Origin of the sequence: Mycobacterium sp. shizuoka-1 (assembly GCF_002723835.1) — a bacterium.
Lineage (GTDB): Bacteria > Actinomycetota > Actinomycetes > Mycobacteriales > Mycobacteriaceae > Mycobacterium.
In genome coordinates, this window is sequence record NZ_BEWG01000023.1 from 349 (window position 1) to 55,451 (window position 55,103).

General features: G+C 65.1%; 37 protein-coding genes. 19 read left to right on the forward strand and 18 right to left on the reverse strand.

What is annotated here, in order from left to right; genetic code table 11:
* From MSZK_RS32275 to MSZK_RS07755, 5 genes are all read left to right on the forward strand, one after another.
* The coding region (locus tag MSZK_RS32275; protein ID WP_158230558.1) for an SDR family NAD(P)-dependent oxidoreductase at positions 1-2,705 on the forward strand (2,705 nt) is incomplete at its 5' end.
* Positions 2,702-9,208, forward strand: coding sequence for a beta-ketoacyl synthase N-terminal-like domain-containing protein (locus tag MSZK_RS07740; protein ID WP_099246533.1), 6,507 nt, complete (start codon positions 2,702-2,704; stop codon positions 9,206-9,208). The genes MSZK_RS32275 and MSZK_RS07740, both read left to right, overlap by 4 nt.
* Positions 9,205-10,077, forward strand: coding sequence for a glucose-1-phosphate thymidylyltransferase RfbA (gene rfbA / locus MSZK_RS07745; RefSeq protein WP_099246535.1), 873 nt, complete (start codon positions 9,205-9,207; stop codon positions 10,075-10,077). Before MSZK_RS07740 ends, rfbA begins: the two co-directional genes overlap by 4 nt.
* Entirely contained in the window at positions 10,074-11,072 is a 999-nt protein-coding gene (gene rfbB / locus MSZK_RS07750) for a dTDP-glucose 4,6-dehydratase (protein ID WP_099246537.1), read from the forward strand. The genes rfbA and rfbB overlap by 4 nt, the downstream gene beginning before the upstream one ends.
* 16 nt (positions 11,073-11,088) lie before the next feature.
* On the forward strand, positions 11,089-12,525 hold the full coding sequence (locus MSZK_RS07755) for a bifunctional dTDP-4-dehydrorhamnose 3,5-epimerase family protein/NAD(P)-dependent oxidoreductase (protein ID WP_099246539.1): 1,437 nt from the start codon (positions 11,089-11,091) through the stop codon (positions 12,523-12,525).
* A gap of 13 nt (positions 12,526-12,538) precedes the next feature.
* On the opposite strand, the gene MSZK_RS07760 is transcribed toward MSZK_RS07755, so the two are convergent.
* The 4 genes from MSZK_RS07760 to MSZK_RS07775 all read right to left on the reverse strand — a co-directional run bounded on the left by MSZK_RS07760 (position 12,539) and on the right by MSZK_RS07775 (position 20,744).
* On the reverse strand, positions 12,539-15,475 hold the full coding sequence (locus tag MSZK_RS07760; protein ID WP_099246585.1) for an RND family transporter: 2,937 nt from the start codon (positions 15,473-15,475) through the stop codon (positions 12,539-12,541).
* Between the two features lie 9 nt (positions 15,476-15,484).
* The gene (locus MSZK_RS07765) at positions 15,485-18,367 is read right to left on the reverse strand and encodes an RND family transporter (protein ID WP_099246541.1); all 2,883 of its coding nucleotides are present in this window, start codon (positions 18,365-18,367) and stop codon (positions 15,485-15,487) included.
* Positions 18,364-18,783, reverse strand: a complete 420-nt coding sequence (locus MSZK_RS07770) for an MmpS family transport accessory protein (protein ID WP_099246587.1) — start codon at positions 18,781-18,783, stop codon at positions 18,364-18,366. Before MSZK_RS07770 ends, MSZK_RS07765 begins: the two co-directional genes overlap by 4 nt.
* Before the next feature lie 563 nt (positions 18,784-19,346).
* Positions 19,347-20,744 carry a wax ester/triacylglycerol synthase domain-containing protein gene (locus tag MSZK_RS07775; RefSeq protein WP_233211167.1) on the reverse strand — a complete coding sequence of 466 codons (1,398 nt, stop codon included), beginning with the start codon at positions 20,742-20,744 and terminating at the stop codon, positions 19,347-19,349.
* A 147-nt stretch (positions 20,745-20,891) separates the two neighbouring features.
* Between MSZK_RS07775 and MSZK_RS07780 the strand changes: the two genes are divergently transcribed.
* The 4 genes from MSZK_RS07780 to MSZK_RS07795 all read left to right on the forward strand — a co-directional run bounded on the left by MSZK_RS07780 (position 20,892) and on the right by MSZK_RS07795 (position 25,190).
* Positions 20,892-21,869, forward strand: a complete 978-nt coding sequence (locus tag MSZK_RS07780) for a sulfotransferase family protein (RefSeq protein WP_199203237.1) — start codon at positions 20,892-20,894, stop codon at positions 21,867-21,869.
* Between the two features lie 118 nt (positions 21,870-21,987).
* Positions 21,988-23,256 carry a glycosyltransferase gene (locus MSZK_RS07785; protein WP_099246593.1) on the forward strand — a complete coding sequence of 423 codons (1,269 nt, stop codon included), beginning with the start codon at positions 21,988-21,990 and terminating at the stop codon, positions 23,254-23,256.
* A 74-nt stretch (positions 23,257-23,330) separates the two neighbouring features.
* Positions 23,331-24,164: a TylF/MycF/NovP-related O-methyltransferase gene (locus MSZK_RS07790; protein ID WP_371411300.1), complete on the forward strand. Its 834-nt coding sequence runs from the start codon at positions 23,331-23,333 to the stop codon at positions 24,162-24,164.
* A gap of 33 nt (positions 24,165-24,197) precedes the next feature.
* Positions 24,198-25,190, forward strand: a complete 993-nt coding sequence (locus tag MSZK_RS07795) for a Gfo/Idh/MocA family protein (protein WP_099246545.1) — start codon at positions 24,198-24,200, stop codon at positions 25,188-25,190.
* Here the strand turns inward: MSZK_RS07795 and MSZK_RS07800 are convergent.
* The 3 genes from MSZK_RS07800 to MSZK_RS07810 are packed head-to-tail and all read right to left on the reverse strand — an operon-like array spanning position 25,187 to position 28,843.
* Positions 25,187-25,954 (reverse strand): alpha/beta fold hydrolase, encoded by a 768-nt coding sequence (locus MSZK_RS07800; RefSeq protein WP_099246547.1) that lies wholly within the window; start codon positions 25,952-25,954, stop codon positions 25,187-25,189. The genes MSZK_RS07795 and MSZK_RS07800 overlap by 4 nt on opposite strands.
* A gap of 9 nt (positions 25,955-25,963) precedes the next feature.
* On the reverse strand, positions 25,964-27,613 hold the full coding sequence (locus MSZK_RS07805) for a GMC oxidoreductase (RefSeq protein WP_099246549.1): 1,650 nt from the start codon (positions 27,611-27,613) through the stop codon (positions 25,964-25,966).
* A gap of 60 nt (positions 27,614-27,673) precedes the next feature.
* On the reverse strand, positions 27,674-28,843 hold the full coding sequence (locus MSZK_RS07810; RefSeq protein WP_142389896.1) for a glycosyltransferase: 1,170 nt from the start codon (positions 28,841-28,843) through the stop codon (positions 27,674-27,676).
* A gap of 161 nt (positions 28,844-29,004) precedes the next feature.
* Between MSZK_RS07810 and MSZK_RS07815 the strand changes: the two genes are divergently transcribed.
* From MSZK_RS07815 to MSZK_RS07835, 5 genes are all read left to right on the forward strand, one after another.
* Entirely contained in the window at positions 29,005-29,853 is an 849-nt protein-coding gene (locus MSZK_RS07815; protein WP_099246553.1) for a class I SAM-dependent methyltransferase, read from the forward strand.
* On the forward strand, positions 29,853-30,851 hold the full coding sequence (locus MSZK_RS07820) for a Gfo/Idh/MocA family protein (RefSeq protein WP_099246555.1): 999 nt from the start codon (positions 29,853-29,855) through the stop codon (positions 30,849-30,851). The genes MSZK_RS07815 and MSZK_RS07820 overlap by 1 nt, the downstream gene beginning before the upstream one ends.
* 121 nt (positions 30,852-30,972) lie before the next feature.
* Complete coding sequence (locus tag MSZK_RS07825; RefSeq protein ID WP_099246557.1) at positions 30,973-31,971, forward strand: Gfo/Idh/MocA family protein; 999 nt, start codon at positions 30,973-30,975, stop codon at positions 31,969-31,971.
* A 52-nt stretch (positions 31,972-32,023) separates the two neighbouring features.
* A complete protein-coding gene (locus MSZK_RS07830; RefSeq protein ID WP_099246558.1) occupies positions 32,024-33,298 on the forward strand; it encodes a glycosyltransferase in 1,275 nt (424 codons plus the stop codon).
* A 3-nt stretch (positions 33,299-33,301) separates the two neighbouring features.
* Complete coding sequence (locus MSZK_RS07835; protein ID WP_099246561.1) at positions 33,302-34,462, forward strand: acyltransferase; 1,161 nt, start codon at positions 33,302-33,304, stop codon at positions 34,460-34,462.
* A 112-nt stretch (positions 34,463-34,574) separates the two neighbouring features.
* Here the strand turns inward: MSZK_RS07835 and MSZK_RS07840 are convergent, their stop codons facing one another.
* The 3 genes from MSZK_RS07840 to MSZK_RS07850 all read right to left on the reverse strand — a co-directional run bounded on the left by MSZK_RS07840 (position 34,575) and on the right by MSZK_RS07850 (position 38,888).
* Positions 34,575-35,696 (reverse strand): class I SAM-dependent methyltransferase, encoded by a 1,122-nt coding sequence (locus tag MSZK_RS07840; protein WP_099246563.1) that lies wholly within the window; start codon positions 35,694-35,696, stop codon positions 34,575-34,577.
* A 60-nt stretch (positions 35,697-35,756) separates the two neighbouring features.
* Entirely contained in the window at positions 35,757-37,397 is a 1,641-nt protein-coding gene (locus MSZK_RS07845) for a GMC oxidoreductase (RefSeq protein ID WP_099246595.1), read from the reverse strand.
* A gap of 111 nt (positions 37,398-37,508) precedes the next feature.
* Positions 37,509-38,888, reverse strand: coding sequence for a PE-PPE domain-containing protein (locus tag MSZK_RS07850; RefSeq protein ID WP_158230559.1), 1,380 nt, complete (start codon positions 38,886-38,888; stop codon positions 37,509-37,511).
* A gap of 295 nt (positions 38,889-39,183) precedes the next feature.
* Between MSZK_RS07850 and MSZK_RS07855 the strand changes: the two genes are divergently transcribed.
* The 5 genes from MSZK_RS07855 (at position 39,184) to MSZK_RS07875 (ending at position 45,615) form a co-directional block, all read left to right on the forward strand.
* The gene (locus MSZK_RS07855) at positions 39,184-40,452 is read left to right on the forward strand and encodes a glycosyltransferase (RefSeq protein WP_099246567.1); all 1,269 of its coding nucleotides are present in this window, start codon (positions 39,184-39,186) and stop codon (positions 40,450-40,452) included.
* Between the two features lie 131 nt (positions 40,453-40,583).
* On the forward strand, positions 40,584-41,966 hold the full coding sequence (locus MSZK_RS07860; protein ID WP_099246569.1) for a nucleotide sugar dehydrogenase: 1,383 nt from the start codon (positions 40,584-40,586) through the stop codon (positions 41,964-41,966).
* Between the two features lie 48 nt (positions 41,967-42,014).
* Complete coding sequence (locus MSZK_RS07865) at positions 42,015-43,019, forward strand: NAD(P)-dependent oxidoreductase (protein WP_099246571.1); 1,005 nt, start codon at positions 42,015-42,017, stop codon at positions 43,017-43,019.
* An 8-nt stretch (positions 43,020-43,027) separates the two neighbouring features.
* Positions 43,028-44,341: a glycosyltransferase gene (locus MSZK_RS07870; RefSeq protein ID WP_099246573.1), complete on the forward strand. Its 1,314-nt coding sequence runs from the start codon at positions 43,028-43,030 to the stop codon at positions 44,339-44,341.
* The gene (locus MSZK_RS07875; RefSeq protein ID WP_099246575.1) at positions 44,338-45,615 is read left to right on the forward strand and encodes a glycosyltransferase; all 1,278 of its coding nucleotides are present in this window, start codon (positions 44,338-44,340) and stop codon (positions 45,613-45,615) included. The genes MSZK_RS07870 and MSZK_RS07875 overlap by 4 nt, the downstream gene beginning before the upstream one ends.
* A gap of 2 nt (positions 45,616-45,617) precedes the next feature.
* On the opposite strand, the gene MSZK_RS07880 is transcribed toward MSZK_RS07875, so the two are convergent.
* The 8 genes from MSZK_RS07880 to MSZK_RS07915 form a co-directional block, all read right to left on the reverse strand.
* Entirely contained in the window at positions 45,618-46,421 is an 804-nt protein-coding gene (locus tag MSZK_RS07880) for an ABC transporter permease (RefSeq protein WP_099246577.1), read from the reverse strand.
* On the reverse strand, positions 46,418-47,173 hold the full coding sequence (locus MSZK_RS07885) for an ABC transporter permease (RefSeq protein WP_199203238.1): 756 nt from the start codon (positions 47,171-47,173) through the stop codon (positions 46,418-46,420). Before MSZK_RS07885 ends, MSZK_RS07880 begins: the two co-directional genes overlap by 4 nt.
* Positions 47,170-48,099: an ATP-binding cassette domain-containing protein gene (locus MSZK_RS07890; RefSeq protein ID WP_099246581.1), complete on the reverse strand. Its 930-nt coding sequence runs from the start codon at positions 48,097-48,099 to the stop codon at positions 47,170-47,172. Before MSZK_RS07890 ends, MSZK_RS07885 begins: the two co-directional genes overlap by 4 nt.
* A gap of 64 nt (positions 48,100-48,163) precedes the next feature.
* Positions 48,164-49,072, reverse strand: coding sequence for a class I SAM-dependent methyltransferase (locus MSZK_RS07895; RefSeq protein WP_233211168.1), 909 nt, complete (start codon positions 49,070-49,072; stop codon positions 48,164-48,166).
* A gap of 43 nt (positions 49,073-49,115) precedes the next feature.
* Positions 49,116-50,159: an NAD(P)-dependent oxidoreductase gene (locus tag MSZK_RS07900; protein ID WP_099246583.1), complete on the reverse strand. Its 1,044-nt coding sequence runs from the start codon at positions 50,157-50,159 to the stop codon at positions 49,116-49,118.
* A gap of 26 nt (positions 50,160-50,185) precedes the next feature.
* On the reverse strand, positions 50,186-52,375 hold the full coding sequence (locus MSZK_RS07905; protein WP_099246599.1) for an acyltransferase family protein: 2,190 nt from the start codon (positions 52,373-52,375) through the stop codon (positions 50,186-50,188).
* A 99-nt stretch (positions 52,376-52,474) separates the two neighbouring features.
* A complete protein-coding gene (locus MSZK_RS07910) occupies positions 52,475-54,670 on the reverse strand; it encodes an acyltransferase family protein (protein ID WP_099246601.1) in 2,196 nt (731 codons plus the stop codon).
* Between the two features lie 75 nt (positions 54,671-54,745).
* On the reverse strand, positions 54,746-55,103 hold a 358-nt coding region (locus MSZK_RS07915), incomplete at its 5' end, for a DUF2505 domain-containing protein (RefSeq protein WP_099246603.1).

Sequence of the window (55,103 nt, forward strand, 5' to 3'; positions counted from 1 at the left end):
AGATGGAGGCCGAGCTCGGGATCGATTCGATCAAGCAGGTCGAGATTTTGGCGGCGTTGCAGGCGAAGTTCCCTGGTGCTCCGGAGATTCCGGCGTCGGAGCTGGCGAACCTGCGCACCCTGCAGGACGTGGTCGACACCATCGCCGACTTTGCCGCCCCGACGGCGGCGCCTGTTGGCGCGGCGCCGGCCGCTGTTGCGGGTCCGGCTGCCGGTGATGTGGTGTTGGCGATCGTGTCGGAGAAGACGGGTTATCCGGTGGACATGCTCGGGTTGGGCATGGAGATGGAGGCCGAGCTCGGGATCGATTCGATCAAGCAGGTCGAGATTTTGGCGGCGTTGCAGGCGAAGTTCCCTGGTGCTCCGGAGATTCCGGCGTCGGAGCTGGCGAACCTGCGCACCCTGCAGGACGTGGTGGACACCGTCTCGGGATTCTCCGGCGGCGGTCACACCGAACAGGCTGCGGCAGTCCCGCATTCGACCCCCGCCTCGGCAGCGCCGGTCGGCCTGTCCTGTACCGAGGCCGAGCTGCGCGCCGCGCCGCCCAGCGGATTGGCGATGGCGGGCCTGCGGGACGGCATCGTCCTCATCACCCGTGAAGATCCCGCCTTCGCCGACGCCCTCGAGCGGGCACTGACCGCCCGCGGGCTGCAGGCCCGCACCGTCGACGAGGTGCCCGCCGAAGCCGGTGCAGTCGTCAGCCTGGCCGCGCTGGGAGCGGCACGCACCCCCGAAGACTGTGTGGCACTGCACCTGCGCGCGTTCCACGCCGCCCGCAGTGTGGCCAGGAGCGAGGCCCGCACCCGGCTGTTCGTCACCGTGCAGTCGACCGGCGCCCGATTCATCGCCGCGGATGTCCCGGTCGGTGTCGCCAGCCTGGTGAAGACCGCGGGCTGGGAGTGGGAGAACGCCTCGGTGCGTGCCGTCGACATGGAAACTCTCGACGCCGACCGGTTGGCGGCCGAGTTGCTCGAAGGCGGAAGCGGTATCGAGGTCGCGCTGCGCGCCGACGGCACCCGACTGGTCGCCGTCGACGACATCGAGTCCTCCGTCGGTGAGGGCGAGACGATCAGCGTCACCCAGGGCGGCGTGGTGCTGGTCACCGGCGGCGCGCGAGGGGTGACGGCCCAATCGGCTCTGGCACTGGCCAAACAGCACGGACTGCGGCTGGCACTTCTCGGTCGCACACCGCTGCGGGAGGCCACTGTCGACGAGCCGTCGGGTACCACGGCCGCCGAGATCGCCACCGCACTGGCCGCATCGGCACGAGCCCGTGGCGAGCAGCTGAGCCTGCCGCAGGCCCGCGCGCAGGCCGAGAGCCTGCTGGCCGAGCGGGAGGTCCGTGCCACGTTGTCGGCCGCCGAACGGCAAGGCACCCCGGCGCGTTACTTCGCGGCGAGTATCACCGACGATGCCGCCCTGCGTGGTGTGCTCGACGAGGTGCGGCAGAACTTCGGTCCGATCGTCGGCGTCGTGCACGGCGCCGGTGTGCTGGCTGACAAACGCCTTGAAGACCTCGACGACGACGGGTTCGTCAAGGTGTTCAGCACCAAACTGATCGGTGCCGAGGCGCTTCTGGACGCCACCTCGACCGACGAGCTGCGCTTCATCTCGCTGTTCTCCTCGATCGCCGCCCGGGCTGGTAATCCCGGGCAGGCCGCCTACGCGTCGGCCAACGCAGCCCTGGAGGCGATCGCCGCCCGAGAGTCCGCGCGGCGCAACGGCGAATGCGTGGTCCGTGCGTTCGGATGGGGCCCATGGGACGGCGGGATGGTCGACGCGACACTGAAGAGCCGGTTCCTGGCCGGCGGTGTGGGCGTCATCCCGATCGACGAGGGTGCGCAATTCTTCGCCGAGCATGCACTGTGCCGGTCGTCGGCCACCGCGGTCGTGGTCGCCGCCCCGGCGGAGCCGCGGCTGCGTGCGGCACGCCTGGAGTGGGAGGTGTCGACGAAGGACCTGCCGGAGCTCACCGATCATCAGGTCCGCGGCCGGGTGGTGGTGCCGGTGGTGATCGCGCTGGACGCCATCCTGCGCGGGGCGCGCGGGCTGGTTGCCGACGCCTGCCCGGTGGTCCGTGACTTCCAGGTGCTCTCCGGCGTCACGTTGGCCGAATCCGAGCGCCAGGTCTTCACCCTCGAATACGAGCCGGCGGCGACGTCGTACGCCGTCACGATCGTCGACGGTCAGGGGCGGGCGCGCTATCGCGCCTCGGTGGACACCGCCGCCGTCGCGGAGCCGGAGATTTCGGTACCGCAGGCGTCAGGGTCCGGATGGCCGATGAGCGTCGACGAGGCCTACACCGGCCCGCTGTTCCACGGGCCGAAGTTCGCCGTCATCGAGCAGCTGGACACCTACGGAATCGCGGGCGGCTCAGCGACTCTCAGGAGCATGGGTGACCTCGACTGGCCGCAGAACGGCTGGGCGATCGACGCCGCGGGCATCGACGGCGGGCTGCAGCTCGGCATCGTCTGGGCCTGTGCGCAGGGACGTCCCCTGGTGCTGCCGATCCGGATCGGTCGCGTGGTCCTGCACCGCGCGTTCGGCGACGGCAGTATCGGACGGTGCCGGTTGGCCGCACATCCGGTCAACGACAAGCGAGTCGATTTCGACATCGCCTACGAAACCGCCGACGGTGCGCCGGTCGCAACGCTCGAGGGTGTCGAGTTCTACGCTGCGGGTAACACCGCGGACACCTCGGCGTGAGCGGGTTCGAACCCGTCGCGATCGTCGGACGTAGTTGTGTGCTGCCCGGCGCGGCCACACCGGAGGAACTGTTCGACGCATCACTGGCCGGGCGCTGCCTGCTGACCCCGACCCCCCGCGACCAATGGCGCGGCGTGGACCCCGGCCGGCTGATGGCCAGCGACAAACCCGGACTGCGGGTCTCTTCGGCGACCGGCGGTTACGTCAAGACGTCCTTCGATCTGGCGCAGTTCGCCTCGCGGATACCGGACTTCGATCAGCTCGATCCGATCGTGCCATGGCTCGCGCGGTGCGCGCAGCAGGCGCTGGGCGGTCCGCTGGCGGCGCCGCAGACCGGCCTGATCGTCGGCAACCTGTCCTACCCGAGCACCAAGGGCACCGAGTTCGTGGAGGCCGTGTGGACGGGTGACGGCAACGACGACCCGCGCAACCGGTTCTCCTCCGGGCTGCCGGTGCACCTGGTTGCCGGAGCGATGGAGATGACCGGACCGGTCTACGCGCTCGACGCGGCGTGTGCATCATCGCTCTACGCGATCAAGCTGGCCTGCGACGCCCTGCACGACCGCGACGCCGACGTCATGCTTGCCGGCGGGGTCAACGGTTCCGACGACCTGTTCCTGCACCTGGGCTTCACGTCGCTGCAGGCGCTCAGTCCGTCGGGCCGGTCTCGGCCCTTCCACGCAGAAGCCGACGGCTTGGTGCCCGCACAGGGGGCTGCTCTGGTCGCGCTGAAGCGACTGGAAGACGCCGAGCGCGCCGGTGACCACATCCTCGGCGTGATCCTGGGCGTGGGGCTGTCCAACGACGGGCGCCAGAGTGGGTTCTTGGCACCGGCGGTCGGTGGTCAGACTCGGGCCATGACCTCAGCGCTGGAGCAGGCCGGGCTGACTCCGGCCGACATCGACTATGTGGACTGCCACGCCACCGGCACTCCGCTGGGCGACGCCATCGAGTTGCAGAGCATTGCGGCCGCCTACGGTGACACCCCGTTGAAACTGGGCGCGCTGAAAGGCAATCTTGGCCATACGATCACCGTTTCGGGCGCGGCGAGCCTGATCAATGTGATCTCGGCCATGCAGGCTTCGACACTGCCGCCCACCGTCTGCGAGAAGCCCACCGAGAAGTTGAACGGCACACCCTTCACGCTCGTGACCACGCCCACGCGGTGGGATGCGCCGGTCAAGCGCGCCGCGGTCAGCAACTTCGGATTCGGTGGCAACAACGCACATCTGATCGTCGAAAACTACCGCGGCCCCCGCGGTGCGGTCGCGCGGAAGCAGCCGCCCACCGACGAGATCGTGATCTGCGGATTGGGTGTGGTCACCGGCGATGCGCGCGATGCCGAGGCGTTCCGCCGCCGAGTCCTCGGGCCCGAAGCACCGGTGACCGCGCTCGACGCCGTCGAGCTCGACCTTGCCGGACTGGGCTTTCCGCCGAAAGAGCTCGCCGGCAGCCTCAGCCAGCAGACCGTGATGCTGACGGCCGCGGGCCAGGCGTTGCAGCACGTGACGGTCGACCCGGACCGGACCGGGGTGTTCGTCGGCATGGGATGTGATGCCACCATCGCCCGGCAGCGGCTGCGGGTGCTGCACGCCGACGACGATCGGTGGTTGCAGGCCAACGCCGAATCCGCGCCGCAGCTGACCGCCGACGGGGTGGTCGGAACGATGCCGAACATCCCCGCCAACCGAATCCACGCGCAGCGTGACTTCCGCGGGTTCGGTTTCACCGTCTCCACCGAGGAGCTGTCCGGGATTACTGCACTCCAGATCGGGATCCGCGCGTTGCGGCATCGCGAACTCGACGTGGTCGTCGCCGGTGCGGTCGACATGTGTTGCGAGCCGGCACATTCGCGGGCAGCTGATGCCCTCGACGCGGATCGCAGTGCGGGACACGGCGACGCGGCAGTGGCTTTCGTGCTCAAGCGGCGTGCCGATGCCGAAGCCGCCGGCGACGAGATCCTCGCCGTGATCGACACCGACGGAGAACCGATCGAGACAGATTCGAATTTCGCGGCCGGACGGATCGGCCGCACGCACGCAGCCGCCGCTGCCGTGGAGATCGCCGCGCGTGTCGAGGCGGTGCGATCACGGGTGCGGGTTGACAAGGCCGGCGCGCAGCCGTCACCGGGCGGCACGGCTGCAGCAGTGTGGGTGGAGGCTCTCGGCGGGCATGCCGACGGCGTCACGGTGTCGGCAGCAGGCGGCGCGCCGAAGCCGTTGGCTGTCGGCATCGTTCCTTTCATCGAGCGCTATGCCGGTGACAGCCGGGCCGATCTGCTGGCCCGGCTCCACCGTGGCCAGCCGGGCGGCAGCGGCCCAGTGCGGTGCTCGCTGGTCGGCGACAGCCAGACCACCGTGGACGCACTTCGGCAGCAGGCGGTGTTGCGGCTGGAACGCGGTGAGGCGCCTATCGTGCCGGGCATCGCGTTCGCGGAAGCCCAGATGGTCGGCGAGTTGGCGTTCATGTTCACCGGTGCCGCCGCCGCTTACCCGGGGGCCGGTAGAGATCTGTTGTTCGCATGGCCCGAGATCGGCGACGCGCTGACCGAACGCCTCTCCGGCGTCGGCGATCTGGCCCGCGCCCTGCACGGTGCCGGGATCACGACTTTGGATCCGCGGACGCAGCTGACCGGGTGCGCGCTGGTCTGTCAATCGCAAGCGGAGTTCTCCCGTACCGTTCTCGGTCTGAAACCCACTGCGGCTATCGGCCTTTCGTCGGGCGAGACGAACTCGCTGTTGGCATTTGGGGTCTGGCGCGACCTAGAGCCGATGCTGGGTGAGATCGAAGCGTCGGGAATGTACGGCGACGAGCTGACCGGCGCCTGCCGGGTGGCAGCTGCCGACTGGGGGTTGGGGAACCAGCCGGCCCCATGGGAGTGCTGGCGTATCACCGCACCCAGAGCGTCGGTCGAATCAGCGCTGGCTGCCGAGCCCCGCGCCTACATGACTATCGTTCAGGCGCCGGACGATTGCGTGATCGGTGGCGATCCGGCGGCGTGCCGGCGGGTTATCGACGCCGTGGACGGCGCAACCGCGATCCCGCTGGGTCTGGACATGGTCATCCACTGCGATGCCATGACTCCGTTTGCCGACACCTGGCGAGCCATCCATACCCGGGAGACGCACGAGGCGCCGGACATCCGCTTCTACACCAACGCGGTCAACCGAGCCTACGTGCCGACCCGTGAAGCAGCCGCCGAGGCGATCACGCGGCAAGCCCTCGAACCCATTGACTTTCCCGCGACGATTCTCCAGGCCTGGGACGACGGCGTTCGGGTATTTGTCGAGCACGGGCCTCGCGCGATTCTCACCGGCGCGGTTGCGAAGATCCTCGGTGACCGCCCGCATCTTGCGGTTGCGCTGGATCCGCAGGAACGGCGCGGGCTGCGGGCGCTGGCTGAAAGTGTCTGCAAACTGTGGGTACACGGGCTACCGGTCGATATCGACGCATTCGAGTCGCGTATCCGGCAATTGCATGAGCAAGGTAACCGGGCGCGGTCTCAGGACACGCGCAAGCTGACACTTGCTGCGCACTGGCCGGATATCGTCTCGGTTCCCGAAGAATCTCGCACGGTGACGACGCCGGAGGCGTCCCGGAATGTGACGACGCCGGAGGCGTCCAAGAATGGAAGTGCGCCCATGCCCGAAGTGGACCACGGAAGTGTTCAAGTCATGCCGCCGGCACCTGCGGCCCTCGCGCCGTTGGTAGTGGCTCGACCTGCCGCCGCCCCGGCCGCGAATACCGTGGTGGCCAAGCCGGTCGCTCCGGCAGCCGCGGCGCCCGGCGATCAGACGGTCGCGGCACTGAATCTCGTTGCCTCGGTGAGCAATGCGCACACGGCATTCCTCGAGCGGCAGGCGGAGGCGCACACGTCGTTCCTGAAGTCGCGCGGCGATCTACTCGCCCTGGTGGCCGGGCAGCGGGGATCGGTGCCGGTTGCCGCGACGAGTGCGCCACCGGTCTATGCACCCTCGCCGGTGTCCGTGCCTGCGCCGGCCCCAGCACCCGTGCCGCCGGCGCCCGCCCCCACACCGCCGCCGGCACCGCCGGTGGCCGCTGCCGCCCCGGCGCCTGCGCCCAGTGCACCGGCACCGGCACCCGCACCCAGAGTGCCGGCGCCCAATACACCGGCTCCCGCGCCGAGCCGGCAGCCAGCGGTCGAGAAGCCCCTATGGTCGCGTGCGCAGCTGGAAATCCTTGCCGGCGGCAAGGTCTCGGAGGTGTTGGGCCCGAAGTTCGCCGAGTACGACAAGTACGAGCGGCTGGTCCGGATGCCGGAACCGCCGCTGCTGCTGGCCGACCGGGTGATGAGCATCGAGGGCGAGCCAGGAACGATGGGGACCGGCACAATCGTCACGGAGACAGATGTCGACCCCGACGCCTGGTACATCCACAACGGCCGGATGTCACCCGGTGTGGTGATCGAGAGTGGCCAGGCCGATCTGTTGCTCGCCTCGTGGCTGGGTGCGGACTTCACCAACCGCAGCGAGCGGGTGTACCGGCTGCTCGGTTGCGATCTGACATTCATGGGCGAATTGCCCAAGGGTGGCGACACGCTGCACTACGAGATCCACATCGACGGTCACGCAAAAACGGGTGATACGCGTCTGTTTTTCTTCCACTACGACTGCTACATCGGCGACCGGCTGATGATCTCGGTGCGCAACGGGCAGGCCGGATTCTTTTCCGACGCGGAGCTCGCCGAGTCGGACGGAGTGTTGTGGGACGCTGCCGATGATGCACCGCGCGACGGTGCACGCCGTGACGAGCCGCCCGTGGTCACCCAGAAGCGGTCGTTCACCAAGGAGGACGTGGAAGCGTTCACCGATGGTCACGCATTCCGCTGCTTCGGCGCAGGCTTTGAGCGGGCGGCCGCCCACACCCGGACGCCGTCGTTACCGAAGGGCAAGTTGCGGCTGATCGATGAGATCGCCGAATTCGACCCCGACGGCGGACCATGGGGCCGCGGGTATCTGCGGGCCACCGCCGCGGTGCCCAGGGACATGTGGTTCTACGACGGGCATTTCAAGAACGACCCGTGCATGCCTGGGACGTTGATGGCCGATGCGGCCACCCAGGCACTGTCGTTCGCGATGGCCGCCTACGGGTTCACCATCGAGCGCGACGGATGGCGGTTCGAGCCGGTGCCGGACGATATGGCGCGCTTCGTCTGCCGTGGGCAGGTGACACCCGACGCCGACCATATGCTCGACTACGAGGTGTTCATCGAAGAGATCATCGACGGGCCCACGCCGACGGTCTTCGCCGCGCTGCTCTGCCGTAGCGACGGCTTCAAGGTCTTCCATGCCCGGCGCTTCGGTATGCGTCTGGTTCCCGACTGGCCGATGCCGCCGGGTGCGCCCGGGCCGGTGCAGATCCTGGCCGGCACCAAGGACGTTCGCGGTGACCAGGGCGCGCTGCTGGCATGCGGCCGTGGCATGCCGTCGGATGCGTTCGGCGCTCTGTATGCGCCGTTCGACGGCACCCGGCGGGCGCCGCGCCTGCCGGACGAGCCGTACCATTTCATGTCCCGCGTGCTCAGTGTCTCCAGCCCGCCGGGAGTGCCTACCAAGGGCGGCACCGTCGTCGCGGAATACGATGTGCCAGAAGGCGAGTGGTATTTCGCCGACGCCCACGTCGATGCGGTGCCGATGCCGGTGCTGATCGAAATCTTGCTGCAGCCGTGCGGCTGGTTGTCGTCGTACAACGGATTCGCCGCCAATCGTCCCGACGACGTGGTGTTCCGCAATCTCGACGGTGGTGAGGTGATCCAGCATCGACCGGCCCGGGTCGGGACGCTGCGGGTCACGTCGACGCTGGAGCGGTTCGCTGACGGGGCCGGCTCGACCATCGTGTTCTTCGATGTCGTCTGCACCCAGAACGACGAAGTCGTGATGACGATGAAGACGGCATTCGGGTTCTTCAGTCCGGAGGCTCTGCGCAACCAGGTCGGGTTGCGAATGAAACCGGGTGTGCTAGAGGCGCTTTCCGAGCCGGCTCCGGTCGAACTGTCCTACCGGGACGCGCAGCTCGACGGTGCGCCCTGGTTGGACCAGGGCCGCCTGCAGGTGGTCGACCGGGTGAAGTTCTGGCCGGGCGGGGGAGAGGCCGGGCTGGGCAGGCTGGTCGCCGAGTACGACGTCACCCCGGAGGCGTGGTTCTTCAAGGCGCACTTCTTCCAGGATCCGGTGCAGCCGGGGTCGCTGGGTCTGGAAGCCATGCAACAGGCGGCGCGTGCAGCGGTGCGACTGTCCGGTCTGGGCGGCGCAGGTGACGAATTCGAGTTCGAGCCGGTGGCTTTGGACCAGATGTTCAGCTGGAAATTCCGTGGTCAAGTGACACCGACCAACAAGCGCACCAAGTCCGAGGTCGAAATCCTCTCCACCCACAGTGACGATCGCGGTGTGCTGGCGGTGTTCGACGGCCGGTTCTGGTGCGACGATCTGTGCATCTACGAGACACGCGGGATGGGCGTTCGCGTTACCCGAAGGGCGCCATGAAAGGGATCATTCTGGCGGGCGGTTCGGGAACCCGCCTGCATCCGATCACCCTCGGGGTCTCGAAGCAGTTGATCCCGGTCTACGACAAGCCGATGGCGTACTACCCGCTGTCCACGCTGATGCTGGCCGGGATCCGCGACATCTTGGTGATCACGACACCGCACGATGCGGAGAGTTTCGAACGTCTGCTCGGTGACGGATCACGCTTCGGGGTGTCGATCACCTTTGCCCAGCAGCCGTCGCCGGACGGGCTGGCACAGGCCTTTACCATCGGCTCCGACTTCATCGGCAACGACAAGGTGGCGCTGATCCTCGGTGACAACCTGCTCTACGGGCCGGGGCTCGGCACCCAGCTGAAGAGTTTCACGACGGTCGACGGGGGCGTGATCTTCGCCTACTGGGTGGCCGAACCCTCCGCATACGGTGTGGTGGAGTTCGACCCGACCGGAGTAGTGGTGTCCCTGGAGGAGAAGCCCAAGCGGCCGCGGAGCAATTTCGCGGTGCCGGGTCTGTATTTCTACGACAACGACGTCGTGGAGATCGCCCGTGGGCTCTCGCCCAGCGATCGCGGCGAGTACGAGATCACCGACGTCAACCGGGCTTACCTCGAGCAGGGCAGGCTGCGGGTGCAGGTGCTGCCCCGCGGCACCGCGTGGCTGGACACCGGTACGTTCGACCAGATGACCGACGCCGCCGACTTCGTCCGCACCATGGAACGGCGTACCGGCCTGAAGATCGGCGTTCCCGAGGAAATCGCGTGGCGGCAAGGCTTTCTCAGTGAGGATGAGTTGCGGGAACGTGCCGAGAAGCTGGTGAAGTCGGGCTACGGCTCCTATCTGCTGGACTTGCTCGAAAGGGGCGCCCAGTGACGGAGCTACTGGTCACCGGCGGCGCCGGCTTCATCGGATCGAACTTTGTGCACTACGCGGTCGAACACACCGACCACCACATCACGGTGCTGGACAAGCTGACCTATGCAGGCAACCGCGAGTCGCTGGCCGGGCTGCCCGAAGAGCGGGTGACCTTTGTGCACGGCGACGTCGCCAACGCCGAACTGGTCGACAAGCTGGTGGCCACCGCCGACAGCGTCGTGCACTACGCCGCCGAGACGCACAACGACAACTCCCTCGACGACCCGGAACCGTTCCTGCACACCAACCTGATCGGCACGTTCACCCTGCTGGAGGCGGTCCGCAAGTACGGCGTGCGCTACCACCACATCTCCACCGACGAGGTGTACGGCGACTTGGCGCTGGACGACCCGGCCCGGTTCACCGAAGCGAGCCCCTACAACCCGTCGTCGCCGTATTCGTCGACCAAGGCCGGCAGCGACCTGCTCGTACGGGCCTGGATGCGCTCCTACGGCCTGGCCGCGACCATCTCGAACTGTTCCAACAACTACGGCCCTTACCAGCACGTCGAGAAATTCATTCCCCGTCAGATCACCAACGTCCTGCGCGGCACCCGTCCCAAGCTCTACGGCGACGGCCTCAACGTCCGGGACTGGATCCACGCCGACGACCACTCGTCGGCGGTGTTGCTGATCCTCGAGAAGGGCCGGATCGGGGAGACGTACCTGATCGGCGCCAACGGCGAGAAGGACAACAAAACCGTCGTCGAGCTGATCCTGACGATCATGGGACAGGAACCGAACGCCTACGAGAATGTCCCGGACCGCACCGGCCACGACCTGCGGTACGCCATCGATGCGACCAAACTGCGTGATGAGCTCGGCTGGCGGCCGCGTTATCCTGACTTCGAGCACGGGTTGACGGCGACCATCCAGTGGTATCGCGATCACGAAAGCTGGTGGGCGCCCGCAAAAGACGCCACTGAGGCGTTCTACGCCCGGCTCGGGCAATGACAGGAGAGCGCAGGTAATGACGGAGCTCGGCAAGGCACTCCGCCCGGTAACGACCGCCATCCCGGGACTTGTCATCTGGGACCTGCCCGTCCACGGCGACAACCGGGGCTGGTTCAAAGAGAACTGGCAGCGGGAGAAGATGGTGGCCGCCGGTATGCCCGACTTCGGGCCGGTGCAGAACAACGTCTCGTTCAACTCCTCGGCCGGCACCACCCGCGGAATCCACGCCGAACCGTGGGACAAGTACATCTCGGTGGCCACCGGGCGGATCTTCTGCGCCTGGGTCGACCTGCGGGACGGCCCGACGTTCGGGACGGTGGTGACCGCCGAGATCGACCCGTCGCGCGCGGTCTTCGTGCCGCAAGGCGTCGGCAACGGCTTTCAGACGCTGGAGCCCAATACCGCCTACACCTACCTGGTCAACGACCATTACTCGCCGGATGGTGTCTACACCTCACTGAATCCGGCCGATCAGACCATCGCCATCGACTGGCCGATTCCGCTGGAGGAGGCCGAGCTGTCGGCGAAGGACCGGGCCCAGGGCCCGTTGTCGGCGGTCGTTCCCATTCAGCCGCGCAAGACGCTGGTGGTCGGTGCCGGCGGCCAATTGGGCCGTGCGCTGCAGGCGGCGTACGAAGGTGCTTCGCACGTCGAATACGTCGACCTCCCGGACTTCGATCTCAGCTCCGGCGATTTCGCCACCGCACGCCCCTGGCGCGAATACGACACGATCATCAACGCTGCTGCCTACACCGCTGTCGACGCAGCGGAAACCCCGGAGGGACGGGCCGCGGCGTGGGCCGCCAACGTCGCCGGTGTTGCGAATCTGACTCGGGTCGCGGCGGCACATCGACTGACCGTCGTGCACGTCTCGACTGATTATGTATTCGACGGCACCACCACGCGGCCGTATCTCGAGGACGACCCGATGACTCCGCTGGGGGTCTACGGGCAGACCAAGGCCGCGGGCGATCAGATCGTCTCCACGCTGGACCGGCACTACATCGTGCGCACCTCGTGGGTGATCGGCGAGGGCCGAAACTTCGTGCGCACCATGCTTTCTCTGGCCGAACGCGGAGTCGACCCGGCGGTCGTCGACGACCAGGTGGGCCGCTTGACGTTCACCTCCGAACTGGCCAGGGCGATCCGGCATCTGCTCGGGAGCCGCGCGCCCTACGGAACGTACAACGTCACCGGGTCCGGGCCGGTCACCTCGTGGGCCGACGTCGCCAGACAAACCTTCGAGCTGGCGGGCCACGACCCGAACCGGGTGACCGGAGTATCCACGGCGGAGTACTTCGCCTCGGCTGCCAATCCGGTTTCGCCTCGGCCGCTCCGCGGCGTGCTCGACCTGACCAAGATCGAGTCCACCGGATTCGTGCCGGCCGATGCGGGCGAGTCGCTGGCCGCTTACGTTCGCCAGGAGACCCGCGCCGGCTCCGGCGCACGCTAGGCGAAATGCCGAACTAGACCGACGGCCTTGGTATTTCGGCTGTGACCGGGTCGTGGCTGGCTTCGCTGTCCTCCCGCGGCAGCAGGTAGGCGCGCACCAGTGGGCGTGGTCCGCTGGACCGGAGCATGGTGCTGGCGGGACGGGGACGAACCCGTTGCGGCCACCAGAACCATCGGCCGAGCAACACGGCAATCGCCGGGGTCATGAACGACCGCACCACCAGGGTGTCGATCAGCAAACCCAGACCGATCGTGGTGCCGACCTGGCCGATGATCTGCAAATCGCTGACCACCATCGCCGCCATCGTGATCGCGAATACCAGGCCGGCGTTGGTCACCACCTTGCCGGAGCCGCCCATGGCGCGGATGATCCCGGTGTTGATGCCTGCCGACAATTCCTCTTTTATCCGGGATACCAAGAGCAGGTTGTAGTCGGAGCCCACCGCCAACAGCACGATCACCGACATGGGTAGCACCATCCAGTGCAGTTTGATGCCCAGGATGTATTGCCACAGCAGGACCGAGAGCCCAAAGGACGCACCCAACGAGAGCGCGACGGTCCCCACGATGACCAGCGCGGCAATCAGGCTGCGGGTGATGATCAGCATGATGATGAAAATCAGGCACAGCGCGCCAACGGCGGCAATCCAGAGATCGTATTGGGAGCCGTCTCTGAAGTCCTTGAACGTCGCGGCGGTACCGGCGATGTAGATCTTGGAGCCCTGGAGCGGTGTCGTCTTGAGAGCCTCTTCGGCCGCCGACCGCATCTTGTCGATACTCGCAATGCCCTCGGGTGAGGCCGGTTCGTCCTTGTGGGAAATGATGAACCGCGCTGCTTTCCCGTCGGGAGACAGGTAGGCGCTCATTGCCCGTTTAAAGTCGGGATTCTCGAAGACCTCGGGCGGCAGATAGAAAGTGTCGTCGTCCTGCGCGGCGTCGAAAGCCTGCCCCATGGCGGTGGTGTTCAGATTCGAATCGTCCAGCACGCCGAAGGTCCCGGACATGGTGCTGTGCATCTTCAGCATCATGTCGCGCATTCCCTCCATGATCGCGATGATCTTGGGAACCTGTTCGAGAAGCTGCGGCATCAGCTTGTCCAGCGTAGCCAGATGCGTCAGCATCTCTTTCATCTTGTCGTTGAGGGAAGTAATGCCGTCGATGGCATCGAATACCGACCGCACCGCCCAGCAGACGGGAATGTCGTAGCAGTGCGGTTCCCAGTACAAATAGTTGCGAATCGGCCGGAAGAAGTCGTCGAAGTCGGCCGCGTTGTTCATCAGTACCGTGATTACTTGCGACATTTCCTTCGTGGTGATGAAGGAGTCGTGGGTGATGTCGTTGAGCTGCTTCTGCAACTCGTACATCCGCTTCATCAAGACGATCTGGCGATCGATCATCTTCACTTGCTTGAGCATGTCGTCCATGCGGGATTGCATGAACTTCAGGCTGGCTTGCATGCCGGCGTTCTGCATGTCCATCAGGAACGGTATGGACGTGTGCTCGATCGGTGTTCCCTCGGGCCGGGTGATGCCCTGCACTCGGGAGATGCCGGGGACCTTGAAAATCGCCTTCGCCAGCTTGTGGAGGATGAGGAAGTCGGCAGGATTCCGCAAGTCGTGATCGGACTGGATCATCAGAATCTCGGGCATCATCCGGGCCTGCGAGAAGTGACGATCGGCGGCGGCATTACCGACGTTGGCGGGAAGGTCCTTCGGTATGTACAGCCGGTCGTTGTAGCTGGTCTGATAGCCGGGTAGCGCCAGCAGGCCGATCAGCGCGATGGCGATTGTCGCAGTGAGGATGGGTACCGGCCAGCGAACGACGGCCGTGCCGATCCGCCGCCATCTGCGGTTCTTGAGCCGGACCTTGGGGTCGAACAGTTTCAGGCGGCCGCCGACAGCCAGAAACGACGGAACCAGGGTGACCGCTACCGCGACGGCGGCGAACATGCCGACAGCAGATGGAACGCCCATGCTCTGGAAAATGGGCAGGCGGGTGAAGCTCAGGCACAGCATCGCGCCGGCGATGGTCAGCCCACTGCCCAACACGACAGGAGCCACGCTGCGGAAGGTGCTGTAGAAGGCGGTCTCGATGTCCTCGCCGGATTGCCGCGCCTCGTGGTAACGGCCGAAGAAGAAGATCCCGTAATCGGTTCCGGCGGCCATCGCCAAGGCCACCAGCAGGCTGGTGGCGAATGTCGACAGCCCGATGACGTTGTGGTCGGCCAGAAACGCGACGACGCCACGCGCGACGAGGACCTCGATGCCGACCGTGATCAACAATCCGATGACGGTGACGATCGAACGGTAGACAACGAGCAGGACGGCAAAAATGAGGACGGCGCCGACCGCGGTCATCTTGATCATCGAGTGATCGCCGGCGTGCTGCATGTCCGACACCAGCGCGGCCGGGCCGGTGACGAAGACCTGGATGCCGGGTGGTGGGGGCATCCGATCGACGATGCCGCGGACGGCAGCAATCGATTGCTGGCCCAGCGTCGTGCCTTGGTTACCAGCCAGATTCAGTTGGATGTAGACGGCCTTGCCGTCTTTGCTCTGTGCCCCGGCAGCGGTGAGTCGATCTCCCCACAAGTCCTGTACGTGCTCGACGTGTGTGGTGTCGCTCTTCAGCGCGCGAACCAGGGTGTCGTAGTAGGTGTGCGCCTCGTCCCCGAGTTCCTGCTGACCCTCCATCACCAGCATGGCGAAACTGTCGGAGGTGGACTCCTGGAACTCGCGACCCATCTGGTGCATGGCCATCACCGCCGGGGCGTCCTGTGGCGCCATCGGCACGGAGTGGTCTCGACCGACGGTCTCCAGCCAGGGAACGAAGAACGTCACCAGGACGGTTATGGCCAACCACGCGACGATGATCAGCGGCGAAAGCGCCCGGATCGACCGCGCAACCAGGGGCCGACTGAGCTGATTCGTCGACTCTGTCTCGGTCTGGATATCGGCCACTTACTTCTCTTGGTTCAGCAAGAGGGCACGAACCAACGGGCGCGGGCCGGTGGGACGCAGCATCGTACTGGCGGGGCGGGGCCGAACCTGCTGCGGCCACCAGAACCAGCGTCCCAACAACGCCGCGATGGATGGCGTCATGAACGCCCGCACGATCAAGGTGTCGAACAACAGGCCCAACGCGATCGTCGTGCCCACCTGGCCGATACTGATCAGGTCGCTGACCATCATCGAGGCCATGGTGAACGCGAACACCAAGCCGGCGGTCGTCACGACTTTGCCGGTGCCGGCCATTGCCCGAATGATGCCGGTATTGATACCGGCGCCTAATTCCTCCTTCATACGGGCAACCAGCAGGAGATTGTAGTCGGAGCCGACCGCCAACAGAATGATCACGGTCATGACGAATACCGACCAGTGCAATTGAATGCCGAGGAGGTATTGCCAGACGAATACTGCCAATCCGAATGATGCGCCCAACGAAAGCAGCACCGTACCCACGATCACCATGGCGGCGATGAGGCTGCGCGTCACAATGAGCATGACCACAAAGATCAGACAGAGCGCCGCGACGACCGCAATCATCAGATCGTATTTGGTCCCGGTAACCAGATCTTTAATTAGGGCTGCGGTGCCGGAAAGGGAGATCTGCGACCCCTCCAGCGGAGTGCCTTTCAGTGCCTCTTCGGCCGCATTCTTGATGGCATCGACTCGGGCAATGCCGTCGGGTGAGGTCGGGTCGCCTTTTTGCGAAATCAACATGCGGGCGGCCTTGCCATCGGGTGAGATGAAGATCTTCATCACGCGTTTGAAGTCCTCGTTCTTGAAGACCTCCGGCGGTACGTAGAACGAATCATCGTTCTGAGCGGCATCGAATGCCTTGCCCATCGCGGTCGAATTTGCGCCATTGTCGTCCATCTGGCCGAACACCCCGGACATGGTGCTGTGCATGGTGAGCAGCATCGTCCGCATGCTCGTCATGATCGAGATCATCTCCGGGAATTGAGCGAGCAGTTGCGGCATGATCAGGTCCATCTGATCGAGGTTCACAACGAGTTCGCGCAGCTTCTCCGTCAGTCCGTCAACCCCGTCGAGAATGTCAAACAGGCTTCTGACTGACCAGCAGAGCGGAATATTGAAGCAATGCGGTTCCCAGTACAGATAGTTGCGAATGGGCCGGAAGAAATCCTCGAAGTCGGCAATATGATCACGTAGCTCGCTGGTGATTTCTTCCATTTCATGCGTGCTTTTGACCATGGCGTGCATCGTCGCCGACATCTGCTGCATCAGGCTGTACATGCGAGACATGATGTTGATGGTCTGTTGCAATTGGTCGGCTTGCGTGAGCAGGTCGGCCATCCGGGCTTTCTGAAAGAACATGAACTGCTGCTGGCCGGCTTGCTGCGTGCTCATCAAGTAGGGAATGGTCGTATGCGCGATCGGCGTGCCTTCAGGCCGGGTCACCGCCTGAACCTTTTCGATACCCGGAACCGCAAGGACGGCTTTCGCGAGTTTGTTCAGGACCAGGAAATCCGCCGAATTGCGTAGATCGTGATCGGTCTCGACCATCAGAATTTCGGGTGTCATCATCGCTGAAGGTGGAAAGTGTCGGGCCGCCGCTTCTATCCCCTGCGTGGCGGGAATGTTCTTCGGTAGGAAGTGCTGGTCGTTGAAGTCGGGCTTGAATCCGGGCAGCGTCAACAGTCCGACCAGGGTGAGGGCCAACGAGGCGACGAGAATGGGTGCCGGCCAGCGGACAATGGCCGTGCCAATCCGTCGCCAGCCGTAAGTCTTTGCTGTTCGCTTGGGGTCGAACAAGCCGAATCGGCCTCCGACCGCGATGACGGCTGGGACCAACGTCAGTGCGACGGCTACCGCGACCATGATGCCGACCGCGCAGGGGACGCCGAGCGCTTGGAACGCCGGAAGTCGAGTGAAGCTGAGACACAGCGTCGCGCCGGCGACCGTCAAACCGGTGGCCAGAACGACCTTGGCGACGCCGCGGTAGGTGGTGTAGAAGGCCGTTTCGCGATCTTCGCCGGCCAAGCGCGCTTCGTGATAGCGGCCGATGAAGAAAATCCCGTAGTCCGTCCCAGCCGCAATCACCAGGGCTACCAGCAGGTTCACCGCGAACGTGGTGAGTCCGATGATCTCGTGATGGCCGAGGAGAGCGACGAACCCCCTGGCGGCCTGCAGCTGTACCCCGACGACCATGAGCAGGAGGATCACGGTCAGTGGGGAACGATAAACGATCAGCAGCGTCACCAGGATCACCGCGATGCTGACCAAGGTGATGGTGTTGACCGTGCTGTTGCCGCTCTTGCTCATGTCGGCGGCAAGCGCGGCGGGCCCGGTGACATACGTGGTGATCCCGGGTGGCGCGGGCGTTCGTCCGATGATGTCCTGAACAGACCTGACCGACTCGTTGGCCAAGGCTTCACCCGGTTTGCCGGCAAGCGTTAGCTGTACGTAGGCGGCTTTGCCGTCGTCGCTCTGCGCAGCGGCGCTGGTGAGTGGGTCTCCCCAGAAGTTCTGGATGTACTGGACATGCTTGGGATCTTGTTCGAATTGTCGAATCAGGTCGTCGTAGTAGGCGTGGGCCTCGTCGCCGAGTGGTTGTTGACCCTCCAGCACGATCATTGCCGGCGCGTTGCCGGACACCGATTGATCGAAAACTTGAGACATCCGCTGAGTAGCGCGGAACGACGGCGCATCAGTGGGATTCTGCGAGACCGAGTGCTCGGCCTCGACCTGCTCCAGGGTGGGGACCCCGAGGGTCAGGCCGACGATGATCGCCAACCAGCCCAAGATGACGAGCACCGAAAAGCGGCGGATCGTCTGCGCGACGAATGACCGGCCGTCGTGCAACTGATGGGTGCTCATGCGGCCTTCAACAGACAGGAGACGAAGGAGCTGACTTCGTGGGTGGTGGTGTTGTCCGCTTTCACCACACCGTCCACCGTGATGCGGCAGCCGATGGTCTCACTGTCGCCCTGGGCGGCGATGCTGCCGATGCCCGCTGCAGCGGAGATCGGGAACTCCAGCGACCACGGCAGCGTGACATCCTGATGTACTGGGTCGCCGTTCTCGTCGAAGTAGCTGATCTGGGCGGGCGTTCCGGGCGGACCGAAGACTTCGTATTTCATCTTCTTCGGGTTGTACGGTTTGCCCTTGTCATTCTTGGTATCTCCGTAAGACAGGGCTGTTTCCGATCCGAAGATTCCGTGCAATCGCGACACCGCCAGTCCACCGGCGGCCAGAACCGCGATCACGATCAGCGGAATCCACAGGTGGCTCAGCAAACCGAATATCACTCCAGGTCCGCTCCTGCGCTTCCGAGGACTGCGTTCGGCTCGAGGCGGCGGCGGTGGCTCGGCAGGCTGCGGTGGAGACTCCTCGCTGTGCCATCCGGTGACACCGGGCTCAGTTTGCTCAACGTTGGGCAAACGTCCTTCGATCACCGGGCGCCGACCTTTCCCAAGTTCCAAGTGCTACGGGTCCTAGCACCAACCGTCAGATGGAGAATGCGACTACACATCGAGGCGTGGCATCTCGCTTACCGCCGGAGGGCGGGCGTCACAGTCTGCGCCACAACAGCTCCCCGCAAACGCGCGGCACCGACGAGAGCGCGACCGATCTCGACGAGAGTCAACCATGTTCATGGCCTCCGTGTGGGCTCTTTGCGATGCAACAGCGGAGCATACGCGCAAGGGTAAGCGCCGAACTGCGGTAATGGCTAAGTCTTAGGCTGCTTCCCAGGTTGCCACATTGACGCGACTGCAAGTTGTGAGCCCTCGAGAGCCCGGCTCTCAGGTCGGCATGACTGAGGTCCGGGACGACGGCAGAATGGAACACGTTCTCGTTAGTCGATCTCGCCGGTGAGGCCGAACTCCGTCAAGGTGCGCTCGGCGAGTTCTCGCAGTTGTGATCGGGTGGTCACCGAGCCGGGCTGGTAGCCGCGAATGCAGACACCGACCTGGTTCATCTCCAGCGACGTGCCGACGAAAACGTGCAACTGGCTGCCTGTTCGGTCAAGCCATCCGCGGGTCACGTTCTGGCTCGCCCCCCGGGCGAACATGGCATCGCTTAGCGTGCCGTCGGGGCGGCTGGCAGCCGGTCCCGTATCGCCCAGACTCGAGCACACCGCTGGTCGCTCCGGGTCGCTGACCGCGTAATCGATCAGATGCTTCCACGCCCGTTTCGGGGTGAACGGCGTCAACGGAACGAGCTCCGCAGACTCGTCGTCGGCGCCCTGTGCGGACTTGAGGGCTTGCTTGATGGCGGCGCGCGCCGGACCCATATCGGTCGTCACCAGGTCAGGGTCGATGCCAACGCGGACGAAGGACACCGCGACCGCTCGCGCATCGTCCATGGTGCGGGTGTTGACGGTGAGCAGCATTCTGACGTCATCCGCATCGCCATGATCGCGCCCCATGTGCCGGTCGAGCCGCGCGGTGAACGCCGTGGACATAGCACTGCTCGTTCCGCCCAACGCTTCCGCGCGGGCAGTCCACTCGTCCAGGCGGATACGGACCCAGACGTTGGGCACGATGACCGGTTGGTTGGCTCCACTCGCGGGAGCGCTGGCCGGCAGCGACGCCTGGGCCTGGGTGTGGACGGTGTCCGCCTGGCGGCGCCGGGCTTCTTTGACCGCGGCGAGGAGCGCGCGTCCGACCGTGGGGGCATCTCGCGCGGTGTCGCCGATGTCCTCGACCAACGCGCGCAGCCGCGGGCGTGAATGCGGCGGCGGGTAGCCAAGATCGCGGGGTAGCCCAAGCAGCGCTTCGGTGACCGCGACAGCGGCACCGATGCCGTCGATCACGTAGTGGGACAGCACCAGGCTGATCGCGGTCGAGCCGTCGCTGAGCGGGACGACGCTGATCCGCCAGCCCGGCCCCGTTTCGGGATCGATCGGTAGTTGGGTGCACTCGTCGAACCAGGCGCCGAGTTCGGCCCGAGGGCGGACCGCTGATGCGATATCGAGTTTCGCCGGCGCAGGATCTCGCACCCATCGGTAGCGCCCGAAGGGCAGCGGCGAGCGTTCGATGAGTCGCCCCATCATCCCTTGGCTGAGCTTGTCGCGAAACCGCTCGAGTCCCTCGACGTCGACTGCGTGTCGATAGACCCACCCGACCTGCATCACTTCGCGCTGGCCTGCGGCATGATGCCCGGCGTAGAAGGCCTGGTCCATCAAATCGAGCCGATTGTCCCGCCGCGCATCGTCGTTGGATGTGTGGGCCGGGCGGTCCTGGATTGACACGAGCGTCAGAGTAACCGACCGTCGGTTGTCGGATACCCGATGTTGCGCTGCCGTTTGCCGGCATTCCCCGCGTGCGCGATACCTTGTCGAAGCGTGCGAGGGCAACCTATTCTGCCGCTGTGAATAAAAGTGGGCCGGTGCGCGTACATGGCTGAGGCGGTGACGCGAACCCGCCCGGTGGCGCTTTTCGTGTTGGGCAATGGCCGATCCGGAACGTCGGCGCTGGCGCAGGTCCTGGCGCTCAGCGGGGGCACCCTTCCGCCCGGTCTGCTGGGCGCCACCTCGGAGAATCCGCGTGGGTTCTTCGAAGCTCGCGCGGTGATTCATCTAAACCAGGCGATCCTGCACGCGCACGGCAGTTCCGGGTACGACATGGCGCTGGACGCGTATCAAGACGGTGTTTTCGACGCCGGACGGAACAGCTCCTGGGTTGCCAAGCTCAGGGACTACCTTGCGAGCTTGCCGACGGCCCCAGTCGTGGTGATCAAGGAGCCGAAGACGACGACTGTCTCAGGCATCTGGTTCGAGGCGGCGCGCCAAGCCGGTTTTGACGTCGCCGCCGTCGTCGCGGTGCGTCATCCAGCCGAAATCATCGGATCGCTTGAAAAGCGGGCCAATCAGCAAAATTATGTTGGGTCGTCACCAGAACTCACGTGCGCCTGGTGGCTGAAGTACAGCTTGCTGGCCGAACGTGACACTCGCGACGTACCTCGGGTGTTCGTCGAATACACCAACCTCCTCGAGGACTGGCGCCGGGAACTGAAGCGGATCTCCACGGCCCTCGGGATCGATCTCGACGTCAAGGACGAACGAGCAATCGACGAGTTCCTCACCCCGGACCTGCGGCACCACCAGACCCGTGGTCCGGCAGTTGAACCGTTCGGTACCGACTGGGTCGGCGCGGTGTACGAAACACTGGCTGCGGCCGCAGCGGACGAGCCGTGGGACGCGTCTGTACTCGACCGGGTTTTCGACGAGTACCGAGCCAGTGAACGTGGATTCCGTCAGGCCTTCACAGACTTCCGGCGATACCGCAACCTCGACCGGCTCTTGCCGCCGTTCGTGGTGAAGCTCGGCCTCGAAACCCTCGCACTGGCTCACCGCCGCAAAGGGACTTGGGCCTAGCCGTATCCGAGGACGTCGGCCGATTCGTGCGTTGTGGCCAATCGTCGGGGTGTACATGTCGGCGTTGGGTTACGCTGCCGGGCGGCTGAGCCACGGACGGAAGGGCCGGAAGCGTTCGATGAAACTTGTGCTGGCGTTCTATGGAACTCGCGGAGACGTCGAACCTGGCATCGCCATCGGCCGGGAGTTGCTGCGCCGCGGTCACGACGTGCTCATGGCGGTTCCGCCGGACTTGATCGACTCGGCCCGATCGGTCGGCCTCGCGGCGGTCGCCTACGGGCCGGATACGCAGGCGTGGCTGGAAGACACCCGCGACTTCTGGGGCTACTTCTTCCGCAACTTCTGGCGAGTGCGCGACGTGCAGAAGTATTTTCGCGAGTCCCGGGCCCCCGGTCTTCGGGCCTGGGGGGAGATGAGCAGGAGTTTGGCGTCGGTGTCGGGCGGGGCAGACCTGCTGGTCACCGGGGTCAGCTACGAGGAGCTGGTGTTCGACGTCGCGGAATACTGCGATGTTGCGCTGGCGACGGTGCTCTGGTTTCCGATGCGGGTCAACGGCAAGCTCCTGCCGAATCTGCCTGAGCCGGTGTTGCGCTCGGCGATGAAGCTGTACGAGTGGCTGATCTGGCGTGGGGTGAAAAAGGTCGTCGCCGCGCAGCGCCGCGAACTCGGGTTGCCGCCCGCGACCGGCCCGGTGCCGGCTCGGATCGCCGAACGCCAATTGCTGGAGATCCAGGCCTATGACGAGGTGCTCTTCCCGGGTCTGGCGGCCGAGTGGGCTCCGTGGGACGGTCAACGGCCGTTTGTCGGCACGCTGACGCTGGAGTTGGCCACCGAGGCCGACGAGGACGTCATGTCGTGGATCGCCTCGGGAACGCCGCCGATCTGCTTTGGCTTCGGCAGTATTCCGGTGGAATCACCGGCCGAGATGGTCGCGATGATCGCGGGGGCCTGCGCCCAGGTTGGTGAGCGTGCGCTGTTGTGTGCCGGTTGGACCGACTTCAGCAATGTTCCGCAGTTCGACCACGTCAAGGTGGTGGGTGCGGTGAATTACGCGACGGTGTTCCCGGCCTGCCGAGCGGTCGTTCACCACGGCGGTGCGGGGACCACGGCCGCCGGCCTGCGTGCAGGAGTTCCGACACTCGTGCTGTGGATGGCCGATGTCCAGGTGATCTGGGGAGCGGCGGTCAAGGGGCTGAAGGTGGGTACCTCGCGGCGGTTTGCGGCCACCACCGAGAAGACGCTGACCGCCGATTTGCGCACGATACTCGCACCGGGATACCGCAGCCGAGCCCGCGAGCTTGCGGCCAGGATGACCAGCCCTGCTGACAGCGTGCGCCACGCCGCCGACCTCCTGGAGGATTTCGCTCGCCGCAGGCGGCTTGGTTGAACGGATGATCCGATCCTGGCAAACGTCGAAAACTGACGACGATGCAAGTTTAGACTCAGCGCCGAAATGCCGGCATGCGAGATAGGGCCATTTTGACCATCACCGACTACGACGTGCGATCGCTGTACCTCGATCTGCTTCGACGCAACCTGACCCGGTTCGGAATGCACGAGCGGATGCCCTCGGATTGGCCGTTGCGGCGACGTCTGCTTCTCAAAGCGGCCAACACCTTCGGCCCGAAACTGCGCGGTGCGGGCGTACGCGACCAGAACCTGCGCGAGGCCGGCTTGGACTGGCCGGCCGAGGCCGAGACGATGATCGGGATGAAGCGGCTCACCAGTCTGCAGGAGTGCGTCGAGACGGTCCTGGCCGACGACGTCCCCGGTGACCTCGTCGAGACCGGGGTGTGGCGCGGCGGCGCGTGCATCTTGATGCGCGCCGTCCTGGCTGCCTATGGCGACACCACCCGCAGCGTCTGGTTGTGTGACTCCTTCCAGGGTGTCCCACGCTCTGATACCGCGAATTACAAGGCGGACAAGGGAATTCACGCCGAGATAGTTTCGGGCATCCTCGGGGTATCGGAAGCAGACGTCAAAAAGAACTTCGAGCGTTACGGGCTGCTCGACGACCAGGTCCGTTTCCTCCCGGGCTGGTTCAAGGACACGCTGCACGACGCCCCGATCGATGCCATCTCGGTGCTGCGACTCGACGGCGATCTCTACGAGTCCACGATCCAGGCCCTCGACGCGCTCTACCCGCGCCTGTCGCCCGGCGGCTTCTGCATCGTCGACGACTATCTGGCTGTCAAGGCGTGCGAGCAAGCTGTCACCGACTACCGCAACAAGCACGGGATCACCGAGGAGATCGTCGACATCGACGGAACCGGCGTGCTGTGGCGCAAGAAGTGAAGACCGAATCGTCTTCACCCTCGCATCGCTTTCATGGCTGACGCCGGGGGCGCGGTACGGATCGGCATTCTGGGCACAGCTCGCGTTGCGCCGGCAGTGCTGATCAAGCCGGCCAAGAAGAACCCCGAGGTTGTCGTCGCGGCGGTGGCTGCGCGTGAGGTCTCGCGAGCTCAGGAGTTCGCAGGCAAGCACGGCATTGCCCGCGCGTATGACGGCTATGAGGCGCTGATCGCCGACCCTGATATCGATGCGGTGTACATCCCGTTGCCGAATGCGTTGCACGGCAGGTGGACTCGAGCCGCCCTGCAGGCCGGCAAGCATGTGCTGTGTGAGAAGCCGTTTATGGCCAACGCGACCGAGGCGCTCGAGATCGCTGACTTGGCGGCGACGTCGGGTCGCGTGGTGATGGAAGCCTTCCACTATCGCTACCACCCGTTTGCGGCGCGTGTCGAGCAGATCATCGCTTCGGGCGAACTCGGCACTCTGCAGCGGATCGAGGCGGCCGACTGTTACTGGTTGCGCAACTTCGCCGCGAACGCCTACAACTACTCGCTCGGCGGCGGGGCGCTCATGGATCTCGGCAGCTACGTGGTCGACATGCTCAGGACGTTCGGCGGTTCGACTCCGGAAGTGGTTTCGGCACAGGCGAAGTTGCGCGGCCAGAACGTGGACAGGGCGATGACGGCCGAGTTGCGCTTCCCCGAAGGGCACACCGGTCGGCTGCACTGCTCGCTGTGGTCGCGCACCCCGCCGCATTACACCGCCAAGATCGTCGGTGATCGCGGGGAGTTGCGGCTCCATCCGGTGATCCCGTACCAGCAGTTCTCGGTCAAATCCGCCGATGGTCATCGGGTGGAGCGCTTCTTCAAAGCACGCCCCACCTACGAGTACCAGTTGGAGGCGTTCGCCGCGGCGGTGTTGCGTGGCGCACCGATCAAGACCTCGGCAGCCGAAGGGGTGCAGAACATGAAGGTCATCGACGCGATCTATCGCGCAGCGGGCCTGCCTGTCCGCGAACCGGCCTAGACGTCGATCTCCGAAGGCAGCTCCCCGCCGCTGAGCCAGGCGTCGACGGTTCGCGCGAATACGTCCGGATTCTGAGTAGGCCAGTCGTGGCTCATACCACCTGCGATCCGCTCGATACCGTTGGGCATCGAGCGCGCCAGTGTGGCGGCACAGTGGCGGAGCAAGCGCAGCTCGTTGGCACCTGTGACGAACAGTGTTGGTGCGTGGGCGTTGTCGAGTCCCGGAGGGAGGGTGAAACCCGCGGATGCTTCGGCGATATAAGCCAGTTGGGCACCTGAGTTGAGACGTGCGTCATCGGAGTAGGAGTGGTTGGCGGCCGCATGGCCGGCATCCCAGTGCCGGGTGATCAAAAGCCATCGAAACAGGCTGGTCCGGGCGAGTGTGGCGGCCAGCCGGCGCGTGATCCCTACCGCCGGCATCGTGTTGATGAAGGTACTGCTCAACACGGCTCGGTCGATGAGGTGAGGTTGCGTGGCCAGCAACTGGACGCCGACTTGGGCGCCGAGCGAATGGCCGACTACGTGAGCCCGGCCGGTCGAGACCCGCTCGCGGATCAGTTCGCCGACGGCTTCGGCGGCTTGGCTCATCTCGAAGGGACCCTGCGGAAAGCTCTTGCCGTACTGGGGTAGATCCGGTACCAGGCAGTGATAATTGGGCAGCCGTTCGACGATCGGCTCCCAGGTCCAGCCGCTCATCAACCCGCCATGGAGGAAGACGATTGCAGGCGCACCGGCCGAGCCTGATTCGCGGACGAACAGATCCACTCCTGGATGCTAATTGGCGAAGTGCGCTCCGTTGATGTGCTCGGCTACCCGCAGCGCATTGGCTGCGATGGTCAGGCTCGGGTTGATCCCGCTGCTGGAGGGGAAGAACGACGCGTCCACCACGTAGAGGTTGTCCACGTCGTGCGCCCTGTTGTTCGGGTCCAGCACACTGATGGCCGGATCGGTGCCGAAGCGGACCGTACCGCAGACGTGTCCGAGGGTGCCGTTGTTCTCGCCAGTGCGCAGGGTGAGGGTGCGGAATGGCTGCAATACCTCTTTGAGCGCGCCCAGGAACACCTCGCGGCGTTCGATCTCGTTCGGGTGCAGGTGGTACTGCAGTCGCAGCCGCTGTCGGCCGTCGGTGCTGGGCCGGTCGCTCGGCAGGACACGGTTGTCCCGGTAGGGGAGATCTTCCATGATCGCGGCGAGGACCAGTCCGCCGCTGATCACCCGGTCGTAGACCGGCCGCGCGACTGGACTGGTCCAACGCAGCGCTTTCGCTATCCAGCCGGGTTGATTCATCATCATGTCGATGGGTGCCAACGAGGCCATCGAGCTGGCCGACTGCACGGTGCCGTACTTCTGGCCGTCGATGAAATAGAAGTCGTTGAGGCCGATCTCCTTGTTTTCGGCGGTGATCTTGCTGCCGCGCTGCGGCCAGATTTCGATCCAGTCCATGACGTGACGCATCAGGTTGCGGCCCACCATGTCTGAGCGATTTGCCAGCCCGCGTGTCCAATCGCCGGACCGCGAGTTGAGCAACAGGACCGGGGTGGCCAGCGCGCCTGCAGCCAGCACCACGATCTTGGCTTTGAGGGCGAGCATGTCGTTGTGGCGCTGACAGATCACTCGTTGTACCCGCGTGCGGTCCGCCTCGAGCCGCAGAACCCGGCACTCGGCCAGCAGCTGGGCACCGTAATCGGCAACCGCCGGCAGTACCCCGCTTCGGCCGCCGTCGTACTTGCAGCCCTTCGGGCACAGGTAGGCCTGGCAGGTCGCGCAGTCGTCGGTGTAGTCACAGGCCATCGGCAAGTGGTACGGATGTAGCCCGCGCCCTGCCAGATAGTTGACCAGCGGCTGATTGTCGGCGGAAAAGGGTGGCGCGGTCGGCAGCCCGACGGTGGCCGCTTCCGGTCTAAGGGGATCGGCGTCGCCGCGGACCCCGAGGAGTTTCTCGGCCTCGGTGTACCAGGGAGCCAGCTCTTCGTAGGAGATCGGCCACGACTCTGGCACCGTGGATTCGCCCGGGTCGGAGAAGAACTGGCGGGGAGTGAAGTCGTCGACGAAGAACCGTTCGCAGACCATGCCGTAAAGGGCCGACGATCCGCCGGGTCCGGCCCCGATGTACGGGACGAATTTCCTCGGGAAGCGGCCGCTGATGTCGGTGATCTCGTCGGTGCTGCGCCCGCCGCGGGCGAGAGCGTCGTAGTAGGTCGTCTTCGAGCGGGAGGCTTGCGGTTCGGCTATTTCGGGCATCGCCGAGCGAATCGTTCCGGGGGTCCCCGGCAGCGTCGAGCGGCCCTTTTCCACGAACAGAACTCGGCGGCCGGAGCGCGCGAGTCGTTGGCCCAGCATGCCGCCACCCATACCGGCACCCACGACGATCACGTCCCACTCGACGCGTTCTGCCTCACGCCCAGTCAATTCGCCGTCAGGCACTATCGAGCTCCTCGGTGAGATGGCCCAAAACTGGCCTGGTCTGGGCGATTCGGGATGGTATCAACGCAGGCTCAGAAACGTGGCAAGTTCGTCGTCGTGGCGGTCGCGTTGGAAGCGCTGAGACGATCCAAGGGCGCCACGGGCGAGGCGCCGTCGCAGGTCCTCGTCCGCTTCGAGCATCATGAGGTTGGCCGCCAAGGCGCCCGCGTCTCCAGCCGGGCTGAGCAGTCCGGCCACACCAGGTTCGATGATCTCCGGGGTGCCGCCGGAATTCGTGCCGCATACCGGGAGCCCGGCACGCATTGCCTCGACGGTGACTCGGCCGAACGCCTCGCTTTGGCTGCACATCAGCCCGACGTGCGCGGCCGCCCAGAAGGGCGCCAGATCGCGGGTGGGGCCGTGAATGCTCACAAGGTCTGCGACACCCAGTTGTTCGGCAAGGCTGTGCAGGGGTTGATGGCTGCCGGTGCCGACCAGCGTCAACTCGATATCGATACCGGCGTTGCGGGCGACGGCGATGGCTTCGATCGCCAGATTCTGACCCTTGGCCTCGGAGAAGTAGCCGACCAGGATGACGCGCAGGCGCTCGCCGGGCTGACGCTGTGGCGGCGTAGCCAGTGCGGAGTCGACCACGGGGTACAGCACGTGCGTTTTCATCGTGGGGTCCAGCGAGAGCATCGCCTGCTCAACGGCATGTGAATTGCAGATCACCGAGTCCGATAGCCGACCGACCATGCGGACGGTCCTGCGGTAGCCGAACAGGAACCACAGTTGATGGTCGTCTCTGCCGAACTCGCGGACTATCCAGTGGTGCGGGATGCGCAGGATCTTGGCGGCGATGGCGTGCGAGGGAATGGTCATGGTGTTGGTGAGCACCATCGTCGGGCGCCGCCGGATGAAGAACACCAGTGCCTGCAGAATGCCCGGCAGAAGGATCGCGGTGTACGGGAGCCAGCCGATCAGCACGTGCGGGTCGAGATACCGGGAGCGCGACCATTTGCCAAAACCCCACCACGGGGTCCATGCGATTTTGACCTCGACGCCGTCGTCGGCGCACCGGCGCGCCACGTCACCCTTCTGCGGGATGACCGCGACGACCTCCACGTCGGGCCGCATGCTCCGGAGCGCGAGCAGCATGTCCCGGAATCCGACCACGCCGCCGCCGCCGAATTTACTGACGTTCGAGACCACCACGACCCGGGCGGCAGCATTGTCACTAGCGGCAGACACCGCCAGAGCTTATGCGACGACCAGCAGGCCTTAATCGGTAATCGGTGCTACGAAATGGTGGGTTGGCGTACCCTTCACCACGGCCACCTGAGCGCCCCGGCGCGGCGAACTGGAATTTGCTGTCCCGGGAATGGAGCAGTCATGCAAGGAGCGCACGTCCGATGACCGATGTCATGCCCGTAACCGAAACGGCGTTGGTCCCCTTGTGGTGCCGTGCGAGCGAATCGCGTCGGGCTGACGCGATCTTCGACGACCCTATGGCGATTCGGCTCGTCGACTCGCTGGACTACGACTTCACCAAGTTCAAGATCTCCGCCGAACGGCAAGACTTCGCGCTGCGTGCACTTGCCTACGACATCGGCGCGCGCAACTACGTGTCGGCGCACCCCAAGGCCACTGTGGTGGCGCTCGGTGAAGGCCTGCAGACGAGTTTCTGGCGCCTCGACGCGGCGGGCGTCGGCCACGAGTTCCGTTGGCTGACCGTAGATTTCCCGCCCAACATCACGCTGCGTGAGCAGTTGCTGCCGCATGTGGCCCGGATGTCGGCATGCGCTCAGTCGGTGCTGGACTTCAGCTGGATGGATCAGGTCGATCCCGGCAACGGTGTGTTCGTCACCGCCGAGGGCCTGTTGCCGTACCTGGAGCCCGACGAGGCGATCGACCTGATCGGAGAATGCGCGCGCCGTTTTCCCGGTGGTCAGATGATGTTCGACCTTCCGCCGAAGGTCCAGGCTCAGCTGGCTGCGCGGCCGCGGCTGTGGAAGTTCCTGCGCCGCGACTGGCCGCGGACGCCGTTCAGCCTCACCGTGCGCGAACTCGCCACGTTGGCGCATACCGTGCCGGGGGTTCGGGCGGTGCACGACCTACCGCTGCCCCGAGGTCGCGGCCCGCTGTTCGACACGTTGTTGTCTAAGACCCGGGGCCTGCCGATCGACCGGCCGCTTCGTCGGTGGGTCGGCATGAACTGGCCGACGATCGCGACGCTGACCCTGCTCGAGTTCGAGGACTAGTGCCGGGGCGGGTCCGGATCGGCATCCTGGGTGCGGCCCAGATCGCCCCGGCGGCGCTGATCGCCCCGGCGCAGGGCAACGCCGAGGTCGTGGTGGCCGCGGTGGCGGCACGGGACGTGTCGCGCGCCAGAGCCTTCGCGACCAAGCACGGTGTTGCCCGGGTGCACGACAGCTACGAGGCGCTGATCGCCGATCCGGATGTGGATGCGGTGTACAACCCACTGCCAAATGGTCTGCATGGCAGGTGGACTCGGGCCGCACTCGAGGCCGGTAAGCACGTGCTGTGCGAGAAGCCGTTCACCGCCAATGCCGCCGAGGCCCGTGCGATCGCCGAGCTGGCCGCCGGGTCGGACCGGGTGGTCATGGAGGCCTTCCATTATCGGTACCACCCGTTTGCCCTGCGCGCTGAGGAGATCATCGCTTCGGGGGAGCTGGGCACGCTGCAACGGGTGGACGTCGCCTTCTGCTTTCCGCTGCCGAAGTTCTCCGATATCCGCTACAACTATTCCCTCGCGGGCGGGGCCACCATGGACGCCGGCTGCTATGCGGTCCACATGCTGCGTACCTTCGGCGGCGCGACCCCGGAAGTCGTTTCCGCGCAGGCGAAGTTGCGCGACAGCCGGGTGGACCGGGCGATGACGGCGCACGTCCGCTTTCCCGCGGGGCACACCGGCCGGCTGCGCTGTTCGATGTGGTCGGCCGACCTGCTGAGGATCAGTCTGCGGGTGACCGGTGATCGCGGCGAGTTGTATGTGCTCAATCCCTTGCTGCCGCATCTCTTTCATCGATTCTCGGTGCGATCCGGCGGCGGCAAGCGAGTGGAGCGATTCCCGCGCCGCACCACCTACGCCTACCAGCTGGATGCGTTCGCTGCGGCGGTGCTGCGCGGCGAGCCGGTGCGGACGACACCCGAGGATGCGATCGAGACCATGAGCGTCATCGATTCGATCTACCGTGCTGCGGGCCTTCCGGTCCGCGAGCCAAGTCGAGCCTCGTAGCTGACGGTAATGTCAATTCAGGCCATACTCGGTAGAACACGTTCTAGTATGCCTCGTGACGTGGTGTCGGGTTGATTGACCCTGGTCACCGCCGTCGGCCGCCGATGAGGAGAGACAAGTAATGCCTGACAGCGCTGGCCGGGTACGTATCGGCATCTTGGGGGCGTCCAGCTTCGCGCCCACAACGATGATCAACCCGGCCAAGGGGAACCGCGATGTCGTGGTGGCCGCCGTGGGTGCCCGCGACCAGCCCAGCGCCGATGCATTCGCGGCGAAATACGGCATCGCCAAGGCATATGGCAGCTATGAAGCGTTGATCGACGATCCGGATCTGGATGCCATCTACGTGTTGGTGCCGACCAGCATGCATGGCAAGTGGACGAAGGTTGCGCTGGCCGCCGGCAAGCACGTGTTGGTCGAGAAGCCGTTCACGGCGAACGCCGCCGAAGCCCAGGAGATCGCCGACCTGGCGGCCAAGTCGGACCGCGTGGTGATGGAGGCGATCCAATTCCGCCACCACCCGTTGACCCGGCGCGTCGAGCAGATCATCGCCTCCGGTGAGCTCGGCACTTTGCAGCGAGTCGATGTCACGTTGTGCGTGATGCTGCCGACGTTCAAGGCGAATTGCTACAACTATGCCCTGGGCGGCGGCGCGATGATGGACGCCGGCAGCTATGTGACGAACATGGCCCGTACCTTCGGTGGTTCCACCCCGGACGTCGTCTCGGCCCGGGCCAAGCTCCAGAAGCCCCAGGTGGACCGGGCCATGACGGCTGAGCTGCGCTATGCAGGCGGCCACGTGGGTCGGCTGCGGTGCGCGCTGTGGTCGGGGAATCTGTTTCGGGCCAGCGCCAAAGTGGTCGGTGATGACGGCGAGCTGAACTGGCTCAGCCCGGCGGCCCCCAACCTGTTTCCTCGGCTGTCGGTTCGGTCGGCAGACGGAAAGCGGTCTGAGCGTTTCTCGCGCCGCACCACGTACTCGTTCCAACTGGAAGCCTTCGCCGATTCGGTACTCCGCGGAGCGCCGGTGCGGACATCCCCGCAGGATGCGGTCGAGAACATGAGCGTCATCGATGCGGTCTATCGCGCCGCCGGCCTTCCGATCCGGGAACCGAGCTGACGATGTCGGCAACCCCGGTGCGCGTCGGTGAGGCTGAGAGGCCAGATCAGCAATGAAGGTGGTCTTGGCGTGCCACGGCGTCCGCGGTGACGTCGAACCCTGCGTCGTCATCGGTCGTGAGTTGCAGCGCAGGGGCCACGACGTGAAGATCGCGGTCCCGCCGAATGTGGTTGCCTTTGCCGAGGCAGCCGGTCTGACCGCAGTCGCGTGGGGCGACGAATCGCAGGTCATGATGGACGCGCAGCGCGACTACTGGACTGCCTTTTTCCGAATCCCTTGGAAGCCAAAAGATCTGGAGAGGTTGGGCGCTCACATCGGCGAGATCGTCGCCAAGTGCTGGACGAAGGAGGCGTTCTCGACGCTGACATCGCTCGCCGAGGGGGCGGACCTGATCATCGCTGGTTATGGCTTCGAGCAGTTCTCGGCCAACGTCGCGGAGTACTACGGTATCCCGCTGGTCACCGTGGACTTCTTTCCTACCCGGGCCAACGGCAGGGTGCTGCCTTTACTCCCGCCGGCGATCGGTCGCGCGGTGATGAAGGGCTATGAACGCATGGCCTGGAGCGGAGTCGTGAAAGACGTCGAGGACACCCAGCGCCGTGAACTTGGCCTGCCGCCGGCGACGACACCCTGGCCGCAGCGGATCGCAGAACGCGGTTCGCTGGAAATCCAAGGCTACGACGACGAATGGATTCCCGGGCTGGCCGCTGAATGGGCGCACTGGGGCGGCAAGAGACCGTTCGTCGGGACGCTGACCCTGGAGTCGGCCACGGACTTCGACGACGAGGTTGCATCGTGGATCGCCGACGGCAAGCCGCCGATCTTCTTCGGCTTCGGCAGTGTGCCTGTGGGGTCGCCGGCTGACACGATCGCCATGATCAGCGCGGTCAGTGAGCGACTGGGCGAGCGGGCGCTGGTCGGCGCAGGGTCCACCGACTTCAGCGCGATCGCGCACCCGGAGCACGTCAAGCTGGTCGGGTTGGTGAATTTTGCCGCGGTGTTCCCACGCTGTCGGGCGGTCGTGCACCACAGCGGCGCCGGCACCATTGCCGCATGCCTGCGGGCGGGGGTGCCGCAGGTGGGGCTGTGGACGCTGCCGGACCAGGGGCTGCGCACCAACCAACTCAGACGGTTGAAGTTGGGCACGGGGCGGCGCTTCGCCAACACGACCGAGAAATCGTTGGTCGCAGATCTGCGGACGGTGTTGGCCCCGGGATACGTCACACGGGCCCGTGAGTTCGCGTCCTGCATGACGACGCCGGCCGAAAGCGCCGCCGCCGCCACCGATCTCGTGGAAGACTTCGTGCGCGTCGGGCGTGTTTGCTGATCGATGAGTGCGAATCCGGAAGTCGTTGGCGACAACGAAGACAAGAGCGTCACCCGGTGGGGGAGACCCACCCTCGCAGAGGCATTCGATCCGCAGAACAACGCACTGAATGCATGGCGATTGATCTTGGCGACCGGCGTTATTCTCTGGCACGCCTGGCCGCTGACGGGCCGCACCATCACATTCGAACCGGCTCACCAGCTACTTCGCGATGGTTGGGTAGACGGGTTCTTTGCCATCTCCGGATTCCTCATCACCTGGAGTTGGTTCAGGCAGCAACGAGTTCGGGACTACTTCCTGGCTCGATGCCTGCGTCTGCTTCCCGGGCTGTGGGTTTGTCTTATTGTGACCGCGTTCGTCATCGCGCCGATCGCTGTCCTCATTCAAGGTGGCTCGCCCGCCAAACTCTTGTCGTCGCGCGCACCTTTCGAGTATGTCCTCGGCAACAGTGCGGTGCTCCTGACCGAACATGACATCGCAGGAACGCCATCCGGGATCCCATGGCTCGGCGAGTGGAACGGGTCGCTCTGGACCCTGTTCTGGGAGGTGGCCTGCTACCTCGCTATTGCCGGTCTGGGCATTGTTGGCCTGCTCCGACGTCGGTGGGTGATCCCCGCATTGTTGGCGCTGATGGTCTATTGGTCGGCGATACTGCCACCGTATGCCGCACTGATCGAGGCCCCTCCAGGCGCGAAACTACACATCGATGCGGCGACCCAACAGCTAGTCACAAACGGGATCGCCGCGCGTTTCGGCGTTATGTTTCTCGCGGGTGCGCTCCTCTACCGGCTTCGCAATGTGATTCCGGCACGGTGGTCGCTAGTCGCGGTCAGCGTCGCGCTTGTTCTTGCTGCGAGTGCGTTGCCCAACTATCGGGTTGTTGCGGCTGTGCCTCTTGCTTATGCCATCATCGTCTCGGGCGCACTCATCCGAAACAAGCGGCTTTCGCTGAGGACGGATTTGTCGTACGGGGTCTACATCTACGCATTTCCCATACAACAGTTGCTGGTGATTTGTGGACTCGCCTTTTTGCATCCGGTGATACTTGCGATTGTTGCCACTTTCGTCACACTGCCACTGGCGGCTTTGAGCTGGTTCCTGGTCGAAAAACCCGCAATGGCACTGAAAACTCGTCTTAAGCGCAAAGTTCCTCCCGCAGGGTAACGGCTGCTGGTCCAAATTCGGGTTCGCGGCCGAAGGCCGACGCATCGGAAACCCAGTTGCGCGGCTCGTATGGTCGGGTTGTCGGCCCGACCGGCTCAATTGCGGTGAAGTGCTATCGCCCAGCCGACCCAAGAGTCCCCAGCCCGGTGATCTCCAGGCTGACCGATTTCCGTACTCCTGCTGCGCCGAGCATGAACAAAATGTCGCCCGGAGGCGCACCCAACCAGAACCGCCAGAATCGGCGGCTGAAGATTTTCCACAGATAGCGACCGTCCAGCAGATGTACCGCGACAGCAGCCAGTCGATAAAGCGGTCGCTTCCAGCGTGAAGTGACCATCTCCGCATTCATCTCGCCGATCTCCAGGCCCCAGGCCCGATACCGGAATTCCAGACCGTAGCGATTCTGGAACTCGAAGAATGCGCGCATCTCACCATTGGTGACCAGGTATTCGTCGAAGACCAGAATCGACCCCTCGACGAACCGCTCTCTGCAGGTCTCCAGCGCATGCAGGCAGCTTTCATAGGTGTCCAAGTCCATGTGGAAGAGCCGGATCGGCGCGCCCGGTCGCGCCGCCAAGAACGGGGCCAGCGTGTCATAGGTGCTGCCCTTGACGAACTGCACCTTGCGGCCCAGCGCGGCCGGTATGCCGTCGTGGAGTGTCACGCCGGTGTCGCGAATGAAGCGCTGCGCGAGGGGATCGGAGAGGGAGAAGGTGCCCTGCTTGATGACGAACTGATCTTCGATCGGCCAGTCTTCGACGAGCCCTTCGAAAGTGTCGAAGCCGTAGACCGTTCGGTCGGCGGCATCCGATGTGAGCCGGGTCGACCAGCCGATCCAGACGCCCAGGTCGAGCAGGAGTTCATCGGCATTGTCCGGGGTCGGCGTCGCCAGTCGGGCGGCCTCCCACAGCAGTGGGTGACCCGGAATCTTGCAGCGGCGGATCTCCGTCAGCGTGTCGGCGATGAAGTCCCGATATGCCTCGTCGTAAAGCCGGACATCTTTCGCATACAGGTTGGGGATAAAACGATCACGGCCGCGGTACATCAGGCGTGCGATGAGCAGCATCACCACAAGCGCGCCGACAGCGATGAGAACAAGGGGTGAGTAGAAGCACGCCACGGCCGCTGCAAGCAGCATGGCAACCAGAACGGCCTTCCAAACCCGGTGGATGGCCGTCCGATCCACCGTCTGCCTCGTCGGCTCGGCTGTTCTGCTATCGACCACGCTCACCATCGACCTCCCGATTCCTCGACAGACTAGGGCCTACTCGGTGGTCGCGGGGCCCGATCGGCGTCAGCCAGCAAAGATTGACTCATTGAGGTGCGCCGCCACGCGCAAGGCGTTGGCCGCAACCGTCAGGCTCGGGTTCAGTCCGGCGCTCGACGGAAAGAACGACGTGTCCACCACATAGAGGTTGTCCACCTCGTGAGCACGGTTGTGCGCGTCCAGAACGCTGGTCGCGGGATCGGTACCGAAACGGCAGGTACCGCAAACGTGTCCCATATTCGAGTTCTCCTTACCGCTGCCCAGAGTGCGGGTGCGGAACGGCTTCAGTATCTCCTTGAACAGCCGCAAGAACGCCGCATGGCGCTCGAGTTCTCCCGTGTGCAGCCGGTACTGAATCCGCATCCGCTGGCGGCCGTCCGAGCCGGGCCGCTCCGAGAGCAGTACCCGGTTGTCCCGATAGGGGAGGTCCTCCATCATGGCGGCGAGGATCAGTCCGCCGGTGAAGAACTTCTCGTACACCCGACGCACCGCCGGCGTCATCAGTCGCAGGGCCCGCCCCTGCGCGCCGGGGCGGTTGATCAGCCACTCCATCGGCGGGATCGAACCGAACGACTGCACGGTTCCGTACTTCTGGCCCTGATAGAAGTAGAAGTCGTTGAGCCCGATCTCCTTGTTGGCTGCCGTGATCGCCGAGTCGGACTGCGGCCAGATCTCGATCGGGTCGAGGAGGTGGCGCATCAGGTTGCGCCCCACCATATCTGAGCCGTTGGCCAGTCCACGTGGCCACTCACCGGAGCGGGAGTTGAGCAGTAGCACCGGAGTGGCCAGCGCGCCGGCGGCCAGCACCACCACCTTGGCCCGCAGGGCGAGTCGACCGTCCGGATGCTCGCAGATCACTCGTCTGACCTGGCTTCGGTCGGCTTCCAGATGTACCACCCGACATTCGGTCAGGAGTTGGGCACCGTATTCGGTGATGGCAGGAAGTACGCCGTTGCGGGCGGAATCGTTCTTGCACGATTTGGAGCAGAGGAACGTCTGACACGTTGCGCAGTCGGGGGTGTAATCGCAGGCCATCGGCAGGTGATACGGATGGAGACCACGACCGGTCAGATAATCCACAATCGGTTGGTTGTCAGCCGAAAAGGGCGGCGCAGCAGGCAGGTTGACGTCGGCCGCCTCCGGCCTCAGCGGATCGGGCTGGCCGCGGACCCCCAACAGCTTCTCGGCGTCGGCGTACCAGGGCCGCATCTGCTCGTAGCTGACCGGCCAAGCCTCCGGCACGGTGGAGTCGCCGGGGTCGGCAAAATTCTGCCGGGGAGTGAAATCACGGGCGAAGAACCGCTCGCACACCATGCCGTAGAGCGCCGAGGATCCGCCGGTTCCACTGCCGATGAAGGGCACGAAGCGCTTCGCGCGCCGTCCGCTGATGTCCTCGACCTCATCGGTCGAGCGACCACCGCGCGCCAGCGCGTCGAAGTAGGTTGCCGTTGACCGGGCCGCCGCCGGCTCGGCCAGCTCCGGCATCGCCGAGCGAATGGTCCGCGGGGTCCCTGGCAGGGTTGAGCGTCCCTTCTCGACGAACAGCACGCGACGGCCAGCTTGAGCCAGCCGATAGCCCAGCATGCCGCCCCCCATGCCGGTGCCCACGACGATCACGTCCCACTCGATGCGTTCCGTCTCGCGCGCTGTCGTTGCGCCGTCAGCCAAAATCGAGCTCCTCAGCATGATGGCCCGAAGATTGGCCTGGACTGGGCGATTCGGGATCGTATCAACGATCAGCTGAGGTTACGGGCGAACACGAGCAATGAGCAGAATTGCCTAGCTTGCTCTTTTCGACACGCCAAGACTCTTGCCGGCAGATGTTGTGGCACGACTGCTCGCGGGGGGTTTCGAAATCACCGAGCGGGCCGCTCGGGGCGCGGACCGGTGCGCCCCGCGCGGCTTGGCGCGACCCACGGCTCTGGTCGTTGGCGCCGAGGCCGTTGTCTTCGAGGTGGTCGCAGGGGTGGTTGCGGTAGCCGGCGGGGAGTCAAGCGCCGCGTATTCGACCTCCGGTCCACCAACGCCGTAGGGCCCTGGTCTTGTCGTGCCGAAGGGGCGGCTGTCGAACACGTCCTGCAGGGCGTTGTCCCAGCCGACCGGGATCGCACGCAAGAAGTCCACGGTCGTTGTGACCGGGTCGGGGAAGTGCAGCAAGTTGAACGACGTCGGTTGTCCGGGGCTGACCGTCCGGTCGTAGCCCGCCTCCACGAGGACGCGCAGTGGCGGATCCAGTGCGGCGGCGAGTGCGGGACCCACGACGGGTATCAGCTGTACCGCCGTCAGCAGCGGGAGAACGGGATTGTGGACCAGGTAGTAGTGAGTGTCACCGTACTGACCCTGATCGACAATTCCCGGTTCGCTCAGAGAGTGATCTGTGTATGTCGTGTGAACGAAGCCCATTCCGGCGTAGGCGTTCAGGACCGCGAGCAAGTTCAGGGGATTCACCGGAAAATCCGATATGCCGTCGTACTGGATCGCGATGTCGACTGTCGCGTACTGAGTGTCCGTGGGCACCGCGCTGCTGAGCTGCTCGTCGCGGCGGACCCCGAGGAGCAGAAAGGTCACCAGACCCGAGGTGTCGCGGGCGGTAAGTGACCCATTCGGCCTCGAATTTCCGATCACCACAAACGTGACGGCGGGACCCTCGCCGGCAGCGTATTCCGCCGCGAGATCGGCCTTTTCCAGCATCGCGATGACTGCGCTCTGCGAGTATCCGAAGACAACAAATGAGTCAGAACCGGATGGTGCAACAGATCCGACGTCCAGGTTGTAGTCGCACACACTCGAGGTGACGCAGCTGTGGAGCTTGGCCAGGCCCTCGTTCACCGATGCCTTAACCGGGAGGGTGCCAACGCGAGGCGCATCTTCCTCCGGCGTGATGACGGCGACGCCGTTGTATGGCCCGTCTGGAATCCCAGTCGAGCCTGTCGACGACGCGGGCGAGACGTAGTTGTTCACGGCGGCATCGACGAACTGTCGGACATAAGGAAGGGTGTCGGGCGGCGTCGACAACGGATGTCCCGTCCCACCCATGACGAGAACTGTTGTCCCGGCTGCCGCAACGGACGTGAGGTACCCGGGAAAGATCGACGTAATGCCGCCGACAACTGTGGCGACAGCCGCCGCAACCAGGGTCGGGAAAAGTCCGCGGCCCACCGATACCCCCCAGATGTGAAACTGCCCCGTCAGTTGCTGAGAATATCCCCACGCCCAAACAATTCGCACATCGCAGCGGTCGGCACCCCCGCCGAATGTTGGCTCGACCGCCGACTTTAGCATTTCGTGGTGACATGCGCGGGGCTCGCGTCGCGGGGTCTCTTCTGACGGTCAGCCAGGTATCTGTCTTTGCTGCCGCGGTTTGCGACCGAACGCTGACTCGGTCGTCAAAAAACCGCAATAATGACCGGTGCTCCCGATCGCTGTCCCCAGGACGGAAAGGCTCCCCACGGCGATGAAACTTGTGCTGTCCAGCTACGGCGGTCGCGGCGACATCGAGCCCGCTGTGGTCGTCGGCCGTGAGTTGCTCCGCCGAGGGCACGACGTGCGCATGGTCGTACCGCCCAATCTGGTCGGGTTCGCCGAGTCGGCCGGGCTCCCGGCAGACGCCTACGGGCTGGAGTCCGACGCCATCCTGGAGCTGCAACGGAGGTACTTCACCTGTTACGGCCGTACTCCCTGGAAGCTCAAGGAGCTCAACCGGATGGCCAGCGAAACCGCGCAATTCGCACAGGAGTGCTGGGCGGATATGACCAGGACGTTGGCCGCGGTGGCGCACGGCGCGGATCTACTGCTCACCGGGCTGATCTTCGAGCAGCCGGCGGCCAACGTTGCGGAGGCCTACGACATCCCACTGGTCACTTTGCATTACTTCCCGTACCGGGTGCACGGCCAGCTGCTGCCGGTGTTGCCGGCGCCGCTGAGCCGCACGGCCATGGCGGTGAACGAGTGGACTGCGTGGCGCGGAACCCGAGACGGTGAGGACGCCCAGCGTCGGGAGTTGGGACTGCCCAAAGCCACCGGCCCAGCGCCACGCCGCATTGCGGCCCGGGATTCGCTGGAAATCCAGGCCTACGACGAGTTGATCTTCCCGGGACTGGCCGCCGAGTGGGCCAAGTGGGGCGACCGTCGGCCATTCGTAGGGGCGTTGGCGATGGCCTCGCCGACAGATTCCGACGAGGAAGTGGCGACGTGGATCGCCGAGGGAACTCCGCCGGTCTTCTTCGGGTTCGGCAGTGTTCCGATCGGATCACCGTCCGACACCATTGCGATGATCGCTGCAGCGTGCGCCCGGTTGGGGGAGCGTGCAATCGTCGGCGCCGGCGGTACCGACTACGGCAGTGCCCCGCAGTACGACCACGTCAAAGTCGTCGGCCAGGTGAACTACGCGACGATCTTCCCGTCGTGCCGTGCGGTGGTGCACCACGGCGGCTCGGGAACCCTCGCCGCCTGCCTGCGGGCCGGCGTGCCCCAACTCGTGCTGTGGACGCTGCCTGACCAGCCTTTTTTCGCCGCTCAACTGAAACGGCTGAAGGTGGGTGCTGGGCGGCGCTTCGCGACCACAACAGAGAATTCGCTGGTCAAGGACCTCCGCCGGATTCTGGCTCCCGACTACGCGACGCGGGCCCGCTCGATCGCGCCGCGAATGACGACACGCGACGACAGCGTCGTTGCTGCGGCCGACCGGGTGGAAGCGTTTGCGCGCCTGAAGTGCCGCGCCTGATCCAGTTTGGTCGGCCCGCCGGATTTCGGTTCGACGGCGTCAATATTCGATTAGGCTGCGCAACGACCAGCCCGGTCATGAGGCCCGGTCCAATTCGGGACGCGCATGGACGTAAGGAGCTATGAACAGCGATGGCTAGAGGCGCGTTCGGACAAAGCGATGCCGAGATCGACCTGCTGGTCCGTGGCATGCGGTCGGGGATCGCAGTTGTCGGCTTCGGCTACATCGGCACGGTGATCGGTGCTGTTCTGGCTGACCGCGGCTGGCCGGTGACGGGAATCGACGTGCGCCCGAACATCGTCGACGAGATCAACCAGGGCCGGACCTCGGTGCCTGAGCCTGGGCTCGGCGCGCTTGTCGCCGACAGCGTCGAGGTTGGGCGTCTTCGCGCTACGTCAGACTTCAGCGTCATCGCCGACAACGACTTCATCATCGTCACCGTCGGTACACCGCTCGGCCCGGACTATGAGCCCATCGTCGACGACATCAAAGCGGCGGCGCGGGCGGTCGGGGAGCACCTGCAGCCCGGTCATCTCGTCATCTTGAAGAGCACCGTGCCACCCGATACCACCGAAACGCTCGTTCGGCCGATTCTGGAAGAGTCCTCCGGCCTGCGTGCGGGGGTCGACTTCGGGCTGGCGTTCTGCCCCGAGCGGCTCGCCGAAGGACAGGCCATCCGGGAACTCACCTCCATTCCCGTTGTGGTCGGCGCCGTCGACGAGCGCAGCGCGCGCAGCTGCGCGACGCTGTGGCGCCACGGCCTCGGCTTGGAGTCGATTGTCGTGGAGGATCCGCGCACCGCCGAGATGGTCAAGCTCGCCGACAATCTGTGGATCGACCTCAACATCGCGATGGCCAATGAACTGGCCAAGGTGTGCGACCGCCTCGACATGGATGTCCTCCAGGTGATCGCTGCGGCCAACTCGATGCCGAAAGGCAGTCACAACGTCAACATTCTGATGCCGAGCATGGGGGTCGGCGGGTACTGCTTGACGAAAGATCCGTGGTTCGTCAACCATCTGGGCGAGACGCTGGGACTGGATCTGCACGTGCCGAAGACGTCGAGGACGGTCAACGACACGATGCCCAGTTACACCTACGGCTTGCTCACCCAGCTGCTGGCCGATCAGGGAAAGACGATCGAGAACAGCAAGATCGCCGTGCTGGGCATTGCGTTCAAGAACAACACCGGCGATTGTCGGCTCACCCCTACCAAGTACGTCGTCGCGTTGCTCGAACAGTCGGGGTGCCAGCTGTCCGTCCATGACCCGTGGGTGCCCGATGAGGAAGCCCACACGGTGACGACGATCCCGCTGAGCCCGGACATCGAGTCCGCGGTCAAAGATGCCGATGCGCTGGTCGTCTTGGCGGGGCACCGGGAATTCCACCAGATTCCCCTGGTCCGGTTGGCGGAGCTGGCGGCAGATCGCTGCGTGTTCCTCGACGGTCGCAACAGCTTCGACCCGGCGGCGGCGCGGGCAGCCGGCTTCATCTACAAGGGAATCGGCCGATAGTCGGCTGCTAGCGTTCCAAAGACCCACCCGCGCAACGAAAGAGCAACTATGTCCAATGTCGTCGTGACGGGCGGCTACGGTTTCATCGGATCGCATTTGGTGTCGGCGCTTCTGCAGCGTGGCGACAGTGTCACCATTTTCGACTTCGCCAAGAACACCCGTGACACCAGTATCGACTTCGACAGCGATCCCAACTTCCGATTCGTGCAGGGCGATGTCACCGACATGGCTGCGCTCGAGCGGGCTCTGACTCCCGATGTCGATCTGGTGTTCCACCTGGCCGCGGTGGTCGGGGTCAAGAACTACATGAACGATCCACTGCAGGTTCTCGACGTCAACGTCATCGGGACGCGAAACGTTCTGGAGTTGAGCCACCGCAATGGCATCCGCGTCGTGTTCGCCAGCACATCCGAGGTGTTCGGCAAGAACCCCAACCCGCCTTTCGCCGAGGACGACGACCGCGTGCTCGGGTCCACGAAGACGGCGCGATGGAGCTACAGCACCAGCAAGGGGATGGCCGAGCATCTGGTCTTCGCGATGCACGCCGCCTACGGACTGCCGGTCACCGTGGTTCGCTACTTCAATGTGTATGGCCCGCGCCAGAATCCGATCTTCGTGGTGTCGCAGACCGTTCATCGCATCCTCAACGGCCGCCCGCCATTGCTCTACGACTCCGGTGACCAAACTCGCTGCTTCACTTATGTCGACGACGCAGTTGCCGGCACCCTGCTCGCCGCCGACAGTGATGCGGCGATCGGCGAAGCATTCAACGTCGGAAGCATGACCGAAACGAGCATGCGTGACGCGGTCGATCTCGCGATCAAGATTGCCGACGTCGATGGGGTGTCCAGTCCTGAACCTGTCGATACCGCAGCACGTTTCGGCGCTCGATACGAGGACATTCCCCGGCGCATCCCGGATTCGACCAAGGCGCAGCGGGAGCTGGGCTGGCGTTTGAAGGTCGATGTCGAAGAGGGGATACGGCGCACCATCGAGTGGGCGCGGGCCAATCCGTGGTATCTCGAGCAACCCGTCGGGGACGGGCAGGGCTAGCGCTCGCGATGAAAATCGTGTTGGCCAACTGGGGATCGCGCGGCGAGGTGGAACCGTTCGCGGTGCTCGGCCGCGAACTCGTGCGTCGCGGGCACGATGTCCGTCTGGTTGTTGCGCCTGACATGGTCAGCTTCGCCCAGTCCGCGGGCACCGAAGCGGTCGCCTACGGCCCGACCGTGCAGGCCGTCATCGAACCGCACCAGGAATACTTCGCCTTGCTCTTCAGCAAGCCCTGGCGCGTCAAGGACCTGTCCAGGCTGGTGCGCGAGTTCGCGGATCCGATCGACCAGTGCCGCAAGGCGGCTGCCGAAACGCTCACGCTCACGGCTGAGAATGCCGACTTGCTGGTGACGGGGATGAACTACGAAGGCATTGCCGCCAATGTCGCAGAGCACGGCGACATCCCGTTGGCCACGCTCCAACATTTCCCGCTGCGCGTCAACGGCCGGCTGCTGCCGTTCCTGCCCGCGCCGTTGGGGCGCGCGGTGATGAAGGTCTCGGAGTGGCTCGCGTGGCGCGGGCACCGGGTCAACGACGACGCGCAGCGAACTGACCTCGGCTTGCCGAAGTCAACGGGGCACTGGACTCGACGGATCGCCGAGCGCGGGGCGATGGAGATCCAGGCGTACGACGCGGTGTGTTTTCCCGGGCTGGCCGACGAGTGGGCGAATTGGAATCGCCAGTCGCCACCTCTGCGGCCCTTCGTCGGCGCACTGACTCTGGAGATGCCGGCCGACGACGATCAGGACGTCACGTCGTGGATCGCCGAGGGCACCCCGCCGATCTTCTTCGGTTTCGGCAGCATGCCGATGGAATCGGCCGCGGAGACGATCGCCATGATCGCCGGTGCCTGCGCCCAACTCGGCGAGCGGGCTTTGATCGGCGCAGGCGTGGCCGACTTCAGTTGCGTGCCTCGATTCGAGCACGTCAAGGTCGTCGGAACCATCAACTATGCCGAGGTCTTCCCGACCTGCCGCGCGATCGTGCACCACGGGGGTTCCGGCACCACAAACGCGGGATTGCGGTCTGGACGCCCCACGATGATCCTGTGGCGGTTGCCCGATCAAGCGTTTTGGGCTGCCCGGCTCAAGCGGCTGAAGGTCGGGACCGGCCGCCGCTTCTTGGCGACCACCGAGAAAACGCTGGTTGCGGACTTGCGCACCATCCTCGCGCCGGCCTACCTCACCCGAGCTCAGCAATTGGCCGCGAAGATGACCAAGCCCGCGGGCAGTGTCACCGCCGCGGCCGACCTTGTGGAGACTTTCGCCCGCATCCATTCGAAAGGCCGCTCGGAGACCCGAAAGGGGCTAGGGCCGCAATGAAATTCGTCCTGGCGAACTGGGGGACCCGTGGTGAAGTGGAACCGTTCGCCGCGATCGGCCGAGAGCTGGTGCGCCGCGGTCACGACGTGCACCTCGTGGTCGCACCGGAAATGGTCGACTTCGCCGAGTCCGCCGGGCCCAAAGCGGTGGCTTTCGGACCGACGTTGCGCGCCGTCGACGACCCGCACCACGAATTCTGGAACCTGTTGTTCAGCAAGCCCTGGAAACTGCGGGAACTGAACGGACTGCTGGGTGCCTTCGCCGGGCTGCTCGATGAGCACCGGGAAGAAGCGAGGAAGACTCTTCTGGCGCTTGCAGGTGACGCCGACACGCTGCTCACCGGGCTGAACTACGAGGGTGTCGCCTCCAATGTGGCCGAGTATTGCGGTACCCCGTTGGCCACGTTGCAGATTTTCCCGCTGCGCGTCAACGGCTACCAAATGCCGTTCCTGCCGCCGCCGCTGTGCCGCTCGACAATGGTTGTGGGCGAGTGGCTGACGCGGCGCGGACACAAAGTCGAAGACGATGCTGAGCGCTTGGCTCTCGGCTTGCCAAAGGCGACCAGCCACTGGACCAAGCGGATGACCGCCGGCGGCGCATTGGAAATCCAGGCGTACGACGTCGAGTGCTATCCGGGGTTGGCCGACGAATGGGCGCCGTACAACGACCAGGAGATTCCCCGGCGGCCCTTTGTCGGCGGCCTCACGATGGAGCTGCCGGCCGCCGAGGATGCCGAGATCGCGTCGTGGATCGCCGCGGGGACACCACCGATCTTCTTCAGTTTCGGCAGCATGCCGGTCGACACCGCAGCCGAGACCATCGGCATGATCGCGCGGGCCTGCGCGCAACTCGGGCAGCGAGCACTGGTCGGCGCAGGCTGGGCCGACTACAGCAGCGTCCCGCGCTATGAGCACGTCAAGATCGTCGGCCCGATGAACTATGCCGAGGTTTTCCCGGCGTGCCGCGCGGTCGTCCACCACGGTGGCTCGGGCACCACGCACGCCGGTCTCCGTGCCGGACGGCCGACGTTGATTCTGTGGATGCTGCCGGACCAGGGGTGCTGGGGATCTCGCCTCAAGAAGCTGAAAGTGGGCGCCGGCCGCCGATTTGTGGGCACCACCGAGGAAACGCTGGTGGCGGACTTGCGCACCATCCTTGCCCCTGAATACCTCACCCGTGCCGAAGAACTCGCGTCGCGAATGACCAAGCCCGCCGACAGTGTCGCCGCCGCGGCCGAGCTGCTGGAGAAGTTCGCGCTGTCGCGTCGCGGTTGACGTCAGCCGCGAACCCCGCCGGATTCCGCGGCGGCACGGTAGCTGCGGATCGCCAGCGGGGCGATCACGGCGGCACCGGCAAGGGTCCACAACACGCCCCACAGGAGCGGAAACCAGGGGAGGCCGCCCTGGGCAAGTGTTCGCATCGACTCGACGATCGGCTGCATCGGCTGGAACCGCAGCAGCGGCCACATCCACGAAGGTAGCGATTCGATGGGCGGGGAACCTGAACTTGCGAACACCGCAGTGATGGCGGGCAACCCCAGCCAGATGAGCACGGTGCCGTCCTTGGCTCGCACCGCGACCGCGATCACCGCCATCGCGAAGACGATCACCACCATGACCGGCACCAGTAGGTAGAGCAGCAGTTCGAGCGGGCCCCCGCGGAAGCGCAGTCCGAGACCGATGCCTACCGCGGTGATCAAGGCGGTGCTCACCAGGGTGCGCCCGGCCTCGGCGATGAGCCTGCCGGTCAGCACGCTGGCTCGGTGCACGGGCAATGCCCACAATCGGCTGAGCAGGCCGGTGTCGCGTTCGAAGGACAGGGTCAGGCCCACAGCGAGCGACCCCGAGAACGCTCCGGCTATCGCGCAGGTCGGCACCAAGCCGTAAAGACTGTCGGTTCCGGTGATGCGCAACACCGATTTGCCGACCAGCAAGTAGTAGGTGATCAGGAGAAAGGTTGGGAAAACCAGAGATTGGATTGGAACCAGCGGGTCGCGGCGCCAGTGGGTGAAGTGCTGGGCGGCGATCACCCAGCTCTCGTAGAGCAGCGAACTACGCAACGGCGCGGCCGGGCTGGTCATTGAGTCCGCCTCTGCATGCGCACCGCGATCACTCCGAAGACCACCAGCAGTCCGAGGCACCAGGCGAAGCTGCTCACCAGACTGCTGACCGCGACATTGCCAGCGGCCAGACCCCGAAGGGTTTCCGTCACCTGGGAAACAGGTTGGTAGCGAACGAATCCGTGCAGCCATTCGGGGAACGATTCGACGGGCGCCATCCCGGTGGAGAGCATGACCAGGATCATCTGCGGTACCAGGAGAACTTGGCTGGACCCGCCGTTCCTGCCGATCGCGGCGGTCGAGATCCGTACGCCCGTCGCGTCGGCGGCCAACGAGAGTGCCAAGGTCAACGCCAGCACGAAGAAAATAAAGGCCACCAAATGCCCTGGTCCGCCGAGCATCCGAAATCCGAACAGGTATCCGGCGACGATCGTGGCGACCAGAGCGATGACGCCGCGGATCAGGCAGTACAGCATGCGGGCCGCCAACGGGGCTACGGTGGCGATGGGCAGCGTGCGGAACCGCAGCCCGAGTTCGGACTGATGGTCGCGGCTGGCCCGGTCGACCGTCGTGAGCGCACCGAGCAGCGTCACCTGGACGATGATCACCGGCAACAGGTACTGGGGGTATCCGATCCCGCCGGTGTCGATCACGTTGCGCAGCGCCAGATTGAAGATCACAAAGTTGCCCGCCGGCGCCAACACCGCGAACGGCAGATCGCTGCGCAACGTGTTGCGCACCATGCGTTCGGTCAGAACAGCAACTGAGCTCACGCGGTGACACTGCCCGTGAGGTGGAGGAATACCTCATCGAGAGATGGCTTGCGCAGCGAAATGTCCTCCAGCTCAACGTCAAGCTGCTCCACGCGGCGGAATACCTCACTGAGGGTGGCAACGCCGTTCGGTGCCAGTACCGACACGCTGTTGGCGTCCTCGTCGGCTTGGGCGTCCTGAAGATCGGCGACGGCGGCAAGGATTTTGGGCAGGTCGGCCGGATTGACCGGGCTGACCGTGCAGTAGCTGTACCCGACCCGCCGCTTGAGGTCCTCGGCTGTCCCGGTGGCAACAACGCGACCGTGGTTGAGCACGACGATCGAATCGCTGAGCACGTCGGCTTCCTCGAGGTACTGGGTGGTGAGCAGCACTGTCACTCCGTCAGCTGCCAACGCCGACACCAGATCCCACACACTGCGACGGCTGCGCGGGTCCAACCCGGTCGTCGGTTCGTCGAGGAATAGGACTTTCGGCGGTACCACCAGGGCCGCGGCGATATCGACCCGGCGCCGCATACCACCGGAATAGGTGACCACGTTGCGGTCGGCGGCATCGGTGAGGTCGAACTGCTCGATCAACTCATCGGCCCGCGCTTTGGCGTCCTTGCGGCGCATCCCGTGCAGCCGGCTGAACATCACCAAGTTCTCGCGTCCGGTCAACTGCCAATCGATCGCGGCGATCTGGCCGGTCATGGAGATGGATTCCCGCACCCGAGCCGGCTCCTTGGCGACGTCGTAGCCGGCGACAATCGCTTTGCCATACGAGGGACGCATCAACGTCGACAGGATGTTGATGGTGGTCGTCTTCCCCGCGCCGTTGTGACCGAGCAGCGCGCACACCGAACCTGTGGGCACGGAAAAGCTGACGTCCTGCAGGGCGAGGATGTTCCCGTCGAATGTCTTCGCTACGCCGTCAAGCTCGATCACGAATATTGACCATAGCGTGAGCAAGATGGCTTCGGGCGAAGTAGCGGTGTCTTCATCAACCGGCTCATGAGCCCAGACGGCCGAGGCTGGTGATCTCGAGGCTGACCGACTTCCGCTGGCCGATCGCGCCCAACATGAATCGTATGTCGCCCCACGGTGCACCCAACCAGAACCGCCAGAATCTCTTGTCCCAGATCTTCCATACGTAGCTTCCATCACCCAACAGGCGTTGAGCCTGCAGCGCCTCGACCCGGTGAATGAACCGTCTGACGGGGTCCTGGACCATCGCGGCATTCATCTCCATGATTTCCAGACCCCATGCGCGGTACCGGAACTCGAATTCGTACTTTTCCTGGAACTCGTAGAACGCCCGCATCTCACCATTTGTCACCAGATATTCGTCGAAGACGAGGATCGATCCCACCTCGAAGCGCTCCTTGCACGTTTCGAGGGCGTGCAGGCAGCTTTCGTACGTATCCAAGTCCATATGGAACAGCCGGATCGGCCCCGGGTGCGCCGTCAGAAATGGGGCCAATGTGTCGTAGGTGCTGCCCTTGACGAACTGGACATCGCGACCCAACGCAGAAGGAATCCCGTCCTCGATCGTGACGCCGGTATCCTGGATAAGGCGTTGCGCGTACGGCTCCGAGATCGACAGAGCGCCCGCTTTCACCAGAGTTCCGTCGTCGACTTGCCAGTCCTCGACGATGCCTTCAAACGTGTCGAAGCCGTAGACCGGGCCACCGGTCTTGTCGGCCAGCAGTCGGGTCGACCAACCGATCCAGACACCAAGATCCAGGACCAAGCCGCTACCCCGCAGTTGGGCGGCCTCCCACAGCAGAGTGTGGCCCGGAATCTTGTGCCTTCGCAGTTCCGTCATCGTCCGTCGGATGAAATCCTGGTACTCGGGCTCGTACACGCCGATATCCCGCGAGTAGAGGTTCGGAATATAGCGATCGCTGCGTCGCGGCACATCAGTCCTTTGGTTCGTCGGGTCGGTGATCTACGGCGATCAGTTATTTGCCGATCCAGTCGAGCAGCGCGCGCATCCCCTCTTCGAGGGACCACTTGGGGCGCCAACCGAGCTCGGTGGTCGCCGGCTCGGTGTCGCACCGCGCGGCGCGGACATCGCCGTCGCGGAACTTCCCGACCACGACGGGCGCGGGCGCGCCGCAGATGGTCGCGAGCTGCTGGGCGAGCTCATGAATGGTGGTGGGCACCCCTGAACCGATGTCGACGTAGCGGGCCGGCTCGGCGGGACTCTCGACGGCCGCGAAGAGCCCCTCGACAACGTCATCGATATAGACGAAATCGCGCACGATCCGTCCGTCCTCGTAGACCTCCAGGGCCTGCTTCTCCCGCGACAACCGGGCGAACAGGGCGACGATTCCGGTGTAGGAGTTGGTCAGCGACTGACCCGGGCCGTACACGTTCTGCAGACGCAGCACGCTGAGTTTGGTGTCGTGTGCGGCAGTCCACGCTGCCAGAATGTGTTCCTGCGCTAGCTTGGTCGCCGCATAGATGTTGGTCGGCCGGGGCTCGGTGCGCACCGCACTGCTCGCGAGTGGGACGGCGCGATCCCCGGTGGGACCTTGTGGATCCCAGATGCCGGCGACGAGTTGTGCGTGGCTGCGCGGCTTCGGGTAGAAGACGTCGTCGCCCGCCTGCCACGCACCCTCGCCGTAGACCGCGCGCGAGGATGCCAGCACCAACTGGTCGGGCACATGCCCGCACCGGCTCAGCGCGTCGAGCAGCTGGGTCGTACCCACGACATTGACAGAGCCGTGCCGGGATGCCTCTGAAAGCGATTGCGCTGTACCTGTTTCCGCCGCCAGGTGCACGATCTGAGCGGGCTTGACCAGCCGCAGCACGGCATCGCAATCGGGGGCGTGGGTGACATCGCCGGTGAACAAACGCACCGAGGGCGGAAGGTCGATCTGGGCGCCTTGGGCGTGCACCTGCGGGTGCAGGATGTCCATCACGGCCACCTCGTAACCGGCTTCGACGAGACGGCGCGCGAGCGCAGACCCGATGAACCCGGCCCCGCCGGTGATGAGCACGGATTTCGACACGGTGAGCCTCCTGATTACCTGTGGGCGAGCGCGCGGTCGGCCAGCGCCGCGATGGCCGGCGTCAGCACGCGTGAGTATTGAAGGGTCAAATGGCTGACATCGAGGTAGACCAACGTGTTGCCGACGATGACGGGACAACGTTCTGCGGTGCAGAACAGGTCGGACAGGTCGGCGTATTGTCCGCCGCCCGCAGTCGTTGCGGCGGCTTCGGCATCGATCCCGGATTGGTCGACCGCCGCCGACCGGGACAGCGTGCAGGCCGCCGCGTCATTCAGGTGGCCGGACACGCAGATCGGCACATTGGCATGCGGACTCGGTATCGGTCCGAGCACCAGCACCTGTGCGCCCATCGTGCGGAGTTCCCGGACCAGCTCGGTCATCCCCTCGATCCACGCCGCGTCGTATCCCCGAAAACCTGACATCGTTTCGTCGATGCCGTAGCCCCGCCAGACGCTGACGACGACGAGTCGGGGGCGCTCGACGGCCAGCCGGGCGATGATCTCGTCGCGCCAATGCTGGCAGTGCTGAAGATCTTCAACCAGATTGCCGAATGCGTTGTCCGCTCGCGCGTCCATCAGCGGACAGGCTTCCTTGGCCATCATCTGTAGCCGCCAGTGCCGTTGGGCGGCGATCTGCTGAAAGGCGGGCGTCCACATCGCCGCGTGTGAATCTCCGATCAACGCAACGGTGTTCGACGAAGAGGCGTCGCCCATGATGCACTCGGGCTGGCCGCTGTCATACGGCGTGCGCAGGCAGCCCTTGTACGTGTAGTCCTCCTGCTCGGCGGCCAGATTGGTCAGCGGAGGGGTCAAATTCGACGGGACGGCGCGATCGCCCAACGAGGCGGCCAGCGCGGTCTGCACCTGGGCGAAGGTCTGCTCTACCGCGGCGTCGTAAGCCGCCATGGCCGACCCGGCGGGCACCGACGCCGTGTTCAGGGTCACCGCGGGTACCGGTGCGCCGTGCCCGACCGGGGTGGGAACGACCCTGAGCAGGCCCAGACCGACGAACACCGCGATCGCGGTGGCCACCGCGCCGAGGCCGAGGCTGCGCCACGGTGAGTTCTTGATCTTCGGCGCGAAGCGCAGCGGATTCTCCAGAACACGCAGGGTCAGCCACGCCAACCCTGCGGCCAGCAGGGCGGCGATGATCCGTTCGGGCAATCCCAGAGAGTGACCAACCAGTGCGGGAGCGAGCACCAACACGGGCCAGTGCCACAGATACCACGAATAGGAGATCCGGCCGACCGCTCGCATCGGCGACGTGCTCAGAAATTGCCCGCAGCCCTGCGACGGTGTCGCGCAGCCGGCCCCGATCACCAGCACCGCGCCGAGGGTGGGCAGCAGGGCGGCGGTCCCCGGGAAGGGCGTGGCCGAGGTGAACCAGCCACAGGCCAGCACGATCATGCCCAGCCCGGCCCAGCCGGTCGTCGCGGCAAGCCGCGGTGACAGCCGTTGCCAATGGATCGCTGTCAGCGCGACCAGTCCGCCGATCGCCAGCTGCCAAGCCCGAGTGGGCAGCGAGAAGAACGCCATCGCGGGCACGACGTAGGTGATCACCAGCGACAGCGCGAACGAGATGGCGGTGACCAGTCCGAGGATCACCAGGTACGGCCGTCGCGACGACGCGATGGCGCGCGTTCTGTCCCGCCGGAACCGTCGGATCACCCACGCGGTGCCCAGGATCAGCGGGGCCCAGACCAGATAGAACTGTTCCTCGACGCCCAGCGACCAGTAGTGCAGGAACGGTGATGGCGTCAGCAGATCGGAGAAGTAGTTGATGTTGTCGATGACGAACCAGTAGTTGCCGACATAAAGCGCGCTGGCGATGCCGTCGTACAGGACGGTCGGAACCCGCAGCGGGGGCAACAGCAGTACCGACGCGACCATCGTGATGATGCCGACCGTCGCCGAGGCCGGCAGCAGTCGGCGGGCGCGGGCGCCGTAGAACGCTCGCAGCCGAACGGTGCCGGTCCCGCTGACCTCCCGCCAGAGCAGTCCGGTGATGAGGAAACCGGAGATCACGAAGAACACGTCGACGCCCACGTAGCCGCCACTGATCCCGGGCACGGCAGCGTGGAAGAGGACGACGGCCGTCACTGCGACGGCGCGCAAGCCTTCGATGTCCGGGCGGAAGTACGTCTGTTCCGGGCGCCGACTTTGCTGTTCTTCGCTAGCCCTGAGACTGTCGGCGTGGGCCAAGATCACCTTCCTGCAAATTCAGCGAACACGTCAATTGAGTCGAGGCATTCTTACATTCGGGCACAGCCGCCAGGGGTGGTTTCGAGAACGGCCCTGATGTGACTAACTGTGGGCGAGTGCTCGGTCGGCCAGCGCTCCGACGGCCGGCGCGAGCAATCGCGAGTATTCGAGCGTCATGTGGTTCTCGTCGACATAGACCAAGGTGTTGCCGACGATGACCGGGCATCGTTCGGTTGTGCAGAACAGGTCGGTGGTGTCGGCGTACTGTCCGCCGCCGGCATTGGTGGCTGCCGCTTCGGCGGCGATGCCGGATTCATTGACGGCGGTCGATCGAGTCGGTGTGCAGGCCGGCACATCATCGAGGTATCCGGACAGGCAGACCGGTACCTGGAATTGCGGATCGGGGATGGGCCCGAGCACCAGAACTCGTGCGCCGGTGGCGCGCAGCCGCTGGACGAGGCGGGTGAACCTGTCGATCCACGCGGCGTCGTACGCCCGATACCCGGAAAGCGATTCCGCCGTACCGTAACCGCGCCACAGGCTCAGCACGATGAGCTGCGGACGTTCGGCTTCCAGACGGGACACGATCAGATTGCGCCACTCCGAGCAGTGCTCGAAGCGCTCGGCGAGCCGGCTCAGGGGATTGGTGATCGGCAGGTCCAGCAGCGGGCAGGCACCCTTCGCCAGCATTTCCAATCGCCACTGTCGTTCGGTGGCGATCTGCTGCAAGGCCGGGGTCCACATCGCGGCATGAGAGTCGCCGACCAGGGCGACCGTCGTGGGCGACGTGGGGTCGCCCATCACACACTCGGGCTGTCCGCTTTCGAAAGGCCCACGCAGACAACCGTTGAACGACAGCGCCTTCTTCTCGGCGAACGTCTCACCGAGTGCCGGCGTGAGGTTCGCCGGAACGGCCTTGAGCTCGGCCGACGCGAGAACCGCGGCCTGCACCTCGGCGAAGGTCCGCCGTACCGCAGTGTCGTAGGCGCCGGCGGGAGAACCTGGCGGGACAGTCGCCGCAGTGAAGTGCAGCGGTGTGACGGACGGGCCGTGCCCGACCGGGGCGGGCATCACACGCAAGAGTGTCACGCCGACACACACCGCGACGATCGTCGCCGTCGCACCCAGGCCGAGGCTGCGCCATGCCGAAGTGCGGATCTTCGGGGCGAAGCGCAGTGGGTTTTCCAGATACCGCAGGGTCAGCCAAGCCAGCCCGGCCGACAGCGCGGCCGCGCTGATCCGTTCGGCCAACCCGAGTGAGTGGCCCAGCAGGAATGGGGCGAGCACCAACACCGGCCAGTGCCACAGATACCACGAATAGGAGATGCGGCCGATGGCGCGCAGCGGCGGTAATGCCAGCAGGCGCCCACCACCGTGGGTGGGTGTGGCGCAGCCGGCGCCGATGACCAGCGCTGCGCCGAGCGTGGGCAGCAGTGCCGCAGTACCCGGGTAGAGCGTGGTGGGGCTCAACCACGTGCAGGCCAGCAGGATCAGCGCCAGGCCGGACCAGCCGACGACGGCGGCGATGCGCGGTGAGAGACGTTGCCAGCCAACGGCGGTCAGCGCGACCAGTCCGCCGACGGCGAGCTGCCACGCCCGGGTGGGCAGTGAGTAGAACGCCGCCGCGGGCACGATGTACGTCGCCAGGAACGACAGCGCGAACGAGACGACCGCGACCAGTGCGAGTGCGACGATGAACGGCCGCTGGGATATGTCGACTTGGGTCGCTGGGCGTCGGCGCGCCTTGCGCGCCAACCGGGTCAGCCACAGCGTTCCGAGGAGCATGGGGGCCCACACCAGGTAGAACTGTTCCTCGACGCCGAGCGACCAGTAGTGCAGAAACGGCGACGCGGTGACGTGATTGGCGAAGTAGTCGACGCCCCGCATGACGAATTGATAGTTGCTCACGTACAACGCGCTGGCGATGCCGTCGGTGATGGCAGGCCGAGCTTGCAACGGCGGCAACAGGATCGCCGAGGCGAGCATGGTGATCACGCCCACCGCCGCGGAGGCGGGCAGAAGCCTGCGGGCACGCGCGCCGTAGAAACTGCGCAGCCGCACACCGCCGGTACTGCTGACCTCCCGCCAGAGCAGTCCGGTGATCAAGAACCCGGAGATGACAAAGAAGACGTCGACGCCGACGTAGCCGCCGCCGAGGCCGGGAACTGCGGCGTGGAACAGGACGACGGCCAGCACGGCAACAGCGCGCAAGCCCTCGATATCCGCGCGGAACGTCGTCTGTTCGGAGCGCTGAGGCTGCTGTTTCTCGGCAGGGCTAACGCTGTCAGCCTGGCGCAAGATCACCTACTTAATGAGCGGACGCGTCGGTCGGTCGAGGCATTGTTGCATTCGCGTACGTCAATAAGGGGCGGTTTATCCGTGTTCGGCGATCCACGTGGTGGTGTAGCGCAGCGTCGCGGGGATGCTCTGGGCCAGGCTCGCACCGATCGATTTCTCGAGCTTGCCGCCGACCAACGGGATCTTGACGTCGACTTTTCCGGAGGAGCGAAGTTGGGACGAGCTGCCCGTCGGCGCCAACCAGTTGTCCGCGCGACTGGATCCCAGGCCGCCGGAAGCCGAAACGTGGCTCTCGCCGCGCACGTGGCCATCGCCGGTGGGACGCCAGGTCTCGCGGTAGAGAAGCTTCAGATCGCCCGGCACGAAATTGGCCACCAGTGGCGGCAGGATCTGGAGCCCCAGATGCTGGGTGATGTGCACTTCGACTGCGCCG

Excerpts from the sequence above, each read along its gene's own strand:
- rfbA (WP_099246535.1), top strand. The coding sequence starts at position 9,205 with ATGAAAGGGATCATTCTGGCGGGCGGTTCGGGAACCCGCCTGCATCCG.
- MSZK_RS07755 (WP_099246539.1), top strand. The coding sequence starts at position 11,089 with ATGACGGAGCTCGGCAAGGCACTCCGCCCGGTAACGACCGCCATCCCG.
- MSZK_RS07765 (WP_099246541.1), bottom strand. The coding sequence starts at position 18,367 with ATGAGCACCCATCAGTTGCACGACGGCCGGTCATTCGTCGCGCAGACG.
- MSZK_RS07780 (WP_199203237.1), top strand. The coding sequence starts at position 20,892 with ATGGCTGAGGCGGTGACGCGAACCCGCCCGGTGGCGCTTTTCGTGTTG.
- MSZK_RS07785 (WP_099246593.1), top strand. The coding sequence starts at position 21,988 with ATGAAACTTGTGCTGGCGTTCTATGGAACTCGCGGAGACGTCGAACCT.
- MSZK_RS07790 (WP_371411300.1), top strand. The coding sequence starts at position 23,331 with ATGCGAGATAGGGCCATTTTGACCATCACCGACTACGACGTGCGATCG.
- MSZK_RS07795 (WP_099246545.1), top strand. The coding sequence starts at position 24,198 with ATGGCTGACGCCGGGGGCGCGGTACGGATCGGCATTCTGGGCACAGCT.
- MSZK_RS07815 (WP_099246553.1), top strand. The coding sequence starts at position 29,005 with ATGACCGATGTCATGCCCGTAACCGAAACGGCGTTGGTCCCCTTGTGG.
- MSZK_RS07825 (WP_099246557.1), top strand. The coding sequence starts at position 30,973 with ATGCCTGACAGCGCTGGCCGGGTACGTATCGGCATCTTGGGGGCGTCC.
- MSZK_RS07830 (WP_099246558.1), top strand. The coding sequence starts at position 32,024 with ATGAAGGTGGTCTTGGCGTGCCACGGCGTCCGCGGTGACGTCGAACCC.
- MSZK_RS07835 (WP_099246561.1), top strand. The coding sequence starts at position 33,302 with ATGAGTGCGAATCCGGAAGTCGTTGGCGACAACGAAGACAAGAGCGTC.
- MSZK_RS07840 (WP_099246563.1), bottom strand. The coding sequence starts at position 35,696 with ATGGTGAGCGTGGTCGATAGCAGAACAGCCGAGCCGACGAGGCAGACG.
- MSZK_RS07855 (WP_099246567.1), top strand. The coding sequence starts at position 39,184 with ATGAAACTTGTGCTGTCCAGCTACGGCGGTCGCGGCGACATCGAGCCC.
- MSZK_RS07860 (WP_099246569.1), top strand. The coding sequence starts at position 40,584 with ATGGCTAGAGGCGCGTTCGGACAAAGCGATGCCGAGATCGACCTGCTG.
- MSZK_RS07865 (WP_099246571.1), top strand. The coding sequence starts at position 42,015 with ATGTCCAATGTCGTCGTGACGGGCGGCTACGGTTTCATCGGATCGCAT.
- MSZK_RS07870 (WP_099246573.1), top strand. The coding sequence starts at position 43,028 with ATGAAAATCGTGTTGGCCAACTGGGGATCGCGCGGCGAGGTGGAACCG.
- MSZK_RS07875 (WP_099246575.1), top strand. The coding sequence starts at position 44,338 with ATGAAATTCGTCCTGGCGAACTGGGGGACCCGTGGTGAAGTGGAACCG.
- MSZK_RS07880 (WP_099246577.1), bottom strand. The coding sequence starts at position 46,421 with ATGACCAGCCCGGCCGCGCCGTTGCGTAGTTCGCTGCTCTACGAGAGC.